Here is a 55,140-nt window from a genome sequence, read left to right as displayed (position 1 = left end):
GGATTCCGCTTCCCCCTCCGCCACGGACACCGGCACGGCGCAGCAGTCGGCCACGACGGGCTCCGGTGCGACCCCGACGACCCCGGCCGCCCCGCCCCCCAGCGAGCCCGCCACCGCGTCCGCCGCCCCGACGGCCTCCGCGCCCACGCCCGAGCCGTCGCCCACGAAGACCTGCGACCGCTTCCTGTGGTGGTGCACCTGAGTGTGTCCGCGGGCACGTGAGTGCCTCCGCCCGCGTCCGCCTCCATCCGTGTGCACGTGAAGCACACGCCGGCGCACCCCCGCCACCCCGCGCCATCGGCCATCCGGGGCATCCGTGACACCCCCCGGCCCTCACGGGGGTTGAGTCGATCGGGCACGTCTCGCCGTACCGGTCTCGGGAACGCCCGATGTCCGGGGAGGGCGTTGTGCCGAGGGGGAGCAGCGAGCAGCGGATCGGTCGAGGAGAGCGGATGACGCAGGAGATCACCGTCCAGGGCACGGTCGCCGAGGGCTTCGAGCCGGTGCGCGAGGAGTTCGCCGCCTTCGTCGCCGGGGAACGGGAGGACTACGAGGGCCAGTTGTGCGCCTACGTCCACGGACGGCGGGTCGTGGATCTGTGGGCGGGCGCGGGTGTGACGGGTGACTCGCTGTACGCCGTGTACTCGGCCACGAAGGGCGCGGCCCATCTGGTCGCGGCGCTGCTCGTACAGGACGGCACGCTGGAGCTGGACCGTAAAGTCACGTACTACTGGCCGGAGTTCGCCGCCGAGGGCAAGGGCGCGCTGACGCTGCGGGACCTGCTGGCGCATCGCGCGGGGCTGGTCGGCACCGACACCGGGTTCAGTCCCGCCGAGCTGGCCGACGACCGGATCATCGCCGAACGCCTCGCCGACCAGCGGCCGTTCTGGCGGCCGGGCACGGCGTTCGGCTACCACGCGCTGGTCATCGGCGCGCTGACCGGCGAGGTCGTCCGCCGGGCGACGGGCCGTACGCTCCAGGAGGTGTACGAGGAGCGGGTCCGCGCCCCCCACGGCCTCGACCTCCATCTGGGTCTGCCGGAGGCGCACGAGCCGCGCTTCCGCACGGTCCGGCCGATGCTGCCGACGCCCGCGCAGCAGGCGCAGCTCGACGCCGTGCCCACCGGCCCGCACACCCTCGGGTCGATCGCCTTCAACCGGCACGGTGCGGAGCCCACCGACCTGGAGAGCCTGCCGAACGAGCGGCTGATCCGCGCCCAGGGGCCCGCCTCGGTGGGCGGGGTCGGCTCGGCGCGCGGTCTCGCGGGCATGTACGCGGCGATGATCAGCGAGGTGGACGGCAGGACGCCGCTGCTGAAGGGCGACACGCTGGCGGAGTTCGCCCAGATCCACTCCACGGGGTACGACCTGGTGGCCCGCGCCCACAAGTCCTTCGGCCTCGGCTTCCAGGCGACCGCCGACATCTGGCACCCCTTCCTGGGCGCGGGCACGCTGGGCCACAGCGGCGCGAACGGCGTCCAGGCCTTCGCGGACCCCCACGCGGGCATCGCCTACGGCTACACGAGGCGCAGGTTCGCGTTCCCGGGCGGGGCGGCCCCGGAGAACGACAGACTTGCGGCGGAGGTCCACAAAGCGGCGCTGGCCGGCTGAGGAGCGCACCCGGCAGGCGCCCCCCGCCGAAAAGCAGCCGCACCCCACGTCCAAGGATGCGGCTGCCGATGTAAGGAACGACGGAGGTCAGACCAGCGTCACGCTGATGTTCCCGCGCGTCGCCTTCGAGTAGGGGCACACCTGGTGGGCCTTCTCCAGCAGCTCCCGCGCGGTGGCCTCGTCGACGTTCGGGATGCTCGCCGAGATCTCCACGATGATCCCGAACCCCTCGTCGTTCTTGCCGATGCCGACCTTGGCCGTGACGGTGGACCCGGACACGTCGGCGCCCTCCTGCCGGGCGACGACCCCCAGCGCCCCCTGGAAGCACGCGCTGTAACCGGCGGCGAACAGCTGTTCCGGGTTGGTCCCGGACCCGCTGCCGCCCATTTCCTTCGGCGGGTTGACGACGACGTCGAGTCGGCCGTCGTCCGTGGCGACCCGCCCGTCGCGGCCGTTCTCGGCGGTGGCGACGGCGGTGTACAGGACGTCGGACTGCGTGATGGGCATGCGGTTGTCCTCCTCCTCGGCCCGCCGTGACTCGCGCCCACGATCGCGACGGATTTCGGAAAGAAGCTACCGCATGCCGGAAACCGCGGGAAGGTCAGAGCTTGACGACCATCTTGCCGATGTTGTCGCCGCGCAGGACCCCGAGGAACGCCTCCAGGTTGTTCTCGATGCCCTCGACCACGGTCTCCCGGTACTTCAGCGCGCCCGAGGCCACCCACGGGCCGACCTCCTGGACGAACTGCGGCTGAAGGTCGTAGTGGTCGCCGACCAGGAAGCCCTCGATCCGGCCGCGCGTCTGGATCAGCCGGGCCAGGTTCTTCGGGCCGGGCGCGGGCTCGGTGTTGTTGTAGACCGAGATCATGCCGCAGACGGCGATCCGGCCGCCCTGGTTCAGCGAGCCGATCGCGGCTTCCAGGTGGTCCCCGCCGACGTTGTCGAAGTAGACGTCGATGCCGTCGGGCGCCGCCTGGCGCAGCTGTTCGGCGACCGGGCCGTTCTTGTAGTTGAACGCGGCGTCGAAGCCGTACTCGTCCACGAGCAGCTTGACCTTCTCGTCGGACCCGGCCGAGCCGATCACGCGGGAGGCGCCCTTGAGCTTGGCGATCTGGCCCACCTGGCTGCCGACGGCCCCGGCCGCGCCCGACACGAACACGATGTCGCCCTCCTTGAAGGAGGCGGTGCGCAGCAGGCCGGCGTAGGCGGTCAGACCGGTCATGCCGAGGACGCCCAGGTACGTCGACAGGGGCGCGGCCCCGGGGTCGACCTTCACGGCGTTCTTCGCGTCCACGGCCGCGTACTCGCGCCAGCCGAAGAAGTGCAGGACGTGGTCGCCGGCGGAGATGCCCTCGGCGCGGGACTCGACCACCTCGCCGACGGCGCCGCCCTGCATGACCTTGCCCAGCTCGAAGGGGGCGACGTAGGACTTGGCCGCGCTCATCCTGCCGCGCATGTACGGGTCGACCGAGAGGTACTTGTTCCGCACCAGCACCTGACCCTCGCCCGGGGTCGGGACCGGCGCCTCGACGAGGGCGAAGTCCTCGGGCTTGGGCCAGCCGACGGGACGGCTGAGCAGGTGCCACTCGCGGTTGATCATGAGGGAGCCTTTCGTGTCACGGCATTTACTTCAGTACCTCAAACAACCATGGACCTGAATATTTCATGATGTCAAGTAACCGGGTATCCTGTGGGCATGTCCACCCCATCGAAGACCCACCGCCCCGACGCCCTGACCCTGGAAGTGGTCGAGCTGATCGGTGACGTCGTGGCCCGCTTCTACGCGGACTACGAGGAAGCGGCGGGCGAGCACACGCTGACCGGCCCGCAGGCCAGGCTGCTCAGCCTGCTCTCGCTGGAACCGCTGCCCATGCGCAAGCTGGCCCAGAAGCTCAAGTGCGAGCCGTCGAACGTCACCGGGATCGTGGACCGGCTGGAGTCCCGCGGCCTGGTGGAGCGCCGCCCCGACCCGGCCGACCGCCGGGTCAAGGTCGCCGCCGCCACCGACGAGGGCCGCCGGGTGGCCCGGGACCTGCGCGAGAGCCTGCACTTCGCCCGCGAGCCGCTCGCCGCGCTCACCGACGACCAGCGCCGCTCCCTGCGCGACCTGCTCCGCCGCATGCTGGACGCCTGAGACCCGGTCCGGTCACCGGCCACCCGCGCTGTCGCACCGAGCCAGTAAAGTCCTCGCCATGCGCGATCTCGGGGTGGGTTTCGGATATCTGCTGAAGGGCCAGAGATGGGTGGCCCGGCACGGGCGGAGCTACGGCTTCGGGCTGCTGCCCGGTCTGATCACGCTGGTGCTGTACGCCGCCGCGCTGGTCGCGCTCGCCGTGTGGGGCGCGGACGCGGTCACCTGGGCGACCCCGTTCGCGGACGACTGGTCCAGCCCCTGGCAGGGCCTGTTCCGCGGCTTCCTGACGGCCGTCCTCTTCGCCCTCGGCCTGCTGCTGGCCGTGCTGACGTTCACCGCCGTCACCCTGCTGGTCGGCCAGCCCTTCTACGAGAACCTGTCGGAGAAGGCCGACGCCGACGTCTCGCCCGACGGCACCGCCCCGCGGTCGGACCTCCCGCTCTGGCGCGAGCTGTGGATCTCCGCCCGGGACAGCCTGCGCGTCCTGGTGCGGGCCGGCCTGTGGGGCGTCCTGCTCTTCGCCCTCGGGTTCCTGCCGTTCGTCGGGCAGACCGTCGTCCCCGTGATCGGCTTCTTCGTCACCGGCTTCTTCCTCACCGAGGAACTCGCCGCCGTGGCGATGCAGCGCCGGGGCGTCGACCTGCGCGCCCGGCTCGCCCTGCTCCGCTCCCGCAAGACCCTGGTCTGGGGCTTCGGCACACCCTTGAGCCTGGCCTTCCTGGTCCCGTTCGTCGCGGTGTTCCTGATGCCGGGCGCGGTCGCGGGCGCCACGCTCCTCGCCCGTGACCTGCTGGGCGAGGAGACCGGCGGGGACGGCGCCGACCAGCCCGAAGCGGAGGACGTCACCCCGTGACCGAGGTGATCGCCGTAGCCGTCATCACCGTCCTGGCCGTCATCGCCCCGGGGTCGCCGCGGGCGTCTAATCCACGTCACCGTGGGCCCGGAGCCGGTCCCGGTGTCAGCCCGGCCTTCGCTCCGTCGCACTGACGGACACGGCGACGATCGCCCGGACCTGCGCGATGATGTCCAGCCGGTTGCGCACGAACTCGGGGTCGGTCACCTCGGTGGTGTTCCCGGCCCCGAACTGCAGCACGGGGGTGTGCACATGCCCGCCCGGCAGCGTGTCGTGCAGCCCGAGCCGGTCCCGCAGCAGCGTGGCCCGGTAGGCGATCTCGTTGGAGAGGTAGTCGCCGCCGGCCCCGGCACGGGCGGTGGAGCCGGGGGTCGGCCCGTCCGGCCGCACGACGGGCGCGGTGCCTCCGGCCGGTATCTCGGTCACCTCCGTGTGGTCGTACACGGGGAAGCGGCCCGTCCGCGCGGCCACGATGGCGGTGTACGGCAGGGTGGTGCCCGTCCACTGCGGCTGCGACGCCGGGTCCGTGACCGGGATGGTCCCGGTCCGGCCGACGTTGTCGTTGTCCGGGAAGCCGCCCCGCCAGGCGCCGTTGGTGCGCTCGATGTCGAACCGGCCGACCCGGCCCTGGCTCACGGTCGTGCACAGGTCCACCTTCGGCAGATACGGCCGCAGCGTCCGCTCCACCGTGCCCTCGGCGAAGTCCTGCCAGCGCACCGGGAAGACGGCGGTCTCGACGCGCGCCGGCCCCTCCGCCGTCTCGACGACCGTGCCGTCCAGCGCGAGCGCCGTCGCCCCGGAGGGGTTGGAGATGCGGATGTCCCGGTCGAGGGTGAAGGGGTCGAACCCGGTGAGCAGGACCCGCCGCAGGTGACCCTTCCCCGGGTAGCGGATGTCGCTCTGCCCGCGTGAGGCCTGCTCCAACCGGTCGAGAAGCGCGTCCCGCTGCTGGTCCGTGAGCCCGAAGTCCGGCTCCCACGTGCGCACTTCCCGGGTCATCCCCAGCCGGGCCCAGTACAGCGGCCGGTCGTCGTCCCGGCTCAGGTCACCGCCGGCCGGCCCCCGCCCCTGCGCCCGCTCCACGGCCCGCCGCCACAGCGCGGACCCCTCTCGTACGACGATGCGGCGGGCCTGCGCGTAGGTCTGCGCGTCGTGCAGGGCGCGACCGAACCGCGGTGCCGCCTCGGCGAATCCGGAGCGCCGCAGGATCTCCTGCGGCACGGCCTTGTCGAGCCGCTGTTCCTCGACGGTGGGGGAGGGCGGGGCGGTGGTGGCGGAGGCCGTGGTCGTGGGCGCGGACAGGCCGGTCAACAGGGCCAGCCCGAGGAGACCGAGGCGTATACGGGTCAAGGGAGTTCGGGTCCTTCCGTCGCTGTGGGGCGCGTGGTGCGGTGGACGGCCGCAGTATCGCGTGACGGAAGTGACCTGCGCCATGGTGCGTGCGATCCCGTCGGCGGTCTCCCGCAGGACACCCAGGAACGCCCGCACCACCGGCGACAGCGCCCGCCCCGGGGCCTCCTCCTCCCGCACCGGAAGCAGCGTGACGTCCGGCCGTACCGGCCCGGCGGCCCTGCACCGGGCGTGGCCGCGGGCACGGCGACCGGCTCCGGATACCGGAGACGGGGAAGAGGTGGGCAAGTGTGAAGGGTTCGTACGAGATCTCCGCCGGACGCCCGATCGAGGACCGCCGCGTCATCACGACGATTAACGTCTGATCCGGGACAAGTCCCCCGCCGGGGGCGCGTCTCCGCCGAGCAGCCCCGGTCCGGGAACCTGACCCCTGGACCGGGGCTTCACGGTCCCCGCGGGATCGGCTACCGGCCCCGGACGCCGAAGCCGTACACCGTCTGCGAGCGGAAGACCTCGCCGGGCCGCAGCACCGTGCTCGGGAAGTCCGGCCGGTTGGGGGAGTCCGGGAAGTGCTGCGTCTCCAGGGCGATCCCGGCGCCGGGGCCGAGCGGCCCGGACAGATGGTCGGCGGTGTACAGCTGGAGGCCCGGCTCGGTCGTGGCCACCGTCAGGGTCCGCCCGGACGCCGGGTCGTGCAGTTCGGCCACCTCCTCCGCCGCCTCGGTCACCCCCTTGTCCAGGACGAAGTTGTGGTCGTAGCCGGAGCCGGTCTTCCGGGCCGTACGGAAGTCGAAGCGGGAGCCGGTCACGTCCTGCGGCGCGCCGGTCGGGATCAGGTCCGCGTCCACCGGTGTGTACCGGGACGCGGCCAGCCGCAGCTCATGCCCGCCCGCGTCACCGGAACCGCTCAGGTTCCAGTACGTGTGACTGGTCAGGTTGACCACCGTCGGCGCGTCCGTGACCGCCTCGTAGGCGATCCGCAGCGCGCCCGACGCGTCGAGCGTGTACGTCACCGCCACCTCCAGCCGGCCCGGGAAGCCCTCCTCGCCGTGCGGGCTGACCCGGCTCAGGCGGACGCCGTGCGGGACCGGCGCCACCTCCCACACGCGCTTGTCGAACCCGCGTTCACCGCCGTGCAGCGAGTTCGGGCCGTTGTTGCGGGCCAGCGCGTACGTCCGGCCGTCCAGCGGGAACCGGCCGCCCGCGATCCGGTTCGCGTACCGGCCGATCACGGCACCCAGATACGGCTCCGGATGCGCCAGATAGCCGTCGAGATCCGGGAATCCCAGCGCCACGTCCGCCGTCCGCCCGGCGCCGTCCGGGACCTCCACGGACTGCACGATCCCGCCGTACGACAGCACCCGCACCCGCACCCCGCCGCGCTCCAGCGTCCACCGGTGCACCGCGGTGCCGTCGGGGAGTGTGCCGAAAAGTTCGTTCATGTGGGAAACCCTAGGTCACGGATTTCTCGCCGTGATCCTCCGGTACGCGATCTCCGCCAGCCGCGCCTGACCGTCCTTGCTGGGGTGGAACCAGTCCCAGTGACTGAGCTGGTCCGTGCCGAAGCGGTAGTCGTACACCGCGTTGCCGTCGAAGCGGCAGCGGCGGTCCGCGGCGCAGACCTCCTTCAGCACCTGGTTGTACTCCACCACCCGCCGCTGCACGGATTCCCGGCGCAGCGTCGCCGCGCTGGTCAGATCGTCCGCGTCACCCAGCATCGACGGGCAGATGCCCAGCTTCCACACCTGCTTGCCCAGCGGGTTCGTCCGGCCCTGCGACCACAGCCGCTTCAGGTTCGGCACGCTCGCCACGTACACCTGCGTCTTCGGCAGCGCCGAGCGCAGCGTGCGCAGCGCCTCCTCGAAGTCCGCGCGGAAGCCGGCCACCGGGGTCATCGCCGACGCCGAGGCCCGGCAGGCGTCGTTCGCCCCCACCATCACCGTCACCAACTGCGGGCCGCGGGAGACCGCCTGCTCCATCTGCCCCGGCAGGTCCGCCATCCGGGCGCCCGTCACCGCGTAGTTCCAGCTGCGCTCCGCCGCCCCCGTCACGCCCAGCAGCCGCACCGCCAGGCTGTCCACCTTGGCGTCGCTGCCCGTCGCCCACGACACCTCGGGGCAGTCCGACAGCACCGTGCACGCGTCGAAGCCGCGCGTGATGGAGTCGCCCACCGCGGCGATCGAGTCAGGGCTGCGGTCCCACACCGGTGGCCGCGCCGCGCGCGCCTTGGTGTCCGCCGGCGCCGGCGCGCTCCCGTCCCCGTCGTCACATGCGGCGGCGCCCAGCAGCACGGCCGCCACGACGGCGAGAACGGCCCGTACACGGTGGCTTCGCTTCCGCATCCCTGCTGTCCCCTCGTTCGACGACCGGTACTCCCTCCCCTGACAACGTGCGAGGGTTCCCGCCCCCGGCGCCCGGGAACGGCACACCCCCGCACAAGCGTCCCCCTGGGTGAATGGCGGCGGTTTCCTCGCACCGGGACCGACGGTACGTCACACTCCTTGCCCCGCCGCAGGGTAGCCTCGCCATCAACGCGGCCGTCGCGCCACTGCCGCCCAGCCAGTCCGCAAGATGTCCCGCTCTGCCCGGAGGTCCCGGTGACGACACGTGGAGTTCTGTACGTGCACTCCGCGCCGCGCGCGCTGTGCCCGCACGTCGAGTGGGCCGTCGCCGGGGTGCTCGGCACGCGCGTCAACCTCGACTGGATCCGGCAGCCCGCGGCCCCCGGGACCTGGCGCTCGGAGTTCTCCTGGCAGGGCGAGGCCGGCACCGCCTCCAAACTAGCCTCGGCGCTGCGCGGCTGGCACCTGCTGCGCTTCGAGGTCACCGCCGAGCCCTGCGCCACCGCCGAGGGCGAGCGGTACAGCTGCACCCCCGACCTCGGCATCTTCCACGCCGTCACCGGCATCCACGGCGACATCCTGATCCCCGAGGACCGCCTGCGCGCCGCGCTGACGCGGTCCAAGCAGGGAGAGACCGACCTGGAGGCGGAGATCGCCAAGCTCCTGGGCAAGCCGTGGGACGACGAACTGGAGCCGTTCCGCTACGCCGGCGAGGGCGCCCCGGTCCGCTGGCTGCACCAGGTGGTGTGACTTCGCGCACGTACCGGACATGACTGAAGGGCCCCCACCTCCCGGTGGGGGCCCTTCGCCGCGTTTCTCAGATCGTCCGGAACGCCAGGACCACGTTGTGCCCGCCGAAGCCGAACGAGTCGTTCAGCGCGGCGATACGGCCCTCGGGCAGAGCCCGCGCCTCACCGACGACCACGTCCGCGTTGACCTCGGGGTCGAGGTTGTCCACGTTGATGGTCGGCGGAGCCGTACGGTTCACCAGCGCCAGGATCGACGCGACGGTCTCCACACCGCCGGCACCGCCCAGCAGGTGACCGGTCATCGACTTGGTCGCGGAGATCGCCATGTGGTCGACGTCGTCGCCGAACACCTTCCGCAGCGCCTTGATCTCGGCCACGTCGCCCTGCGGCGTCGAGGTGGCGTGCGCGTTCACGTGCACGATCTCGGCAGGCTTCAGATCCGTGTTGTCCAGCAGGTTCTGCAGCGCGTGCGCGATCCCGTTGCCGGACGGCTCCGGCTGCGTGATGTGGTGCGCGTCGGCGGAGATGCCCTGCCCGACCGCCTCGGCGTAGATCCGGGCGCCGCGGGCCTTCGCGTGCTCCTCGGACTCCAGGACGATCACACCGGCGCCCTCGCCGAGCACGAAGCCGTCCCGGCCGGCGTCGTAGGGACGCGAGGCGCCCTGCGGATCGTCGTTGTTCTTGGACATCGCCATCATGTTGCCGAACGCGGCGATGGGCAGCGGGTGGATGGCGGCCTCGGTGCCACCGGCCACGACCACGTCCGCACGCCCGGTGCGGATCATCTCGATCGCGTACCCGATGGCCTCCGCGCCCGAGGCGCAGGCCGAGACCGGGGTGTGCACACCGGCGCGGGCACCCAGCTCGATCCCGACGTTGGCCGCCGGGGAGTTGGGCATCAGCATCGGCACGGTGTGCGGGGAGACGCGGCGTACGCCTTTCTCCTTGAGGATGTCGTACTGGTCCAGCAGGGTCGTCACGCCGCCGATGCCGGAGGCGATGACCGCGCCGAGACGGTCGGGGTTGACGGACGAGTCCTCACCGGCCTTGGCGGTGAAGCCGGCGTCCTTCCAGGCCTCCTGAGCGGCGATCAGCGCGAACTGCGCGGACCGGTCCAGCTTGCGGGCCTGCGGGCGGGGGATGATCTCGCCCGGCTCGACGGCGATCTGCGCGGCGATCCGGACCGGCAGCTGTGCCGCCCACTCCTTCTCCAGCAGGCTGACACCGGACGTGCCGGCGACAAGGGCCTCCCAGGTCGAGGCTGCGTCGCCACCCAGCGGTGTGGTTGCGCCGATACCGGTGACGACCACGGTGCGATTGGTCGGGCTCACGGGAATTCTTTCTCCAACGGATACGGGAGGACTACCCCCGCGTCTGCGGGGATTACGGCGCCACCGCCGGGTGGCGGGGCTTGCAGCCTGCGGCCTACGCGGTGGCTCAGGCCTGGTGCTTGAGGATGTAGTCGGTCGCGTCGCCGACGGTCTTGAGGTTCTTGACGTCCTCGTCCGGGATCTTCACGTCGAAGCGCTCCTCGGCGGCGACGACGACCTCGACCATGGACAGCGAGTCGACGTCCAGGTCGTCGGTGAAGGACTTGTCCAGCTGGACGTCCTCGGTGGGGATCCCGGCGATCTCGTTCACGATCTCGGCGAGACCGGCGACGATCTCTTCCTGAGTGGCGGCCATGTCAGGCGCTCCTTCTTCGATAATCCAGACGGTTTGTGGCAGTTGTCCCCCTGCCGGATCGCATGATCCGGCACGGAGTGCCTAGGGGAGGGTAACGACCGTGGCGGCGTAGACGAGACCCGCCCCGAATCCGATGACGAGCGCGGTGTCGCCGCTCTTCGCCTCCCCGGTCGCCAGGAGCCGCTCCATCGCGAGCGGGATCGAGGCGGCCGAGGTGTTGCCGGTGGTGCGGATGTCACGGGCGACCGTGACATGCTCCGGCAGCTTCAGTGTCTTCACCATCGAGTCGATGATCCGCACATTGGCCTGGTGCGGGATGAAGACGTCCAGGTCGTCCGCGGTGATTCCGGCCGCGTCCAGCGCCTGCTGGGCGACCTTCGCCATCTCGAACACGGCCCAGCGGAACACCGCCTGGCCCTCCTGCGTGATCGCAGGGAACTTGATGTTGCCCTGGCTGTCCAGGGGCAGCTGGGAGACGTCACCGACGGCGAACCGGTCCCAGGGGACGGTCTGCTTGATCGTCTCGGACTTGTCGCCCTCGGAGCCCCACACGGTCGGGCCGATCGCCGGCTCGTCCGAGGGGCCGACCACGACCGCGCCGGCGCCGTCACCGAACAGGAACGCGGTCGCCCGGTCCTCCAGGTCGGTCAGGTCGCTCAGCCGCTCCACGCCGATCACGAGCACGTACTCGGCGGAACCTTCCACCACCATGCCCTTGGCGAGGGTCAGGCCGTAGCCGAAGCCCGCGCAGCCGGCCGAGATGTCGAAGGCGGCGGCCTTGTCCGTGCCGAGCTTGTCGGCGATCTCGGTGGCCACGGCCGGGGTCTGGCTGAAGTGCGAGACGGTCGAGACGACCACCGCGCCGATCTGCTCGGCGTCGATGCCGGCGTCCGCGATGGCCTTCCCGGAGGCCTCGATCGCCATCGCTGCCACGGACTCCTCCGGACCCGCCCAGTGCCGGGTCTCGATGCCGGAGCGCGAGCGGATCCACTCGTCGGACGAGTCGATCTTCTCCAGGATCACCTCGTTCGGCACCACCCGGGTCGGCCGGTAGCCGCCGACGCCGAGGATGCGCGCATACGGGGCGCCCTTGCTGGGCTTGATCTTCGCCATGTACGGCTCCTTAGGCACCGGCGTGCTCTGCGAGCAGAGCGCGGGCCGCGTCGAGGTCGTCGGGGGTCTTCAGGGCCAGCGTCACGACACCGGGCAGGGCCCGCTTGGCCAGGCCGGTCAGGGTGCCGCCCGGGCACACCTCGACGAGCGCGGTGACGCCCAGCTCCTGGAAGGTCTCCATGCACAGGTCCCAGCGCACGGGGTTGGCGACCTGGCCGACCAGCCGCTCCAGCACCTCGGCGCCGGACGCGACGGTCTTGCCGTCCTTGTTGGAGACGTAAGGAACCTTGGGGTCGGCCGGCGACAGCTCCGCCGCGGCCTCGGCCAGCGTCTCGACCGCGGGCGCCATGTGACGGGTGTGGAAGGCGCCGGCCACCTTCAGCGGGATGACCTTGCGCACGCCCTCGGGCTTGTCGTCGGCCAGCGCGGCGAGCTGCTCCAGCGTGCCGGCGGCGACGATCTGGCCCGCGCCGTTGATGTTCGCCGGGGTCAGGCCCAGCTTCTCCAGGTGCGCGACGGAGGTCTCCGGGTCGCCGCCGAGCAGCGCCGCCATGCCGGTCTCGGTGACCGCGGCGGCGTCGGCCATGGCCAGACCCCGCTTGCGCACGAGACCGAGGGCGGCCGTGTCGTCCAGGACACCGGCGAAGGCGGCGGCGGTGATCTCACCGACGCTGTGCCCGGCGACCGCGCCGGGGTTGATGTCACCGAGTGCCGCGGCGGACAGGATGCCGGCCGCCACGAGCAGCGGCTGGGCCACCGCGGTGTCCCGGATGGCGTCGGCGTCGGCCTGGGTGCCGTAGTGCACGAGGTCGAGTCCGATGGCGTCCGACCAGGCGGCGACGCGGTCAGCGGCACCGGGCAGTTCGAGCCAGGGGGTCAGGAAGCCGGGCGTCTGAGCGCCCTGGCCGGGAGCGACGAGTACGAGCACTCTCACACTCTCTCTTGGGGACGGGCACGGCCGCCCGTGAGGACAGGGACGAAGAACACGAAGGGCTTTTGTGGGCCTCCGACAAAACCCTAGGCCTGGGTTTCAGCGTCGGCCAGACGCCCCAGGATGAGCGCGATCCGTAGTGTGAACGCGGATCGTACATCCGAAGGCGACCATCCGGTGACGTCAGTCACACGTCGGAGCCGGTAGCGGACGGTGTTCGGGTGAACGAAGAGCATCCTCGCCGCGCCTTCCAGACTGCTCGCCTGCTCCAGGTACACACTCAGGGTTTCCAGGAGCGCCGAGCCCGCCTCCTCCAGCGGTCTGTAGATCTCCTCCACCAGCTGCTCACGGGCGCTCGGATCACCCGCGATGGCCCGCTCCGGCAGCAGATCGTCCGCCAGCACCGGGCGCGGCGCGTCCTGCCAGGCGGAACAGGCCTTCAGCCCGGCGGCGGCGGCCTGCGCGGACCGGGTGGCGGCCAGCAGATCGGGTACGACGGGACCCGCGACGACCGGCCCGGCGGCGAACGGCCCGATCAGCGACTTGGCCACGGCGAGCGGATTGGCGCTGCCGCCGGCGACGACGACCAGCCGGTCGCCGAGCACCCCGGTGAGCACCTGGAGCTTGGCGTGCCGGGCGGCCCGCCGGATGGCCTCCACCGTCAGCTCGCTGTCCCCGTCCGGCGCGGTCCCGAGGACGACGCAGACGTGCTCGGGCGAGTTCCAGCCCAGCGCGGCGGCCCGGCTGACGGCCCCCTCGTCCGCCTCCCCGCTCAGCACCGCGTTCACGACCAGCGACTCCAGCCGCGCGTCCCAGGCACCCCGTGCCTCGGCGGCCTGGGCGTACACCTGGGCGGTGGCGAAGGCGATCTCCCGGGCGTACACGAGCAGCGCCTCGCGCAGCACGCTCTCGTCGCCCGGTGCCGCCACCTCGTCGATGGCGGACTCCATGACCTCGATGGTGGTCCGCACCATCTCCACGGTCTGCCGCAGCGTGATGGCCCGGGTCAGCTCGCGCGGCGCCGTACCGAAGACGTCCGTGGAGATCGCCTGGGGCGCGTCGGGGTGCCGGAACCACTCGGTGAACGCCGCGATGCCCGCCTGGGCGACGAGGCCGATCCAGGAACGGTTCTCCGGGGGCATGGCCCGGTACCACGGCAGGGTCTCGTCCATGCGCGCGATGGCCTGCGCGGCCAGGCTCCCGGAGGACTTCTCCAGGCGCTTCAGGGTCGCGGCGTGCTGATGGACGTGGTGGGCTGCGGGATCGCCGTTGTGGGATTCGGGTTCGGGCACGGGGACAAGACTGCCTTATCGGGCCGGGCCCGTGTGCCGCCGGGGCTGGCTTGACGGCTCGGTCGCCTCCGGGGGGCGCCTCAGCCCCCTCCGGCTGCCTCGCGGCCGACGCGTGGGAACGGTGGCCGTCGGTGGGCTCTTGCCCTTGGCCGGGTCGTGTCCCCGGCCGGGCTACCGTGGTGCCGTGATGGACGTACGGCGCGCCGGTGAGCGCTACCGCGGAGGGGACCCCCGGGCCGGGATCGACACCTGGCACGCCTTCTCCTTCGGCCCGCACTACGACCCGGACAACCTCCGCTTCGGCGCGGTGATCGCCTGCAACGAGGAGCGGCTCGCGCCCGGCGCCGGCTTCGACGAACACCCGCACAGCCACACCGAGATCGTCACGTGGGTGGTCGAGGGGGAGTTGACCCACCGTGACTCCACGGGCCGCGAGACGCGGGTCCGGCCCGGGGACGTCCAGCACCTCAGCGCGGCGGCGGGCGTACGGCACGTCGAGCGCAACGACGGGGACGTCCCCCTGACCTTCGTCCAGATGTGGCTGACGCCACGCGAGCCCGCCGGCGATCCCTCCTACGACCTCGTCCCCGGCATCGCCGACTCCACGCCGTACGCGGTGCCCGCGGCGGGCGCGACGCTCCACGTGCGCCGCCTGGACCCCGGTGAGCGGACCGCGGTCCCGGACGCGCCGTACGTCTACGCGCACGTGGTGCGGGGCGAGGTCCGGCTGGCGGGGGAGGAGCTGGGCCCCGGGGATGCGGCGAGGATCACACGGGCGGAGGGCCTGGAGGCGGTGGCGGCGACGCCGGCGGAGCTGTTGCTGTGGGAGTTTGACGACAGGGCCTAGCCGCGCAGTTCCGCGAGCACCGCGTCCGTGAAGCCCGGCCACGCCTCGACCGCCCAAGGGCCGAACGCCCGGTCCGTCAGGGCGACCCCGGCGACCCCGGCATCCGGGTCGACCCACAGGAACGTACCGGACTGCCCGAAATGCCCGAAGGTGCGGGGTGAGGAGGAACTCCCCGTCCAGTGGGGGGACTTCCCGTCGCGGATCTCGAAGCCCAGCCCCCAGTCGTTCGGGTTCTGGTGCCCGTACCCCGGCAGCACCCCCTTCGTCCCCGGGTACTGCACCGTCATCGCCGCCGCCACCGTCCGCGCGTCCAGCAGCCTCGGCGCCTGCACCTCCGCCGCGAACCGCAGCAGATCCCCGGCCGTCGACACCCCGTCCTTCGCCGGTGACCCCTCCAGCGACGTCGACGTCATGCCCAGCGGCTCCAGCACCGCCTGCCGCAGGTACTCGGCGAACGGGATCTCCGTCGCCTTGGCGATGTGGTCCCCGAGCTGCTCGAACCCGGCGTTGGAGTACAGCCGCCGCTCCCCGGGCGGGGCCGTCACCCGGTGCTCGTCGAAGGCGAGGCCGGAGGTGTGCGCGAGCAGGTGACGGACCGTCGACCCGGGCGGACCGGCCGGCTCGTCCAGCTCGATCGCCCCCTCCTCGTACGCGACGAGCGCCGCGTAGGCCGCCAGCGGCTTGGTGACGGAGGCCAGCGGGAAGCGGTGCCCGACGGGACCGTGCGTCCCGAGGACGGTCCCGTCGGCTCGTACGACACCCGCCGCGGCGGTGGGGACGGGCCAGTTCTCGATCAGCGCCAGGCTCTGCAACGACATGCGTCCGAGCCTATGCGGCTCACAGCAGCAGCCGCATCGACGGGTCGGGGTCGCGTGTGAAGCCGAGGGACGTGTACAGCGGCTCGGCCTCCGGCGAGGCGTTGAGCAGCACGTGCCCGGCACCCCGCGCCCGGAACCAGCCCAGCAGCTCCTCCATGCACGCGCGCGCGTACCCCCGCCGCCGGGCGTCCGGGTCGGTCGCCACACTGAAGACGTGCCCGACCCGCCCCCGCGGGTTCCCGGCCTTGCCGATGCGGTACTCCACCGTCCCCGCCACCAGCGCGGCCAGCGCCCCGGGCCGTCCGGGGTGCTCCACGACGAACGCGGCGAAGTCCCCGTCCTGCTCGGCGAGCCGTTCCCGCAGCGCCGGCAGCGACTGCGCGTGCCACTCGGTCGACCCGGAACCTCCCGCGCTCCACAGCGAATCGATCATCACCTGGCGCAGCCGCAGCACTTCGGCGGCGTCCTCGGGCCGGGCCCGGCGTACAAGACTCATGGGCCGCACGCTAATCAGCCGCCCCGGGTGCCGTCCTGCGGATTTCTCGGCGGACCCGCTTGCTTCGAGTGCACTCCAAGGCCATAGCGTGGAGCCATGACGGTGATGCAGACCACGCCAGCGGCCACCGAGAGCGCCACCCCCGCCGACCTCTGCTCCGCCCCGCCCCGGCGCCATCCCCGCCCCGACGGCCAGGACCGGTACACGATCAGCGAGGTCGTGGCGTTCACCGGCCTCACCGCGCACACACTGCGCTGGTACGAGCGGATCGGGCTGATGCCGCACGTCGACCGCTCGCACACCGGCCAGCGCCGCTACAGCAACCGCGACCTGGACTGGCTGGACTTCGTGACCAAGCTCCGCCTGACCGGCATGCCGGTGGCCGACATGGTGCGCTACGCGGAACTCGTCAGGGAGGGCGACCACACGTTCGCGGAGCGCAGGCAACTGCTGGAGTCGACCCGCAGGGACGTCCTGTCCAGGATCGCCGAACTCCACGACACCCTGGGCGTCCTGGACAGGAAGATCAGCTTCTACGGGCGGGAGCAGTAGCTACAGCTCGGCCAGCAGCTCGGCCTTCTTCGACGAGAACTCCTCGTCGGTGACCAGCCCCGCCTGATGCAGTTCCCCGAGATGCCGGATCCGCTCGGCGATGTCGGCGGGGTCACGCCGTGCCGGGGCCGGTACGGCGGGTACCGGCCCACGCGTCCGCACCGCCGCCAGCACAGCCGCGGCGAACGGCAGCGACTCGTGCACCGGCCCGTACCCCAGCCCGAACACCACCGACGCCGGATCCTGGTCCGGCTGCGTGGAACGGGCGTTGCCCGGATCGCGGGGCACCAGCCGCAGATGCCCCTCGAAGATCTCCGGCGACCGCCACTCCACCCCGCTCAACTCGGCCACCGGAAAGCTCTGGTCGCCGGCCTTCCACTTCGCCGACGACGCCCCGGTCCAGGACCAGCGGAACTGCACGGACGTCCCGTCGAAGGACGCCTTCCCGTCGTACGCCTTGAACTGCAGCGGCGCCCCGGGCGCCGCCACCAGATGCCGCTCGGCGGGCCCCGACTCGGTCAGCAGGCCCTTCAGCTCGTCGGCGTAGTACTCGGCGAGCGTTTCCCGCTCGGCCGGCAGCACCAGCCGGTACGGGTCGGAGCCCTCCTTCAACTGGCCGTCGGCCGCCTCCATCAACGGATCGGCGCCGGGGCGCGGCTGCAGGCGCAGGACGACCGTGCCGCGCTTGCCCGGGGAGAGGGTCACGCCCTCGACCGCGGACAGCGGGATCCGGCGCTCGCCGAGCGCCTGGAACAGCTTCGGTGTTCGAATCCCCCGTTCGTAACGGATGAGCACGGAGTCGGACTCGAACTCCCAGACGGCATGAAAACCCGCCAGTACGTCACCCATGCGGCTCATCGTATGCGGCACGTGCTCCTCCGTCGCCACCCGCGCAGACCGCACTTCCTGCTGTTTCTACGCGCGTCCGGTCGTCACCGTGCCGGACAGACCGGACCGGCACGCATCGTTCTCCCGTGCGCACGTCACCGCGTCGTACGCGCCCACGCCGATGTTCGCGAGGTTGCGCAGGCTGTCCGTGCCGGGCTGGAAGTAACCGCTGTGGCCCTGGGCGTCCCGGGCCGACAGTACCCGCGCCCCGAACGCCGAGGAGACCGGGTCGGCGCCGTGGCCGAGGCCGCCCAGCTCCAGGTACGGAACATCCTGCACCCAGTCACTGGCGTCCCGCATGGCCCACACCCGGGCCGTCGTGCCCAGGTGGGAGGCCTTGGCGACGCGCATGCCGGGGCTCGCGGCCACGGCTATGTCGGCGACCCGGCGGGGCATGCCGTGTGCGGCGACCCCGCAGACCACCGAGCCGTAGCTGTGACAGAACATCGACACCGGGGCCCGGCCGGGCAGCGCCCGCAGCAGCGCGTTGAGCCGTACGGCCCCCTCCTCGGCGCGCAGTCCGGTGGCCGCGTCCACCCCGAGCCCGTCGGGGGAGGTGTAGTCGGCCCAGGCGATCACGGCCGTACGGGTCCGGGGGCTCGCCGCGCGCTCGGCCGCGTACAGGGCCTTGGCCATGCCGACCGGGGCGCTGTACTTGCGGTTCGTCCGCTGGAAGGTGAGCAGGTCGGTGTCGACGCCGGGAACGACGACCGAGATCCGCTGCGCCCGGGTGAGGTTGCCGAAGACCTCGGCGACCCGGCCCGAGCCCTCGGGATCGAAGGCCAGGATGTGCCGGCCGGGGCTCAGCAGGGACGCGTAGCGGTCCATCCGGCGGGCCGCGTCCTGCTGGCCCGCCGTGCTGAGCCGGCTGTCGTGCACGCGTTTGTGCTCGACCTCGCGCGCCTGCTCCAGGGCGATGCGGTTGGCCCGGTAGCGCAGGGAGACGGGCGCGCCGTTCATGTTGCCGACCGCCAGCGGATAGCGGTGGGCGAGGCGGTCGCGGTCGTGCGGGGTGAGCGAGGCGAAGAAGCGGGCCAGCCGGGCCGGCGCGGCTTCGGGGTCCGGCAGGCGGAGGCCGTGGAGGTGGCCGTGCTCCCACTTGGTCAGCGAGGCCTGCAGGGCTGTCGACTCCCGGTGACTGCGCAGGGCGGTCCAGCCGGTGGTCGCGAGCATCACGAACACGACGGCCAGCGCCAGCAGTGCGCGCCAGACGTTCCATTGGGGGGAGGTGTCGAAGGAAGTCACTGGGAGGACACACTAGGAGAACGGGAGGGTCTCGGGGTAACTGAGTGACAGGGATCACGTTTCGGCAGTAACCGAGCGCCGCGCCGGCGATCCGCCGGACCCGGTCTCGGCGCTCTGCCAACGGTCTCAGGCGCCGCGCCAGTTACCCGTGAGCGCCGAACCCACCTGATCGAGGTACGCCGCGCTGAGCGTTCGGAGGGCTTCCGGGCCGAAGTCCTCGCGCGCGCAGCACTGCCGTTCGGTGACCCGGATCACCCCGGCGAAGACGGCCACCGCCAGCCGGGGGCGCGGATCGGTGTCCACGTCGACGCCCTCCCGCTCGGCCAGTACGCGCGCGATGGTCTCCTCGGTCGCCGCCGACCGGCGCAGATGGGCGGCGAGCAGCGCCGGCGTGGACTCGATCGTCCGGTACATGCGCAGGTACAGCTCGACCGGGACGATCGACTCGACGGTCTCACGGATCGCGTCCCAGCCCTCCAGGAACGCCTGCCGCAGGGCCTTCATCGGCGCCTCGTGCGGCGGACGCGCGCGGACGGCCGCCACGAAGGCCGCCTCCGTGATGTTCTGCACCGCGAAGGCCACGTCCTCCTTGCCCGCGAAGTAACGGAAGAAGGTGCGCTGCGAGACGTCCACCGCCTCGGCGATCTCGTCGACGGTCGTGTGTTCGTACCCCTGGGTGGTGAACAGTTCGAGAGCGGCCCGCAGCAGCGATTCCCGTGTACGCCGCTTCTTGCGCTCGCGCAGCGTCTCCATGGCCTCTCTCCTGTGCGTGTCCGGCCGGCCCAGCCTATGCGCCGATGTCGTGTCAGTAACCGACGAGTGAATTGGTTTGTCAACTGTCAGCGACTGTCACTAGCCTGGGAAGTATGACTAGTCAGACCACCGTCGACGCGCCGGGGCCGGGGGACAAGGCGCCGGTAGCCCCGTCGGGGCCTCCGTCGGCCCCGGGCCTGCGCGGCCACCCGTGGCTCACCCTCATCACCGTCGCCGTAGGGGTCATGATGGTGGCCCTCGACGGCACCATCGTGGCCATCGCCAATCCGGCCATCCGCGACGACCTCGACGCGTCCTTCGCCGACGTGCAATGGGTGTCCAACGCCTACTTCCTCGCCCTCGCGGTCACGCTGATCACCGCGGGCAAGCTCGGTGACCGCTTCGGCCACCGGCAGACCTTCCTCATCGGTGTGACCGGCTTCGCCGCCGCGTCCGGTGCCATCGGGCTGTCCGGCAGCATCGCCGCCGTCGTCACCTTCCGCGTGTTCCAGGGCCTGTTCGGCGCACTGCTGATGCCGGCCGCGCTCGGCGTGCTGCGGGCCACCTTCCCGGCCGAGAAGCTGAACATGGCCATCGGCGTGTGGGGCATGGTGATCGGCGCGTCCACGGCGGGCGGCCCGATCCTCGGCGGTGTCCTCGTCGAGCACGTCAACTGGCAGTCCGTGTTCTTCATCAACGTGCCGGTCGGTGCCCTCGCGCTGCTCCTCGGCACCATGATCCTGCTCGACCACCGGGCCGAGAACGCCCCGCGCTCCTTCGACCTGCTCGGCATCGCCCTGCTGTCCGGCGCGATGTTCTGCCTGGTCTGGGCGCTCATCAAGGCTCCGACCTGGGGCTGGGGCGACGGCAGGACGTGGGCGTTCATGGCCGTGTCCGTGGCGCTCTTCGCCCTCTTCTCCTTCTGGGAGACGAAGGTCGCCGAACCGCTGATCCCGCTGGGCCTGTTCCGCTCGGTTGCCCTGTCGGCGGGTGTCGTCCTGATGGTCCTGATGGCCATCGCCTTCCTGGGCGGCCTGTTCTTCGTGACGTTCTATCTGCAGAACGTCCATGGGCTGAGCCCCGTCAAGGCCGGCCTGCACCTGCTGCCGCTCACCGGCATGATGATCGTCGGCTCGCCGCTCGCCGGCACCGCGATCACCAAGCTCGGCCCGCGCGTCCCGCTGGCCTTCGGCATGGCCGTGACCGCGGTCGCGCTGTACGGGATGTCGACGCTGGAGCCCGACACCGGCAGCGGTCTGATGTCCCTCTGGTTCGCGCTGCTGGGCCTGGGCCTCGCGCCCGTCATGGTCGGCGCCACCGAGGTCATCGTCGGCAACGCCCCCCTGGAGCTGTCCGGCGTGGCCGGCGGCCTCCAGCAGGCGGCCATGCAGATCGGCAGCAGCCTCGGTACGGCGGTGCTGGGCGCGGTGATGGCCTCCAAGGTCGACCGCGACCTGCCGGGCAACTGGGCGGACGCGGGGCTGCCGAAGCTGACCCCGGATCAGCTGGACAAGGCCTCCGAGGCCGTCCAGGTCGGGGTGGCCCCGGTGACGAAGGGCATGCCGGAACCGGTCGCCGCGAAGATCACCGCCGTCGCCCACGACACCTTCATCTCCGGCATGAGCCTCGCCTCCCTGGTCGCGGCCGGGGTGGCGCTGGTCGCCGTCCTCGTCGCGCTGTTCACCAAGCGGGGCGCCAACGCGGAGGCGGGCGCGGGCGTGGGCCACATCTGAGCCCGGGTTCGCCGCCTCGTTCCGGCGGAGTTCCCCTATCAGGGTGACTCCGCTAAAGATCGCTCGCCCCCGGCACGCGCCGCAGGTCACAGTGGGTCAAGTCCTCCGCAGGACATGGGAGGACGGCCGGGCCGTGGCGCGCGCTGCTGGAGGGGGGCAGCGCGCGCACGTCTGCCGACGCGGAACCGGGGTACCCGCACACCGAAGCCGAACTGTCCACACACCTCAAGGAGTTGATGATGGCGGGCTTCGGGCGAGGAACGCACGGGTACCCCCGGTCACGCGGCCGCACGTGGCAGCGGACCGGGCCGGACCGTGCGACGCTCGGGATCGTCGGCACGATCTGTGCCGTGGCCGGATTCTTCGCACTGGGCATCATCCTGGGCCCGGTGGCGATGTTCTGCGGTTGGCAGTCGATGGGCCGCAAATGGTCCAACGACGGCAACGTCCCCGCACTGGTCGCCCTGATCCTGGGCGCGATCGACACGCTGCTCGCCATCATCGCCCTGGCGGGCGCGGCGGCATGGGGCCACGGGCTTCTCTAGCCGACAGCGTCCCGCCGCAGGGACGTGGGCGCGTTGGCGGTCGCGGGCACGTCGTGGCCGCCGGCGCGGCTCTTCGCGCCCCCTTCGGGGCGCTCGCGTTCGGCCAGCCGGACCACCTCCGCCCGCAGCAGCCGTACCTCCTCGGTGAGCGCGGCGATGGCCTCGGTCTGCCGCCGCTCCTCCACGTCGTCCTTCTCGAACCGCGAGATGAACCAGGCGGCGATGTTCGCGGTGACGACACCGAGCAGCGCGATCCCCGACAGCATCAGCCCGACGGCGATCATCCGCCCCAGCCCGGTCGTCGGCGCGTGATCCCCGTACCCCACGGTCGTCATCGTCGTGAACGACCACCACACCGCGTCACCCAGTGTCCGGATGTTCCCGTCCGGCGCCTCCCGCTCCACGGACAGCACCGCCAGCGACCCGAACATCAGCAGGCCGACCACGGCCCCGACGACATAGGTGGTCAGCCGGATCTGCGGAGCCATCCGCGCCCGCCGGCCGACCAGCAGCAGCGTGGACACCAGCCGCAGCAGCCGTAGCGGTTGCAGGACCGGCAGGACCACCGCGCACAGGTCGAGCCAGTGCTGTCGTACGAAGTCCCGCCGGTGCGGGGCGAGGGCCAGCCGGACCAGATAGTCGAGGGCGAACGCCGCCCACACCACCCACTCGACACCCGTGCACACGGTGGTCAGGGAGTGACCGGCGGAGGCGTCCACGATCGGCACCGCGTACGCCACGGCGAACGCCACCGCGAGCGCCAACAGCGGCCGCTGGGTACGCCGCTCCCACCGCGCCTGCGCCGACAGTTGATCCATGCCAGCAATCGTAAAGAAACGGTAAGCGCATCGCGCCCGAAGGGGCGCGGGGAACTGCGCGACAAGCCCCCACGGACCCGCAGATCCCCACGATCCTTCTCTTCGGCTGAGGCCGAGCGCGGCGGCTACGCGTCGCCGCCCGCCGCCCCCGGATCCGCCGCCGAGACGTCCAGCAACTGGTAGCGGTCGATGGCCTGCTTCAGCACGGAGCGGTCGACCTTGCCCTCGCGGGCCAGCTCGGTCAGCACCGCCACTACGATCGACTGGGCGTCGATGTGGAAGAAGCGGCGCGCCGCGCCCCGGGTGTCGGCGAAGCCGAAGCCGTCGGCGCCGAGGGACTGGTACGTGCCGGGCACCCAGCGCGCGATCTGGTCCGGGACCGATCGCATCCAGTCGGACACGGCCACGAACGGACCCTCGGCGCCACTGAGCTTCCGCGTCACGTACGGCACACGCTGCTCCTCCTCCGGATGCAGCAGGTTGTGCTCCTCGCACGCCACGGCCTCGCGGCGCAGCTCGTTCCAGGAGGTCGCGGACCACACGTCCGCCCTGACGTTCCACTCCTCGCCGAGGAGCCGCTGTGCCTCCAGGGCCCAGGGGACCGCCACGCCGGACGCCATGATCTGCGCGGGGACGGAACCGCCCGTGCCCGGCCTGAGCTTGTGGACGCCCTTGACGATGCCCTCGACGTCCACGCCCGCCGGCTCGGCCGGATGCTGGATGGGCTCGTTGTAGACGGTGAGGTAGTAGAAGACGTCCTCGCCGTGCGGGTGCTCGGCCGAGCTGCCGTACATCCGGCGCAGGCCGTCCTGCACGATGTGCGCGATCTCGTACGCGTACGCCGGGTCGTACGCCACGCACGCCGGGTTGGTGGAGGCCAGCAGCTGGGAGTGGCCGTCCGCGTGCTGGAGGCCCTCACCGGTCAGGGTCGTACGACCGGCGGTGGCACCCAGCACGAATCCACGCGCCAGCTGGTCGGCCATCTGCCAGAACTGGTCACCCGTGCGCTGGAAACCGAACATCGAGTAGAAGACGTACACCGGGATCAGCGGCTCGCCGTGCGTGGCGTACGCCGAGCCCGCCGCGATCAGTGACGCCGTACAGCCCGCCTCGGAGATGCCGTCGTGCAGCATCTGGCCGGTCGGCGACTCCTTGTAGGCCAGGAGCAGCTCACGGTCGACCGACTCGTACTGCTGGCCCAGCGGGTTGTAGATCTTCGCGCTCGGGAAGAAGGAGTCCATGCCGAACGTGCGGTACTCGTCCGGCGCGATCAGTACGAACCGCTTGCCGATCTCCTTGTCCCGCATGAGGTCCTTGAGGAGGCGCACAAAGGCCATGGTCGTCGCGATGGACTGCTGGCCCGTGCCCTTCTTCACGGTCGCGTACGCCTTGTCGTCCGGCAGGGCGAGCGGCTCGGAGCGGACGACGCGGGTCGGGACGTAACCGCCGAGGCTCCTGCGGCGGTCGTGCATGTACTGGATCTCCTCCGAGTTCCGGCCCGGGTGGTAGTACGGCGGCGGGCCGGACTCCAGCTCCTTGTCGGAGATCGGCAGGTGCAGACGGTCCCGGAAGCGCTTGAGGTCGTCGACCGTCAGCTTCTTCATCTGGTGCGTGGCGTTGCGGCCCTCGAAGTTCGGGCCCAGCGTCCAGCCCTTGATCGTCTTGGCCAGGATGACCGTCGGCTGCCCCTTGTGCTCCTTGGCCGCCTTGAACGCCGCGTAGATCTTGCGGTGGTCGTGGCCGCCGCGGCCGAGGTGCAGGATCTGCTCGTCGGTCATGTTCTCGACCATCGCGCGCAGGCGCAGGTCGTCACCGAAGAAGTGCTCGCGGATGTACGCGCCGGACTCGGTGGCGTACGTCTGGAACTGGCCGTCCGGCGTGATGTTCATCTTGTTGACCAGCACGCCGTCCCGGTCCTGGGCGAGCAGCGGGTCCCAGGTGCGGTCCCAGATCAGCTTGATCACGTTCCAGCCGGCGCCCCGGAAGACCGACTCCAGCTCCTGGATGATCTTGCCGTTGCCGCGTACCGGGCCGTCCAGCCGCTGGAGGTTGCAGTTGACCACGAAGGTCAGGTTGTCCAGGCCCTCGCGGGCGGCCAGGGTGAGCTGGCCGAGCGACTCCGGCTCGTCCATCTCGCCGTCGCCGAGGAACGCCCACACGTGCGACCGGGAGGTGTCGGCGATGCCGCGCGCCTGCATGTAGCGGTTCATCCGCGCCTGGTAGATCGCGCCGAGCGGGCCGAGGCCCATGGAGACCGTCGGGAACTCCCAGAAGTCCGGCATCGAGCGTGGGTGCGGGTAGCTGGACAGGCCGTCGGGGTACTTCGACTTCTCCTGCCGGAAGCCGTCCAGCTGCTCCGCGGTGAGCCGGTCGAGCAGGTACGCGCGCGCGTAGATGCCGGGGGAGGCGTGGCCCTGGAAGAAGACCTGGTCGCCGCCGTCGCCCTCGTCCTTGCCGCGGAAGAAGTGGTTGAAGCCGACGTCGTACAGCGACGCGGAGGAGGCGAAGGTGGCGATGTGGCCGCCGACGCCGATGCCCGGGCGCTGGGCGCGCGAGACCATGACGGCCGCGTTCCAGCGGGTCGCGTTCAGGATCTTGCGCTCGATCTCCTCGTTGCCCGGGAAGAACGGCTCGCTCTTGGTGGGGATCGTGTTGACGTAGTCCGTGCTGCGCATCTCGGGCACGGCCACGCGCCTCTCGCGGGCGCGCTCGATCAGACGCAGCATGAGGTAGCGGGCCCGCTCCCGGCCGCGCTCGTCGACGGCGGCGTCCAGGGAGTCGAGCCACTCCTGGGTTTCTTCGGGATCGAAGTCAGGAACCTGACTCGGAAGGCCGCCAATGATGATCGGATTGCGATCGGGTCCGGAAGCCACGCTGTTCCTTACCTGTCAGAGGGCCAGTTTCTGCACCTGCCTACACCGTTCCCCATCGTGTACCTCGGGAAGGCGTACGTCACCCGCACCGTCATCTGCACCGGTCAAAACGCAACGATACGCCCGGGGTGTGACGTGCTTGGCAAAGTTGTTCGAGCGACGTGACACTGGATGATTCTGAACGTGACAAACCGGGCACATCGGTGTGATGTGGGTCCCGTGGAATCGAGATACGGTGCTGGGAGTTGCGGCGACACGGTCGGGATCGTCACCGTTTCGGCGGTCCCGGCGGCCGGGTACTTGCGCGATCCGCCCCGCCCGTGTGGACTACGGCCAATGCTTCGCGCACGCGCGTGGCTGAGATACTTACCAAGACATGATCAGGAGGCAACCCGTGAGCGCGACCGCGGACCACGCGGAGGAGCGGACGAACCCTGCCGCCAGGCTGGGGTTCCAGCCCGGGCAGGTGGTCCAGGAGATCGGCTACGACGACGACGTCGATCAGGAGCTCCGCGAGGCCATCGAGGAAACCATCGCAGGCGACCTCATGGACGAGGACTACGACGACGTGGCCGACGCCGTTGTGCTGTGGTTCCGTGACGACGACGGCGACCTGACGGATGCGCTGGTGGATGCCACCACGTACATCGAAGAGGGCGGCGCGATCCTGCTCCTCACGCCGAAGACCGGCCGTGCGGGGTACGTGGAGCCGAGCGACATCCAGGACGCCGCCACCACGGCCGGCCTGACCGCTTCGAAGAGCGTCAGCGTCGGCAAGGACTGGAGCGGCAGCCGGCTGGCGACACCGAAGGCGGCCAAGTCCAAGAGGTGACCGTCCTCGGACGCCGGACGGGCTGGACATCGCCCCAGCCCGTCCGGGAGTCCCCGGTGACCGCTGCGTAGGGTGGAGCCGAGCGTCTGGCCGCGCTCTCACCCGAACAGCCCACCGAAGGGAAGCACGACGATGGCGATCCAGGTCGGCGACAAGGCGCCCGACTTCGAGCTGAAGGACAACCACGGCCGGACCGTGAAGCTCTCGGACTTCCGCGGCGAGAAGAACGTGGTCCTCCTCTTCTACCCCTTCGCCTTCACCGGCGTGTGCACCGGCGAGCTGTGCGAGCTGCGCGACAACCTGCCGAAGTTCGCCGACCGCGACACCCAGCTGCTCGCCGTCTCCAACGACTCCATCCACACCCTGCGCGTCTTCGCCGAGCAGGAGGGCCTGGAATACCCCCTGCTGAGCGATTTCTGGCCACACGGCAACGTCTCGCGCGCGTACGGCGTCTTCGACGAGGACAAGGGCTGCGCCGTCCGGGGCACCTTCATCATCGACAAGGAGGGCGTCGTGCGGTGGACCGTGGTCAACGGCCTGCCGGACGCCCGCGACCTCGACGACTACGTGAAGGCGCTCGACACTCTGTGACGGGCCGCGGGCGACACCTGTGATTCTTCGGGTCCAGGGTCTGCGGGGTGTGGGAACCCGTCACTAGGATCGGCACGTTGATCCCATATCCGAAGCACGACGGGGCTCCCCGCCCCTGAACACCACATGGAGGACCCGTGGGAGTCAGCCTCAGCAAGGGCGGCAACGTATCGCTGACGAAGGAGGCCCCGGGCCTGACCGCCGTCATCGTCGGCCTGGGGTGGGACGTGCGCACGACGACCGGCACGGACTTCGACCTCGACGCCAGCGCGCTGCTGCTGAACAACTCCGGCAAGGTCATCAGCGACCAGCACTTCGTCTTCTTCAACAACCTCAAGAGCCCCGACGGCTCGGTCGAGCACACCGGTGACAACATCACCGGTGAGGGCGAGGGCGACGACGAACAGATCAAGGTCGATCTGGCCGGTGTCCCGGCCGACGTCGACAAGATCGTGTTCCCGGTGTCGATCTACGACGCCGAGAACCGCCAGCAGTCCTTCGGCCAGGTCCGCAACGCCTTCATCCGCGTCGTGAACCAGGCCAACCAGCAGGAGATCGCCCGGTACGACCTCAGCGAGGACGCCTCCACCGAGACCGCCATGGTCTTCGGCGAGCTGTACCGGCACGGCGCGGAGTGGAAGTTCCGCGCCATCGGCCAGGGCTACGCGTCGGGCCTGCGGGGCATCGCGCAGGACTTCGGCGTCAACGTCTGACACGAAAGACGTGTGAGGCCCGACAGCCCGTGAGACCGGCGCCGCTCCGTTTAGGGGCGGCGCCGGACGCGCAGGACAACCAGGGAAGCACCACCAGGGGAGGACCAGCATCATGGGTGTCACGCTCGCCAAGGGAGGCAACGTCTCCCTCTCCAAGGCCGCACCGAACCTCACCAACGTCATGATCGGGCTGGGCTGGGACGCGCGGTCCACCACGGGCGCTCCCTTCGACCTGGACGCCAGCGCGCTGCTGTGCGGGGCCGGCAACCGGGTACTGGGTGACGAGTGGTTCGTCTTCTACAACCAGCTCACCAGCCCCGACGGCTCCGTGGAGCACACCGGTGACAACCTCACCGGTGAGGGCGAGGGCGACGACGAGTCGATCCTGGTGGACCTCGCCACGGTGCCGCCGCAGTGCGAGAAGATCATCTTCCCCGTCTCCATCCACATGGCGGACGAGCGCGGGCAGACCTTCGGCCAGGTCTCCAACGCCTTCATCCGCGTCGTCAACCAGGCCGACGGCCAGGAACTGGCCCGCTACGACCTCAGCGAGGACGCCTCCACCGAGACCGCCATGATCTTCGGCGAGCTGTACCGGTACCAGGGCGAGTGGAAGTTCCGTGCGGTGGGTCAGGGGTACGCGTCGGGCCTGCGAGGCATCGCTCTAGACTTCGGAGTCAACGTTTCGTAAAACTCGGTACGACTCAGGGGAGACCCTCCCCCGGACTCCGTCTGGGAGGTGCCCCCAACACACGATGGGGTAGCCAGTGCTTCTGAAAACCTTCGGCTGGTCGTTCGCGGTCACCGCGCTCGGTCTGGTCGCGGCGGCGTTCTACGGGGGGTGGACCGCCTTCGGCATCGTGGCGATCCTGGCCGTCCTGGAGATCTCGCTGTCCTTCGACAACGCGGTGGTCAACGCCGGGATCCTGAAGAAGATGAACGCCTTCTGGCAGAAGATCTTCCTCACGGTCGGCGTCCTCATCGCCGTCTTCGGCATGCGGCTGGTCTTCCCTGTCGTCATCGTCGCGATCAGCGCCAAGATGGGCCCGATCGAGGCCGTCGACCTCGCGCTCAACAACAAGGACCGCTACCAGCAGCTGGTCACCGACGCCCACCCGGCGATCGCCGCGTTCGGTGGCATGTTCCTGCTGATGATCTTCCTCGACTTCATCTTCGAGGACCGGGACATCCAGTGGCTGCGCTGGATCGAGCGGCCCCTGGCCAAGCTCGGCAAGGTCGACATGCTGTCGGTCTGCATCGCCCTGGTCGTCCTGCTGATCACGTCGTTCACCTTCGCCACCCACGCCCACCAGCACGGCGGCGCCCACGTGGACAAGGCGCAGACGGTCCTGATCGCCGGTATCGCCGGCCTGATCACCTACATGGTCGTCGGCGGCCTCTCCGGCTACTTCGAGGACAAGCTCGAGGAAGAGGAGGAGCGCGAGCACGAGGAGGAGGAAGAGGCCGCCCGCACCGGCAAGCAGAAGCCCGCGATCGTCCTGGCCGGCCAGGCCGCGTTCTTCATGTTCCTCTACCTGGAGGTCCTGGACGCGTCCTTCTCCTTCGACGGCGTGATCGGCGCCTTCGCCATCACCAACGACATCGTCCTGATGGCCCTCGGCCTCGGCATCGGCGCCATGTACGTCCGGTCGCTCACGGTCTACCTGGTCCGCCAGGGCACCCTCGACGACTACGTCTACCTGGAGCACGGCGCCCACTACGCCATCGGCGCCCTCGCCGTGATCCTCATGGTCACCATCCAGCACGAGATCAACGAGGTCATCACCGGTCTCGTCGGCGTCGTCCTGATCGCGGCGTCCTTCTTCTCCTCCGTCCGCCGCAACCGCGCCCTGGCCGCGGCGGGCGAGGGCAGCGACGAGAAGGCCGAGGTCTCCTCCGGGGTGTGACATCCCGGACGGTGAGGAACGCTCTGAGCGGGGCGGCCGACACGGTCGGCCGCCCCGTCGGCGTCACAACAGGTACCTGGGGGCGGGAATGGGTTTCTTCGACGGACTGCTGGGCGGGCGCGCCGCCGCATTCGACTCGGGCAACGCGTCGACCAACGCCATAGAGCTGACCAGGCGGCACCAGACGGTGTCCCTCACCAAGCAGGAAGCGGCCACCGGCCACCTGCGCGTCAACCTCTCCTGGCGGATGCGGACCTCCGACTTCGACGGAGCCCAGCGCACCAGCCTGTTCCGGCACCCCTTCAGGGCCCTGAAGCCGCCGGAGGTCCTCGGCCACGGCCAGAGCATGGTCAACGTCGACCTGGACCTCGGCTGCCTGTACGAGCTGACCGACGGCACGAAGGGGGTCGTACAGCCCCTCGGCGGCTATCTCGGCGACGTCAACGCACCGCCGTACATCAAACTCAGCGGCGACGACCGGTTCGGCTCGGCGTCCGGCGAGACGATGTACGTCAACCTCGACCACCGGGACGCCCTCAAGCGACTGCTGGTCTTCGTCTACATCTACGACCAGACCCCCGCCTTCGACCGTACGCACGCCATCGTCACCCTCTACCCCAGCAACGGCCCCCGCATCGAGATAGGCCTGGACGAACGCCACCCCCAGGCCCGCTCCTGCGCCGTGGTCATGATCGAGAACATCAAGGGCGAACTGCTCGTCCGCCGCGAGGTGAAGTTCGTCTACGGCTTCCAGGGCGAACTGGACCGCCTCTACGGCTGGGGCCTCCAGTGGGGCAGGGGCTTCAAGACGAAGGTGGACAGGTGACCAGCCTGCCTGCCAGGGGCGGCTACCGCCTGCCCGCCGGGGTGACTACCGCCCGATGAACTGCGGCCCCTGCGGCGGCAGCCGGAAGTACGCGTCCTGCGCCACAGCCGCCGGCGCCGACATCGGCTGCGGATAGCCGTACGCGGGCGGCTGTGCCGGAACCGCGGCCGTCGGCTGCTCGGGAGGCAACGGCTGGGACGAGGCCGGCTCCTCCATCTCGGACTCGTCCACCGAGATGCCGAAGTCCGTGGCGAGCCCCTTCAGCCCGTTCGAATAGCCCTCACCCAGCGCCCGGAACTTCCAGCCCTCCCCACGCCGGTACAGCTCACCGCAGATCAGCGCCGTCTCCGCGCCGGTCTCCGGCTTGATCTCGAACCGGGCCAGCGGCTCCCCGTCGGCGACCGCCGCGTCGTACAGCAGGATGCACAGCGCCGGCACCTGGTCGAAGGCGACCCCGTCCGCGGAGGCGACCAGCAGGATCCGGCCGACCCCCGGCTCCACCCCGGAGAGGTCCGTCTGGATCGTGTCCGTCAGCCCCTCGGCGACCCGCTTCTTGCCGAGCCGCCACACCTTCCCGGAGGGATGCCGGGGCTGGTTGTAGAAGACGAAGTCCTCGTCGGAGCGCACGCGGCCGTCCGGGCCCAGCAGCAGCGCCGACGCATCCACGTCCGGGACCCCCTGCCCGGGCGTCCAGCGCAGCACGGTGCGCACCGTGGTGGCCTCCAGCGGGACGTTCGACCCTTTCAGCATCGCGTGCGTCATGCGGTCATCCTGCCCTCTCGGTCCTGGTCACGACAATGCGGGGTGCGGTGCCGCCGACATGGGCGAGTTACCGGAAATTCATGCCCGCAGGGAACTTGGGACATGGATCCCTACGTACTATTACCGGCCACCCTTTACCGAACCCACAGGCTCGGCTCGCAACCTGAGGGAGTCCTATGCGTCATTTCGGGCACATCGCCCCGGAGGTGCGGCAGCGCCTCTTCCATCAGGAGCCGTGCGCGTTCACCGCCGACTCCCCGGCCCGGCTGCTCTCCGCGGCCCTGGGCGCCACGCTGTACAGCCCGGCCACCCGGCCCCGGCTCGCCGACGACATCGTCAAACAGGCCGGCAACGGCGTGGTCTCGATGGTGCTGTGCCTGGAGGACTCGATCGACGACGCGGACGTCGAGCCCGGCGAGGAGAACCTCGTCCGGCAGTTCGCCGACCTCGCCGCCCGGCCCGACACGGAGCCGCCCCTGCTGTTCATCCGGGTGCGCACCCCCGAGCAGATACCGGACCTGGTCCGCCGCCTGGGGCCGGCCGTGCGCCTGCTGTCGGGATTCGTGCTGCCCAAGTTCACCGAGGAACGCGGCATCCCCTTCCTGGAGGCCCTGACCGCGGCCGAGAACAGCAGCGGCCGGCGGCTCTTCGCCATGCCGGTCCTGGAGTCCCCCGAGCTGCTCTACCGCGAGTCCCGGGTGGAGACCCTGGAGGGCATCTCCCGCGCGGTCGGCAAGTACCGGGACCGGGTGCTGGCCCTCCGCCTCGGCGTGACCGACTTCTGCTCCTCCTACGGCCTGCGCCGCGCCCCCGACATGACCGCCTACGACGTCCAGATCGTCGCCTCCGTGATCGCCGACGTCGTGAACATGCTCGGCCGCGCCGACGGCACCGGCTTCACCGTCACCGGCCCGGTCTGGGAGTACTTCCGGGTGCCCGAACGCATGTTCAAGCCGCAGCTGAGGCAGAGCCCCTTCCTGGAGGTGCAGGCCGTCTCACTGCGCGAGAAGCTGATCGAACACGCCATGGACGGACTGCTCCGGGAGATCTCCCTCGACCAGGCCAACGGCCTGCTCGGCAAGACCTGCATCCACCCGTCCCACGTCCTGCCCGTGCACGCGCTCTCGGTGGTCAGCCACGAGGAGTTCAGCGACGCCCAGGACATCCTGCGGCCGGAACGCGGCGGCGGGGGTGTACTCCGGTCGGCCTACACGAACAAGATGAACGAAGTGAAACCGCACCGCGCCTGGGCCGAGCGGACCGTGTTGCGCGCCGAGGTGTTCGGCGTCGCCAACGAGGACGTCGGCTTCGTGGAACTGCTCGCCGCCGGCATACCCGGCTGAACCTTTCTCCACCTCCCCTCCGCCTCTCCAAGGAACGAATGAACAACGCAGTGAACGACGGGGTCTGGTCCGGCAGCTGGGTCGCCGAGCGACTCGGGGTCGGACTCGTGGGCGACGACGGCCTGCCGGCCCTGCTCGGGCTCGCGCTGCGGCGCAACCCCAAGCGGGCGCACCTGCTGGTCTCGAACGTCCTCGGCAAGCACGTTCCCCAGTCGCCCGCCGTGGTGTACGAGCACGGCTTCCGCCTGGGCCGACGGGTCGCCGCGCTGCTCGGCGAGGAAGGGGCCGGTGCTGTCGTCCTCGGCTATGCGGAGACCGCGACGGGGCTGGGGCACGCGGTCGCCGACGGTCTCGGTGCGGTGCCGTATCTGCACTCCACGCGGCGGGCGGTTCCCGGGGTGGCCCCCGCGGGCGGCTTCGAGGAGTCGCACTCCCATGCCACGTCTCACATGGTGCTTCCCGAGGATCCCGGGCTGCTGGCCGGTCGGGGGCCTCTTGTGCTGGTGGACGATGAGTTCTCCACTGGTAACACCGTGCTGAACACCATGCGTGACCTGCACGAGCGGTATCCGCGGGAGCGGTATGTGGTGGTCGCTCTGGTCGACATGCGGTCGGCTGAGGACTCCGCGCGGCTGGAGCGGTTCGCACAGGAGATCAGGGCGCGCGTGGATGTCGTCGCCGCCGCGTCCGGGACCGTACAGCTGCCGGACGGTGTGCTGGAGAAGGGGCAGCGGCTGGTCGCGGAGTGTGAGGCCGTCGGGCGCGGGTCGAGTGTGGTTGCTCGCGCGGTTCCCCGCGCCCCTGAGGGGGCGCGGCAGCCGGGCCACGTCGCAAAGGTGGACCTGCACTGGCCCTCCGGTCTCCCCGACGGCGGGCGGCACGGTTTCACCCCCGCGCACCGGGCCCGGCTCGAAGCGGCGCTGCCCGCCATGGCCGGGCGCATACGCGCGGCCCTGCCTGCCGGTGCCCGGCGCGTCCTGGTGCTCGGGTCGGAGGAACTGATGTACGTTCCGCTGCGGCTCGCCCAGGAGGTGGAGCGGGGCACGGACGCCGAGGTGCGGTTCTCCACCACCACCCGGTCGCCCGTCCTCGCCGTCGACGACCCCGGCTACGCCATCCGCAGCCGCCTGGTCTTCCCGGCCCACGACGACCCGGCCGACGGGCCCGGCGAGCGGTACGCCTACAACGTGGCCGGCGCCGGTTTCGACGCCGTCGTCGCGGTGGTCGACTCCGTCGCCGACACCCCCGCCCTGCACGCGCCCGACGGCCTGCTGGCCGCCCTCGCCGCGCACGTCCCGCACGTCCTGCTCGCGGTCGTACCCTCGTACGTTCCGCACGCTCCCGAAAGGCCGGCCATGCTGCCCGAGCCCCTGCGCGGCCCCGCGTTCTCCTCGTACGCGCCGGAGGAGGTCGGCTGGCTGCTCCAGGACCTCTCCGAGGTGTCCCTGGAGGCGCCGACGGAGGAGCGGGAGGAGGCCATCCAGCGCGGCGGCGCGCACTACGCCGAGTCGCTGCCGGTGGAGTACCAGCCGAGCGCGCAGTACCAGGAGCTGTTCCACGCGGCCCTGGACGCCTCCGCCGCCCGCCTCGCGCAGGCCGTCGGTGTCGTGACCGAGGCCGTCATCGCCGAGCGGTCGCCCCGCCCGGTGCTGGTCTCCCTGGCCCGCGCCGGCACCCCGGTCGGCATCCTGATGCGCCGCTGGGCCCGGTTCCGGCACGGCCTCGACCTGCCGCACTACGCCGTGTCGATCGTGCGTGGCCGGGGCATCGACGCCAACGCGCTGCGCTGGCTGGCCGCCCACCACGACCCCCGGGACGTCGTCTTCGTCGACGGCTGGACCGGCAAGGGGGCGATCACCCGGGAACTCGCCGAAGCCGTCGAGGAGTTCGAGCGGAAGGAAGGCGTCACCGGGTTCGACCCGGAGATCGCGGTCCTCGCCGATCCCGGCTCCTGCGTACGCACCTACGGCACCCGCGAGGACTTCCTCATCCCCTCCGCGTGCCTCAACTCGACCGTCTCCGGGCTGATCTCCCGTACGGTCCTGCGCGCCGACCTGGTCGGCCCGCACGACTTCCACGGCGCCAAGTTCTACCGCGAACTCGCGGGCGCGGACGTCTCCGTGGCCTTCCTCGACGCCGTCGCCGCCCGCTTCCCCGAGGTGGCCGAGGGCGTGGACAGCGCGGTGAAGGAGCTGCTGGCCACGGACCGCACCCCGACCTGGGCGGGCTGGCGGGCGGTCGAGCGGATCAGCGAGGAGTACGGCATCCACGACGTCAACCTCGTCAAGCCCGGTGTCGGCGAGACCACCCGGGTGCTGCTCCGTCGGGTGCCGTGGAAGATCCTCGCGCGGGCGGGCGCGGGCGCCGACCTGGACCACGTGCGACTGCTCGCCGAGCAGCGCGGCGTGCCGGTGGAGGAGGTGGACGACCTGCCGTACACCTGCGTCGGGCTGATCCACCCCAAGTACACGCGGGGCGCCACGGGCGCCGACGGCAAGGCGGTGAACCTCTGATGCCGGTGCTGGTGGCGAGCGACCTGGACCGGACGCTGATCTACTCCTCGGCGGCCCTCGCACTGACCATGCCGGACCCGCGGGCGCCCCGGCTGCTGTGCGTGGAGGTGCACGAGGCCAAGCCGCTGTCCTACATGACCGAGACCGCGGCCCAGCTGCTCACCGACCTCGGCGACACGGCCGTCTTCGTGCCGACGACGACCCGGACGCGCAAGCAGTACCAGCGGATCAACCTGCCGGGCCCGCCGCCGGCGTACGCGATCTGCGCCAACGGCGGCCATCTGCTGGTCGACGGGGTCACCGACGCCGACTGGCACGCGAGCGTCCAGGCGCGGCTCGCCGACGAGTGCGCGCCGCTGGCGGAGGTCAGCGAGCATCTGCTGCGGTCCGCCGACCCGGTGTGGGTGCGCAAGCACAGGATCGCCGAGGACCTGTTCGCGTACCTCGTGGTGGAGCGCGAGCTGCTGCCCGGGGACTGGGTGAAGGAGCTGGCGGTGTGGGCGGAGAACCGGGGCTGGACGGTGTCCCTGCAGGGCCGCAAGATCTACGCCGTACCGAAGCCGCTTGCCAAGAGCGCGGCCGTCCGTGAGGTGGCCCGGCGCACCGGCGCGCAGCTGACCCTGGCCGCCGGGGACTCCCTGCTCGACGCCGACCTGCTGCTGGCCGCGGACCGGGGCTGGCGCCCCGGCCACGGCGAACTGGCCGACACCGACTGGACGGCCCCACAGATCAACGCCCTCCCGGAACGGGGGGTCCTGGCGGGAGAGCGGATCCTACGGGAGTTCCTGAGAGCGGCACGGCAGCCGGCCTGAAGGGCGCGGGGCTGTATCGATGTGCGGCTCCGCCGCGTGGGCGCGAGCAGCCACGACGGCGCCGCACCCGCGGGACGGCACCGCGCGGTACCCCCGTAGGGGGCTACCCGCAGCACCCGCCCCCACAGCACCCGCCCCCACCGGCCCTCGGCGAAGGCGCGGGCGCAGCCGCGGACGTGTTGTTCGACACGCCCACCGCCACCGTCGACAGGAGCTTCACCGTGTCGTCGTGGCCCGCGGGGCACGACGCGGGGGCGGCGGACTGAGCCATGGGCCGGTTGAGTTCGAACGTGTCGCCGCAGGTCCGGCAGCGGTACTCGTAACGAGGCATGGCCCCAGGTTAGCCGTCAAGGCCCGGCCGGGGGCGTCTCAATGTTTCATGAGTGTTGCTTTCTATCCGGCATATGTGCAGGGCATTCGAAAACGTTACTGATAATTTGTGAACGCCGTTGCGAGGATGCTCAGCTCACCCGCGCGAGCAAGACCGAGTGCGGAGGGAGACGCAGGCGTGACCAATGCGTCGCAGGGGGAGGACGGCCCCATGGGGGGTGGCCGTGGCGAGAAGCCGTTGGACGCCGATGAGACGCTGCATCTGAGAGTCGACGCCCTCAGGGCGGACGAGACCATGCAGTTGCGTGTGCCCCCGCCGCCGGAGCCGCCCGCTCCGGGCGGCGGCCGGGCCGAGCGCCGGCGTGGCGCGCGCTCCGCCGGGCGGGAGCGCGTCACGCCCGCGAGCGCGGCCCTGGGCGCGGTCGTCCGGCTGCTCGGCCCGCTGACCCCGTACGCGCGCCGGATAGCCCCCTACGCGCGCCGCCTGAAGCCGGTGTACCCACGCCCCGGGCGTACCGGCTGGCGCCGCTGGATACCCTCCTGGCGCCAGTGGCTCGGTGCCACCGTGACCTCGTTCGGTCTGCTCAGCGCGTTCCTCGTCACCGCGTACGCGATGACGGACATACCGGACAACCTCAACTCGTACGCCACCCAGCAGGACAACGTCTATTTCTGGTCCGACGGCACGCCCATGGCCCGTACCGGCTGGGTGCAGCGGCAGGCGATGCCGCTGAAGGACATCCCCCCGGACGTCCGCTGGGCGGTGCTCGCCGCGGAGAACGAGAGTTTCTACTCGGACCCGGGCATATCCGCCAAAGGCATCACCCGGGCCGTGTTCCGCACGCTGGGGCAGGGGGACACCGAGGGCGGATCGACCATAACCCAGCAGTACGTCAAAAATGTCTATCTGACGCAGAACCAGACGATCAGCCGTAAATTCACCGAGGCGATGATCGCCCTCAAGCTGGACAACAGGATGAGCAAGGACCAGATCCTGGAGGGCTACCTCAACACCAGCTGGTTCGGCCGCGGCAGCTACGGCATCCAGCGCGCGGCCCAGGCGTACTACGGCAAGGACGTCGACAAGCTCAACGCCTCCGAGGCGGCCATGCTCGCCGGGCTGCTGAAGGGCGCCGGCCTGTACGACCCCACGCTCAGCCGGGCCAACCACGCCCGGGCCGTCGAGCGCTGGTCCTGGATCCTCGACCGCATGGTCACGATCGGCAAGCTGTCGCCGCGGGAACGGGCCAAGTACACCGAGTTCCCCGAGCCGTTGAAGAGCAACCCGCTGTACAACACCGGTGCGCAGAGCGACTACCTGGTGGAGCTGGCCGCGCAGTACGCCAAGAAGGCCGGGCACCTGACGGACAAGCAGTTCGACCTCGGCGGCTACCAGATCTACACGACCTTCGACCGCAAGCGGGAGAAGGCGCTCACCGACGCCGTCACCAAGGCCCGCAAGCAGGCCAGGCAGGACAACCCGGCGGCGGCCAGGAACGGCCACTACGGCGCCGCCTCGGTGGCCGCGGACGGCCGGATCCTCGCCGTCTACGGCGGCCCCGACCACCGTACCCAGGGCTACAACGAGTCCAACGCGACCACCGTCCCGGCCGGCACCGCGTTCACCCCGTTCGTCTACGCCGCCGGGCTCGAACACGGCGTGCACAAGACGCGCGGCGGACCCGCCACCCCCGTCACCCCGGACAGCGTCTACGACGGCGACGACGGCGTGCCCGTCACCACCCCGGAGGGGCCGTACTGGGACCGCAGCGGCAAGAAGGTCTCCGCGCACAACGACGGCGGCAGGTCGTACGGGGACATCAGTCTGCGCGAGGCCATGGCCCGGTCCGTGAACACCCCGTTCATGCAGCTCGGCATGGACACCGGCCTGGACAAGGTGCGCCAGACCGCCGAGGCGGCCGGGCTGCTGTCCTCCAGCATCGGCCCCCAGGTCCCGGCCCTGTCGATGGGGAACTCCACGCCCAGCGCGATCCGGATGGCCAGCGGCTACGCCACTTTCGCCGCCGGCGGCAACCACACCGAGCCGTACTCGGTGCGCCGGATCACCCGCAACGGCTCCCCGGTCGCCCTGGCCACCCCGCGCCCCGGACGCGCGGTCGGCGCCAAGGTGGCCGAGGAGGTCACGCAGGCGCTCACCGACACCTTCCGCACCGCCCATCCCGAGGCGGCGGCCGGCCGGTCCGGGGTGTCCGGGAAGGCCGGCACCACCGAGAAGGACACCGCCGCCTGGTACGTCGGCACGGCCGACTCCGTGTCCACCGCGATCGTCGTCTACCGGATCGACCTGGCCACGTCCCTGGAGCCACTGCCGCTCAAGGGCCTGGCCGGGTCCGCCCACAGCGTCCCGTATGCCCTCTGGTCGGCAGCGACGGGTCTCGGCTGAGCCGGGGCCCGTACCCCCTACCCTTCCGCAGAATGAGCCGCGCATGCCCCGCAAGATGTCGTCGTCAGGCCGCCGCCGAGCCCCCCGCAGCCGCAGTGCGCCCCGGGCCACCCGGCCGCAGGTCCTGACGCTGGCCGCCCTCCTCGTCGTCGCCTCGCTGGTCGCCGGGTTCCTGGCACTGTCCGGCACGGACAGCAGCAGCACGCCGGCCGCCGCGGCCGGCAAGAGACCCAGGAGCGCGCCGAAGGCCAGCCCCACCCCGGAGTGGGACGGCAGGACCAAGGTCCTCGGGGACGGCTCCACCTCCTACACCGGGCCGCAGAAGGGGCAGTTGAAGCCGGTGCCGCTCAAGCCCGGCGAGAAACCGCCGCAGTTCGTGGTCTTCTCCTGGGACGGCGCGCTGGAGGGCAGCGACCACCTGTTCTCTCACTACCGGGAGCTGGCCAAGGAGTACAACGCCCACATGACCTTCTTCCTCACCGGCATCTACCTGCTGCCCAAGAGCAAGAAGTCCCTGTACCACGGCCCCATGCACTCCCCGGGCGACGCCGCCATCGACTACGCCACCGACGACCACATCCGCACCACGGTGGAGCAGCTGGGCAAGGCGTACGAGGACGGGAACGAGATCGGCACCCACTTCAACGGCCACTTCTGCGGGGCCAAGGGCGGCGGCGACTGGAGCGTCGAGGAGTGGAAGAGCGAGATCGACCAGTTCTACAACTTCGTGGAGCGCTGGAAGACCAACACCGGCTTCAAGGACCTCGCGCCGCTGCCGTTCGACTTCAGGAAGGAGGTCACCGGCGGCCGGGCGCCCTGCCTGGAGGGCCAGCCGAACCTGCTGAAGGCCATCAAGAGCTACGGCTGGCGCTACGACGCCAGTTCGCCGGGCGACTTCCAGATATGGCCGTCGAAGAAGAAAGGCATATGGGACTTCCCGCTGCAGATGCTGCCGTACGAGAGCGGCAAGTACCAGGGCCTGTCCATGGACTTCAACTTCCTCTACAACCAGTCCGACGGTGAGACCCAGGGCGACCCGGCCAAGTTCCCCCAGTGGGAACAGCAGACCGTCGAGTCCTACATGGCCGGCTTCAACCGGGTGTACTACGGCAGCCGGGCCCCGCTGTTCGTCGGCAACCACTTCGAGGACTGGAACGGCGGCATCTACATGAAGGCCATCGACCAGGTGGTCAGGAACGTCTGCACCAAGAAGGGCGTCAAGTGCGTGTCCTTCAAGGAGCTGGCCGACTGGCTGGACGCGCAGAAGCCGCAGACCCTGGCCGCCCTGCGCAGCCTCGACCCGGCCCAGTCGCCCGACTGGTCGGCGGTCGTCAAGTGACGGGCGCGCGCCGGGGATTCCACTTGTGCAACCCCCTTCACAACCGACGCACACGGCGTGCGAAGATGCCCCTCGCCCGGTAGGTGTACCGGCGTAGAGGGGAACATCATTGAAATCTAGAAGACTGAGCCGTGGGCGGCGCCGCACGGCCATAGTCACCGCCGCGGCCGCCTCGGTGGTCGCCGGCGTGGCCCTGGTGCCCAACTGGAGCGCGGGTGCGGCGGTGACCGACGACCCGACGGTGGACGCGGCGACCAAAGCGACCTTCCAGCGGCTGGCCGACGCGGTCTTCACCGACCGTACGCAGGCCCTGGTGGAGGGCGCCGGAAAGGCGGAGACCCGGCACACGTCCGGCTTCTCCGGTTCCGTGCGCCTGTCCGGCGGGCAGACCCGCCAGGAGAAGTCCGCGCTGGACGAGCTGCGTGACCGCCGCGGCCGGCTGGCCCGGCTGGGCGAGACGTACCGCGCGGGCAGCACCAAGGTCTCGCTCGACGCGACCCAGGTGAAGGGCCGGCACGCCAAGGTCGCCGTCACCGAGACCACGACGCTGACCTACGACAAGGCCACCGCCAAGGGACCGAAGTCGACCGGCTTCCAGGCCCACCACGAGCTGACCTTCCAGGCCGACCGGCACGGCACCTGGCAGCTCACCGGCATCCGCGACACCGACGACGGCTACCTCGCGGTGAACCAGATCGCCAAGCCCGCCGTCACCTCGGCGAAGACCGCCACCGCGGACGACGGCCCGCCCTCCGCGGCCCGCGCCGCCACCACCTGGCCCGCACCGGCCAACGCGAAGAACTTCTCCGCGACCGGCTACGACTACAAGGCCATGGTGGCGTACGCGCAGAAGTACTGGAACAACTACAACCCGGCCTACCCGAACTTCAACGGGCAGGGGGCCGGCGGCGACTGCACCAACTTCGTCAGCCAGGTCCTGAAGGCCGGCGGCTGGAAGCACGTGCCCGGCTACACGTACGACTGGAAGAAGTGGTTCGGCACCGCCGACATCCAGTCGGACTCGTTCGTCGGCGTCAACGAGTTCTCCTGGTTCGCCCTGTCCTCGAAGCGGGCCACCAGCCTCGCCAACGTCTACCAGATGGACCTCGGCGACGTGCTGCAGATGGACTTCAACCGCGACGGGTCCAAGGACCACTCGATGATCGTGACGTACCGGGACGGCCGGGGCGTGCCGTACGTGAGCTACCACTCGACCAACACGTACAACCGGTCGGTGGCCAGCCTCGTCGCCTCGTACCCGAACGCGGCGTTCTACGCCTACAGGACCTGACCCCGTCCTGGCTGCCGCGGGCCCCGCTGCTCCGGCCTCTCCCGCTCCTCGTCCTGCGGGCGCCGCTCCTGCCGCGCCGGCTGCTCGGGCGGCGTCCGCTGCTCCTGCGGGGAGGCCTCGGGGTGGCGGGCCCGCCAGTAGGGGTTGTCGTGCGGCAGGTTGTGACCGACCCGGCCGTACATGCCGAAGGTCATCAGCAGCAGGCCCACGACGAAGCTGAAGAACACGTTCTGGATCTTGAATGCCAGGAAGTTGCTGCCGGTGTCCAGCAGGCCGAGGAACAGGAAACCGTTCAGCAGGAACAGCACACCGAGGACCATGTTCAGGGTCGACGCGAAGTTCCCGCCGATCGCCATGCCGACCAGCAGCACCGCGCCGATGCAGATCGACAGCACACTCAGCGCGCCGTTGGAGTTCAGCCCGGCGACCGTGTTGCCGCCGGTGCTGAAGAAGCCGATCTGGTCGATCAGGCCGAGAATGCCGAAGACGACCAGGAACGCGCCGATGAGGCCGGCACCGATCCGGTAGACCTGGTTGAGCCGGTGGTCGACGGGCAGATGATCGTCCAGCCGGGGCCGCCGTTCCTCGGCTTTCCTCGTGTGCACCGCGTGTGTGGCCATGTCCGCCTCCCTCGGGCGCTAGCGGAGGCCATCCGTTCCCTTCAATATCCGCTAGCCCCGCACCCCCGGCAACACGCGCAGGCCCGTACCCGGCGCCTCAGTGCCCGGCGCCGCGCTCCTCGCGGATCTGCGCCACCACCCGCGCCACCGTATGCCGCACCCCTTCCGTCTCGGTGAGGAAGTGCCAGTAGTCCGGGTGCCGTCCCTCCAGCGTGCCCATCGCCCGCTCCAGCCGGGCCACCGCGTCGTCCAGCGGCCGGGCATGCCGCGGATCGGGGGTCGTACGGCCCGTCATGGCCAGCCGCTGGGCGTCCCGGATCGCGAACCGGGTCCGCTCGATCTCCGCCTGCGGATCCTTCTGCACCGCGTTCAGCCTGCTCAGCCGGTCACCGGCGGCCGACACGGCCTCGTCGGTGGCGTTCAGCAGCGCCCGCACCGTCGACAGCAGCGAGGTGGCGTCCGCCCAGCGCTGGGCGTCCCGTGCCGTCTGCGCCTCCCGGAGCTTCACCTCGGCCTGCCGTACGTTCTCCGCGGCGTGCTCCGGCACCTGCTGGAGGTCCTGCCAGCAGGCGGCGGCGAAGCGGCGGCGCAGCTCGCTCAGCACCGGCTCCACCTGTCCGGCCCGCGTGGTCAGCGCCTCGGCCCTGGTGCGCAGGCTGACCAGCCGGTGGTCGATCTCGGCCGCCCGCTCCGGCAGCCGCTCGGCCTCGGCCCGGATCGCCCCGGCCTCCCGCTGCACCCGCTCGGCCCGCTCCAGCGTCGCCTGCACCCCGTGCCGTCCGGCGCCCTGGTTCAGCTTGGTCAGCTCCGGCGACAGCGCCGCCAGCCGCGCGGCCAGCTCGTCGGCCCGCAGGTTCCGCTCCCGTACGGCGTCCAGGGCGTTGCTGGCCGCCAGCAGCGACTGCCGGGCCCGTTCCACGGCGGGCGCCAGCCGGGCCAGCTGTGTCTCCGCCTTGCCCAGCAGCGGCTCCAGCGAGCCGCCGAACCGGTCCAGCTCCTGCCGGACCCGGACCAGCTCGTCCTTGGCCGCGGTCAGTTCGGCCCGCGCCCGGGCCGCCGTGCCGGCCTCCAGATCGTCCCGGTCCAGGTCGTGGGCGTCGACGGCCTCGATGTAGCGCCGGCTGGCCTCGTCGATCCGGCGCCCGAGCGCCTCGAAGTCGCCGACGGCGCGCCGGGCGGCGGGGGAGTCGTCCACCGCCGAGATGGTCTCCACCGAGATCCGCAGATCCCGCTGCGCGGTGTCGAGTTCGTAGAACGCCGTCGCCGCCGCGTCCTTCGCGGCCTGCGCGTCGGCCCGGTGGCTCTCCGCGCGCCCGCCGAACCAGCGCCGGGTGCCGCCGCCGGCGAACGCGACGGGCAGCGTGAGCGCGGCCAGTACCGGCAGGCCGAGCAGGGTGAGGGCGTCCCGCAGCGGGGAGGGGCCGCGCCGGGCCCGTGCGGTGGACGGCGGCGGGTACGGCTGGCTGACTGGCGTGCCCGGTGTCGCCGTCACATCCCTCTCCCGTGCTGTGGTCGCCCTGGGTGGTGTCATTCTCCCACCCGTTGAAGACGAACACACGGGGCGGTCAGTTCGCCGTGCGCACCGTGACTTTCCCGTCCTGGGTGTGCGCCGACACCCGGTGCGGGCTGCTGTCGTCGCGGGGCACGGACACCGTGACCGACCCGTCGTCGGCCGCCGCCGACACCCGGTACGCGCCCTGGGCAGGCCCACCGTCACCGGCCCGTCGTCGCTGCGGACGTCGACCAGGTCCGGCGGGCCGGTCGGTTCGACGTCCACGGCGCCGTCGCCGGTGGCCGCCTTCACCCGGCGCGAGGACACCTGCGCGCGCACCGGTCCGTCGTCGGACCGCAGGTCCAGCGGGCCGCCGGTGTCGGTGACGCGCACGGCGCCGTCGCCGACGTGGACGCTGACCGCGTCCCGGAACCCGGAGGCCCGCACGGCGCCGTCCTCGTTCACGACCTTGACGCGGACCCCGCGCGGCACCTCGATCCGGTGCCGGGCCGAGCAGGCGGCGATGACCCCGGAGCAGTGCACCCGCAGCACGAGCCGGTCGCCGTCCATGGACCACCGCACCCCGGGCTCGCTCCCGGCGACCACGGACCCCTCGAACCAGCGGGTCACCTCGACCGTTTCCGACGACGCGGCGCTGGAGATCGTCGCCGCGCGGGGGCAGAAGGCCGGAAGGCGCCACAGGCGGTGAGCCCCGCCAGGAGCGCACCGGCGAGCAAGGCCGGCCGGACGGCACGGAACGAAAGCGAACGGACCATGTGACCTCTCGCCTGAACCGGCTTGTACCGGCTTCTGTCGGCTTGTACCGGCCTGATCCGGCGCTCGCACCCGCGGCCGGAGTGCTTCGGTCTCCGCCGACGCCAAGACCCGCCGTCCGGGCCGACGATCCGGTGGCCTCCCGGAACGGGGTGGGGATAATCCCCTGTCTCCGGTTTGCGGGGCAGCCGCTCGGGCAATGTAGGCTGTCGACCTGTCCCGGGTGCGTAGCTCAGGGGTAGAGCGCCTGCCTTACAAGCAGGATGTCGGCGGTTCGAAACCGTCCGCGCCCACCGGTCCGGCCCCTCGGAGCACTCTCCGAGGGGCCGTTTCCTTGCCCTACTCCTCCGCCGCCTTCTCGTGGGCGTGCTTCAGCCGGGAGCGGGCCTCCATGCGGTCCGCCGCCGCGACCTCGGCCCAGAAGCGGTGCGTGCTGACGAAGACCGCGAGTTCGTGCTCGCGCCGCCGCAGCTTCTCCACCTCGGCCTGCTCGTCCTCCGTCCAGCCGGGGGACGCGGGCCGCTCCACCTTCCGCCAGCCGGTGTCGTCGCTGAAGCCGTCCATCGGCTCGACCGACCAGGGCAGCCGCTTGAGCAGGGCCGACAGCTCGGCCCGGACCTGATGCAGCTCCTCCTGACCGGCGAGGAGGTCACTGGGGAATTCATAGGTCGTAGCCACGCGGCAATGCTACGCCTGTTCGATTTACGAGAGCGAGGCTGTCCGTGAGGTCAGGGGGAGGTTCAGCCGAACGGGTGGCGGGGGCGGGGCGGACGGCGTCGGGTCAGTGGGCGGAGTCCCGCAGCTCCCGGACCAGCCGTGCCGTCACCGGCACCGGTACCCCGTGCCGCTCGGCCGCGCGCAGCAACGCCCCGCCGATGGCGTCCAGTTCGAGCGGGCGGCCCGCCTCGGCGTCGCGCTGCATGGACGACTTGGCGGCGGACGGGAAGGCGTCGTACCGGGCCAGGGCCTCGGCCGGGCCGGCCGGGGCGCCGCAGGCGCGGCTGACCGCGGTGGTCTCCGCGACCAGCGCCTGAAGTTCGTCCCGGTGACGGGTACGGGCCACGCCGAGCGGGACGCCGTACCGGGTGGTGAGCAGGGCGAACGGGGCGAGGAACGCCATCTTGGCCCACAGCGCCGCCGTCTCGTCCCCGGCCACGCGGGCGGTCGTGCCGCAGGCGGTGAGGTGGGCGGCCAGCGCGTCGAGCCGGGCTCGGGGTACGGCGTCCCCGGCCAGGTCGATCTCCGTGAACGGGCTGCCGTGCCGGATCACGCCCGGGGCGATCCGGGTGGACTCCACGCGGATCACGGCCGGCGCGACCCGGTCGGCGCGGTACCGGGCGCGCAGGGTCGCTGGGTGTTCGACGCCGTTCAGGAGCGGCACCACCAGGGCGTCGCCGAGGACGGCGGGCGGGACCCGGGTCAGGGCGGCGCCGAGCGCGGTGTGCTTCACGGTGATCAGGCAGGCGTCCACCGGCTCGCGCAGCTCGGTGTCCGCGTCGACGGCGGTCGTGAAGTCGCCGAACTGGGGGCTGCGGACCGTGATGCCGGTACGGCGCAGGGTGCCGGCCGTGTCCTCGCCGGCCAGGCAGATCACGCGGTGCCCGGAGCGGGACAGCAGGGCGGCGAGCAGGCCGCCGGTGCCGCCGGGGCCGAGAACGGCCACGGTGAGGGGATGCGTCATTGAATTGTCCTCTCGACGGTCGGCCCCGGGTGTCGGTGGCCGCCTTCGCGTAGATCATCGCAGGGGGCGGCGGGGTGCGCGAGACTGGGGACATGTGCCGGAGCATCAAGACGCTGCGTCCGCCCGTGCTGGCCGGTGAGGCCACGGACGAGGACATCCACGCGGCCGCGTTGCAGTACGTACGGAAGGTCTCGGGCTTCCGGGCCCCCGCCGCCCACAACCGCGAGGCCTTCGACAAGGCGGTGGCAGCGGTGGCGCAGGCCACGGCGGAGCTGCTCGGGGGACTGGAGGTGCGGGGGCAGTCGGTGCGGCGAGGGGGCTAGGGCATGGTGCGCGCCGTGGACGGTTATGAGACAGGTGGGCTGGACGTGACGCGGCTTCCGTACTACTGATGGACCGTCACCACACCTGTGTTTGCAAGCAGTTCGCGTTCGAGTGCCCGCGGAAGGTGTGCGCTGGGTGACCGTGGCGGGCGCCCGGCCGGGAGAAGAGCCGGTTGACCGGTCCGTCGCCATGGCCGAATGTTGAACTTGCAAGCACTGATTAGGCACCCCTAACCTGGGTCTCCCGTTCGGTACCGCCGCCCCCACGACCGGCCTTCTTTCGTCCCCGGCCGGCCCGACCGACACCGAAGAGGAGAGATCCCCTCATGTCCGCACGTCTCAATTCCGCTCAGCCCTATGTGATCGGGCTCTTTCGTATCGTCCTCGGCCTGCTCTTCGCGGTGCACGGCGCCGCGTCCCTGTTCGGCGTCCTCGGCGGCGCCGCCGGCACCCATGGCGGCACCATCGCGGCCGGCACCTGGCCCGGCTGGTACGCGGCCGTGATCCAGCTGGTCGCCGGCGGCCTGGTGCTGCTCGGCCTCGGCACCCGCGGCGCCGCGCTGATCGCCTCCGGCTCGATGGCGTACGCCTACTTCGACGTCCACCAGCAGGCCGCCCTGTGGCCCATTCAGAACGGCGGCGAGCTGTCGGCGCTGTTCTGCTGGGCGTTCTTCCTGCTCGTCTTCACCGGTTCCGGAGCCTTCGGCCTGGACCGGCTCCTCGTCCGCCGCGCCGCTCAGGACGGCGAGCGCGCGCCGGAGCAGTCGCCGGTGGCCGCCTGACGGTGTGACCGGTGTGCCGTCCGACGGCAGACCTGTGAACGCTCTGTGATCACCCCGCGAACCCCCCGCGAACCTCCTGTCACACCCCCGGCGTACGCTGTATGGCTGTCAACGGGGGAGTGACGGGAGTCGTGGTGTTCGAGAGCGTGGGGTCGCTGGCGGCCGGGCCGTGGATCTATGCCGTGGTGGCCCTGTCGGTCCTGCTCGACGTGTTCCTGCCCGTCCTGCCCAGCGGCGTGCTCGTCATCACGGCCGGCACCGCGGCGGCGGCCGGCTCGGGCGCGGCGGCGGGCCGGGTCCCGCACGAGGTGCCGGACATCCTGGCCCTGATCCTGTCCGCCGCGACCGCCTCCGTCCTCGGCGACCTGGTGGCGTACCGGCTGGCCTGGCGCGGCGGGGAGCGGCTGGACCGGGCGATAGCCCGCTCCCGGCGGCTGACCACCGCGCAGGAACGTCTCGGCGACGCCCTCGCCCGGGGCGGCGGCGCGCTGGTCGTCCTCGCCCGCTTCGCCCCCGCCGGCCGCTCGGTCGTCTCCTTCTGCGCCGGTGCCGCCCACCGCCGCGTCCGCGACTTCCTGCCCTGGTCCGCCCTGGCCGGCCTGTCCTGGGCCGCCTACAGCGTGGCCCTCGGCTACTACGGCGCCCGGTGGCTGGGTGCGACCTGGATGGCCACGGGCGTCTCGGTGGCGGCCCTGTTCGGCGCGGGCGCGGCAGCGGGCTTCCTGATGCGGCGCCGCCCGGTTTCCTGAAGTGCCCTCAAGGGGCGCGGGAACGGCACGGCCGGCCACAGCGGACCAGCGGTCGCCGTACGGCAGGAAAGCCCCACGGCGCGGCGGCGGAACTCAGCAGCCGGCCAGGTAGTTCGTCAGCGCGCTCTTCTCGGCGGAGTCCACCGACAGGTTGTAGTAGTACTTCACCTGCACCCACGCCCGTACGTACGTGCACAGATACGCCGACCGGGACGGCACCCACGTGGCCGGGTCCTGGTCGCCCTTGGCCTGGTTGACGTTGTCGGTGACCGCGATCAGCTGGGGCCGGGTGAGGTCGTTCGCGAACGCCTGCCGCTGCGCGGTCGTCCACTTGCTCGCGCCGGAGTCCCAGGCCTCGGCCAGCGGTACGAGGTGGTCGATGTCGAGGTCGGCGGCGGCGGTCCAGGTGGCGCCGTCGTACGGGGAGTACCAGCTGCCGCTGGTGGCGGCGCAGGAGGAGTCGGTGACGACGTTCGAGCCGTCCCGCTTGAGGACCGTCTCGCGGGTGTTGCAGGTGCCGCTGATGGTGATCCAGTGCGGGAAGAGATCGCGGCTGTAGCCGGTGCGGTTCTCGGTGGCCACGGTGAGCTGGGAGAGGTAGCTGCGGGCCGTGGCGCCGCTGACCGGCGTGGGCAGGGCGGCGGAGGCGTTCGGGGAGTTGAACAGGGCGACGGAGGCTATCAGGCCGGTGAGGGCCGCGAGTATGCTCGTCCGTCGACGCGCGTAGAACTTCGGCATGCGTGAACTCCCTTGTGGGGTGGCGGTGTTGGAGCGCGAGCGAGGGAATGCTCGCGGGGCGGTGTTGCCGGAGGGTGAGCGCTCGGTAAGAAGTTAGTGACGTGGGCATGTCACGACAAGGTTGACGGCGGAACTTTCACATCCCTTACGATGGGGAGCGCAGAAGGGGAGTAGCTCTTCGCCGGACCGTCGACATACTGCTCAGCGAACCTGAGCCGGCGCCCGGAGGCGGACCGCCGCGTTTCATCGAGGTCCGCCAGCGAGACCTTCGGCAAGCAGTGCACGCCCGTGCCCTCCGGCGCGGGCACCGAGTGTGCTGCCGTGCCGAGGTGTCATCGCGTGACGTACCGCACTCTCGGCGGGGCAGCCCGACCGATTGAGGAACCTTGATCAGCATCACCGTGACGGCGCTCGTCTTCGGCGTCATCTTCCTCGCCGAACTGCCGGACAAGACCGCGCTCGCCGGCCTCGTCCTCGGCACCCGCTACCGCGCCTCGTACGTCTTCGCGGGCGTCGCCGCCGCCTTCCTGCTGCACGTCGTGCTCGCCGTCGCGGCCGGCAGCGTCCTGACCCTGCTGCCGCGGCAGATCGTGCACGCCCTCACCGGCGTCCTCTTCCTCGGCGGGGCCGCGATGCTCCTGCTGAAGAGGAGTGAGGAGGAGGAAGAGGTCAAGAAGCCCGCCGACCAGTCGTTCTGGAAGGTCGCGGGGACCGGCTTCATGCTCATCCTGGTCGCCGAGTTCGGCGATCTCACCCAGATCATGACCGCCAACCTGGCCGCCCGCTACGACGACCCGATCTCCGTCGGCCTCGGCGCGGTGCTGGGCCTGTGGGCCGTCGCCGGACTCGGCATCGTCGGCGGAAAGGCCCTGATGAAGCGGGTGCCACTGCGGCTGATCACGCAGATCGCGGCGCTGCTGATGCTGGCGCTCGGTGTGTGGAGCCTGTGGGAGGCCGTGAGCGGCTGACCGGGACGGCCCGGCTGTGCGGCCGGACCGGGCTGAACGCCGGGGGTGGTGGCGGGAACCCGGCAGGTTTTGTACCGTGGAGGAACAAAGTGGCCCCCGCCCGTTTTCCCTGACCGGCGGGCGGGGCCGCCTTGTCCCACCCGACGTCCCGCCCGACACGGGGTCTTTTCCTTCCTGGAGCTGCCGATGCCGGCCACCGCCACGCCCACCGTCCTCACCGCCCGCGCCCTCCTGCTCGACATGGACGGCACCCTCGTCAACTCGGACGCCGTGGTCGAGCGCGTCTGGCGGCGCTGGGCCGAGCGGCACGGGCTGGACGGCGACGAGGTGATGAAGGTCGTGCACGGCCGCCAGGGCCACGCCTCCATGGCCGTCCTCCTCCCCGGCCGGCCGGTCGAGCAGAACCTGGCCGACAACGCCCGCATGCTCGCCGAGGAGACCGCCGACACCGACGGCGTGATCGAGATCCCCGGCGCGCGTACCTTCCTCTCCTCGCTGGAGGGGCTTCCGCACGCCCTGGTGACCTCCGCCGACGTCGCCCTGTCCACCGCCCGCATGAACGCCGCCGGACTGCCCCGGCCGGCCGTCCGCATCACCGCCGAGTCGGTCGGCGCGAGCAAGCCGGACCCCGAGGGCTTTCTGAAGGGCGCCGCCGAACTGGGCGTCGACCCGGCCGACTGCATCGTCTTCGAGGACTCCGGCGCGGGGATCGCGGCGGGGCGCTCCGCGGGGATGCGGGTCGTGGGGGTCGGGCCGCGTGCGGTGTTCCATGAGCCGGACGTGGTGGTGCGGGACCTTACGCAGGTGCGGGTCGAGGCGGTGGCCGGCGGCGGGATGCGGCTGCACATCGGCTGACGCCGGGTTCCGGACGCGTGGCCGGGTGCGGGTGCGCGGACCGGGCTACGGCTCCGTCGTTTCCGACTCCAGGCTTCTGCGCGTCGCCGGGCCGTACGTTCCCAGGTCGTCGCCCCTGATGCCCCGGGCCAGCTGGTAGTTGCGCACCGCGTCCTCGACCGGGCGGGTGAAGGTGCCGTCGATCCGGTCGCCGTAGAGGTTCAGCCGGCGCAGGCGCTGCTGCAGCTCGGTGACCTCCGGGCCCGTGTCACCGCGTCGCAGGACCGGTGCCGCAGCGGGCGTGGTGCGCGGGGTGCCCGAAGGTGTCGTGGACGGGGTCGGTGAGGCGACGGCGTGGGAAGCGCTCGCGGAGGCCGTGGGCGCCGGGGACGGCGGGACTGAGCCCTGCGACGGGCTCGGGTCGGCCGTCGCCGAGGGGGAGGGGAGCGGTGGACGGGGGGTGACCGGGGGCGCCGCTGCCGTCGCCGAGGACGGTGCCCGGGGCGTCGTCTCCGGAATGCTCGCCCTGACCTCCTGAGCCGCCCGGTCCCGGGCCGGCGCCTGGTACGAGAACAGCGCGGAACCGGCCACCGCGACGACGGCCACCCCCGCGCCCCCGGCGGCCAGCAGCACCGTACGACGGGAGCGGCGCCGGAGCGGGCCGGCATCGGCTTCAGCCGTCGGCGCGTCCGGCTCCGCCGCCGGGCCGAGCGGCGCCGGCGCCCGAGGACGCGGTGGCGGTGCGGTCTCGGCGGGTGGCGCGGGCCGGGGCTCCTCCGGGGCCGGCCGCATCTCCACGTACGGCCGTATCCGCAGCGGGTCGAAGTCCTCCGCCGCTGCCGCCTCGGCCGTACGGGTCTCGCGCAGCGCCTCGGACGCGCGCGCCGTGCAGTCGCACGACGGCGTGTTGTCCGGCCCCCTCGGCGTCCCGCACTCCGGGCACGTGCTGCCCCGCTCTCCCGTCACGCGTGTGTCCCCTCCCCTCGGGAACTTCAGAGATTATGCGGATTCTCTCCACATCCGCAGGACTCGACAGGCCATAAGCGGTGACACCGATCACGATGGAAGAGGTGCACCCGAGCCCCGGGAGGTCTCCATGGCCCTGGACACGCACGGCACGGCGAAGGACGTGAACAGCGGCGAACACGTTCCGGGCAGCGTGCTGGTGCCGATCGGCGCGCTGCTGCTCGGGCTCCTGCTCGCCGCGCTCGACCAGACCATCGTGTCGACCGCGCTGCCGACGATCGTGAGCGACCTCGGCGGCCTGGAGCACCTCTCCTGGGTCGTCACCGCCTATCTGCTGGCCTCCACCGCCGCCACCCCGCTGTGGGGCAAGCTCGGCGACCAGTACGGCCGCAAGCGACTGTTCCAGACGGCCATCGTGATCTTCCTGATCGGGTCCGCGCTGTGCGGCATGGCGCGGGACATGCCCCAGCTCATCGCCTTCCGGGCGCTGCAGGGCCTGGGCGGCGGCGGGCTGCTGGTGCTGTCCATGGCGATCGTCGGCGACCTCGTGCCGCCACGCGAACGCGGGCGCTACCAGGGCCTGTTCGGCGCCGTCTTCGGCACGACCAGCGTGCTCGGGCCGCTGCTCGGCGGGCTGTTCACCGAACACCTCAGCTGGCGCTGGGTGTTCTACGTCAACCTGCCCATCGGCGTGATCGCGCTCGCCGTGATCGCCGCCGCCCTGCGCATCCCGCGCCGCACCGCCCACCACGTCATCGACTACCTGGGGACCTTCCTGATCGCCGCCGTCGCCACCTGCCTGGTGCTGGTCGCCTCCCTCGGCGGCACCACCTGGCCCTGGGCCTCCGCGCAGATCATCGGGCTCGCCGTGCTGGGCGTCGTCCTCGCCGTCGCGTTCGTCGCCGCCGAGCGCCGGGCCGCCGAACCGGTCCTGCCGCTCAAGCTGTTCCGCATCCGCACCTTCACCCTGGCCGCCGTCATCAGCTTCATCGTCGGCTTCGCCATGTTCGGCGCGCTGACCTATCTGCCGACCTTCCTCCAGGTCGTCCACGGCGTCTCCCCGACCCTGTCCGGCATCCACATGCTGCCGATGGTGTTCGGCCTGCTGCTGTCGTCCACCCTCTCCGGACAGATCGTCAGCCGCACCGGCCGCTGGAAGGTGTTCCCGATCGCCGGCACCGCCGTCACCACCCTCGGCCTGCTGCTCCTGCACCGGCTCGACGAACACAGCCCGACCGCCGTGATGAGCGTCTGCTTCTTCGTCTTCGGTGCCGGCCTCGGCCTCGTCATGCAGGTCCTGGTGCTCATCGTGCAGAACGCCGTCTCCTACGAGGACCTCGGCGTCGCCACCTCCGGCGCCACCTTCTTCCGCTCCATCGGCGCCTCCTTCGGCGTGGCCATCTTCGGCACGGTCTTCGCGAGCCGCCTCGGCGACAAGCTCACCGACGCCTTCCGGGGCGTGCGCCTGCCGCCCGGCGCCACCCCCGACGCGCTGAAGGCCGACCCCCGGGGCATCGCCGCCCTGCCGCCCCCGCTGCGCCCGGCCGCCCTGCACGCGTACGCGTCCGCCATCACCGACGTCTTCCTCTACGCCGCACCCGTCGCCCTCCTCGGCTTCCTGCTCGCCTGGCTCCTGAAGGAGGACCGGCTGCGCGGCTCGGTCACCGCGCCCGACGTCTCCGAGACCATCCCGCCCAACCCGGTCCAGCGCTCCTCCTACGACGAGGTGTGCCGCGCCCTGTCCGTCCTCGGCACCCGGGAGGGCCGCCGCGAGATCTACCAGAAGATCACCGAACGGGCCGGATACGACCTGCTGCCCGCCGCCAGCTGGATGCTGCTGCGCATCCGCCGCTACGGCTCCGTGGAGCCGGCGGTGCTGGCCGAGCGCAGCCCGGTCCCGCTCCAGGCCGTCATGGCCGCCGCCCGCCAGGTCGAGGAACGGCGGCTCGCCGAGCGCCGGGGCCTGGACCTGGTGCTGACCGACGCCGGCCGCGAGGTCGCCGAACGGCTCGCCACGGCCCGCGAGGAGTCCCTGGCCGAACTGCTCGGCGACTGGTGGCAGCCCGGCCGCTCGACCGACCTCACCCGGCTGGTCCGCGACCTCACCGGCGAACTGTGCGGCGCCGAACGCGAACGCCCGCACAACGGCACGGTCACAAAGACCGGTTGACGGCCCGCGCCGGCAGCAGCTCCTTGCGGAACCAGTGTTCGGCGTACGGGTCGGTGTTGTGCGGGGCGGTCTCCGTGTAGCCGAGGCGGGCGTACAGGGCGCGGGCCTCGACCAGGTCGCCACGGGTGTCGAGGACGATCCGCCGGGCGCCGAGAGCACGGGCGGCCTCCTCGGCGGCGGCCACGAGGAGCGGGGCCCCGCCCCGGCCGCGCAGCTCCGGCAGCACGAACACCCGGGTCAGCTCGGCCGTGTCCGGGTCCAGCAGCCGTACGCCCGCCGAACCGGCCGGCATGCCGTCGTACCGCCCGACGAGCAACTGCCCGCGCGGCGGCGCGAGTTCGGCACCGCTGCGGGCGGCGACCTCCCGCTCCAGCTCCTCCGCGTCGGTGCGGTGCCCCTCGTGCAGCAGGTACCAGCGGTCGCTGACCTCCGTGTAGTACGCCCGCCACAGCGCGGCGGCGGCCGGGGAGCCGTACGGTTCCGGAGCGATCGTCCACGTCATGCCGGCCATTGTCGGGACCCGCCCCGCCCCCTCCGCAACCGGATATGGCGGGCCCGACCCGGGCGGGGAGCCGTTTGTGGGCGAACTTCCGGGTCACCCGAAGGGAGAACCGGCCAGCGGGGCCGGTCCGATCGGAAGGCAACCATGTCCACAGGCCTGATCATTCTGTTGATCGTGATCGCGGCGGTCGTGGTCCTCGGCGCCGCCGCCCTGACCGTGCGGGGCCGCACCCGGCGCGGCGGCCCCAGCCTGAAGCGGCGCTTCGGGCCCGAGTACGAGCGGACCGTGGCCCTGCACGACGGGGACACCAAGGCCGCCGAACGGGAACTGACCGAGCGCCTCGAACGCCACGGTGACCTGCGGGAACGGCCGCTGGACGGCGCCGAGCGGCAGCGGTACGCGGACCGCTGGACGGCCGTGCAGGAACACTTCGTCGACTCGCCCCGGCAGGCGGTGGCCGAAGCCGACCTCCTCATCGGAGAACTCGCCGCCGCACGCGGCTACCCCGACGGCGGGCGGTACGAGGAACAGCTCGCCGCACTGTCCGTGCACCACGCCGACCACGTCGACGGCTACCGGCAGGTGCACCGGGTGGCCCGCGCGGCCGCCGGCGCCGGATCGGACGGGACCGGCGCGGGAACCGAGGAGCTGCGGTCGGCGCTGCTCGGCGCCCGGGCCCTCTTCGAGGACCTGACCAGCGCCGAACCCGGCCGGCACCGGGCCCACGCCGGCACGGGCCGCTCGACGTCTCCCGCCGCGACCCGCTCCCACGCCCGCTCCCACACACCGTGGGCTCTGCACCGGAGCCGACCGAAGGAGAGCTGAACGCCATGACGGACAGGACGAGCGGCTCGGGCGGCGACCGGCGCCGCCCGGAACGACTCTCGCGCGGGGACGAGTGGACGCCGGAGCAGGAGTCGGAACAGAGAGACGAGTGGGCACCGGGCGACGCGGCTCCCGGCCGCCGGACCCCGAGAAGGCCCCTCCGGGAGGAACGCCTGCCCGGCGAACCCGGAGCACGCGAGAGCGGAGGCGGCCGGCCGCCGGCTGAGGGTGCGACCGGCTGGCTCCGGGGCGCCGACGCGACCGGCCGGGTTCCGGAGGGAAGCGCCGGCGGCAGGCCCCCGGGCGAAGGCAGGAGCGGTCGGCTGCCGGGCTCGGCCGGTCCCGGCCGGGAAGGGCTGACCGGCGACGACCGCACCCCGGAGGACACGCCGCAGCCGCCCCCGGGCCCGGCGGGCATGCCCGGG

General features: G+C 71.5%; 55 protein-coding genes, 1 tRNA gene and 2 pseudogenes (2 of these 58 cut by a window edge). 31 read left to right on the top strand and 27 right to left on the bottom strand.

Going from position 1 to position 55,140, the window contains the following annotated elements; all coding sequences use genetic code 11:
* Positions 1-202: the 3' portion of a hypothetical protein gene (locus AB0L21_RS07310; RefSeq protein WP_365782696.1), read on the top strand. Its footprint begins 677 nt before the window's first position; 202 of the gene's 879 nt are visible here — the last part of the coding sequence; its start codon lies beyond the left edge, outside the window; it ends in the stop codon at positions 200-202.
* 250 nt (positions 203-452) lie between these two features.
* A complete protein-coding gene (locus AB0L21_RS07305; RefSeq protein WP_365699382.1) occupies positions 453-1,610 on the top strand; it encodes a serine hydrolase domain-containing protein in 1,158 nt (385 codons plus the stop codon).
* 87 nt (positions 1,611-1,697) lie between these two features.
* Here AB0L21_RS07305 and AB0L21_RS07300 read toward each other — a convergent pair whose 3' ends face one another.
* Positions 1,698-2,117, bottom strand: a complete 420-nt coding sequence (locus AB0L21_RS07300; RefSeq protein ID WP_365699381.1) for an organic hydroperoxide resistance protein — start codon at positions 2,115-2,117, stop codon at positions 1,698-1,700.
* Positions 2,118-2,211: 94 nt separating this feature from the next.
* Positions 2,212-3,210, bottom strand: coding sequence for an NADP-dependent oxidoreductase (locus tag AB0L21_RS07295; RefSeq protein ID WP_365699380.1), 999 nt, complete (start codon positions 3,208-3,210; stop codon positions 2,212-2,214).
* Positions 3,211-3,306: 96 nt separating this feature from the next.
* Between AB0L21_RS07295 and AB0L21_RS07290 the strand changes: the two genes are divergently transcribed.
* Entirely contained in the window at positions 3,307-3,744 is a 438-nt protein-coding gene (locus AB0L21_RS07290) for a MarR family transcriptional regulator (RefSeq protein ID WP_365782694.1), read from the top strand.
* Between the two features lie 58 nt (positions 3,745-3,802).
* Positions 3,803-4,597 carry an EI24 domain-containing protein gene (locus AB0L21_RS07285; RefSeq protein WP_365782692.1) on the top strand — a complete coding sequence of 265 codons (795 nt, stop codon included), beginning with the start codon at positions 3,803-3,805 and terminating at the stop codon, positions 4,595-4,597.
* Between the two features lie 105 nt (positions 4,598-4,702).
* Here the strand turns inward: AB0L21_RS07285 and AB0L21_RS07280 are convergent, their stop codons facing one another.
* The 3 genes from AB0L21_RS07280 to AB0L21_RS07270 all read right to left on the bottom strand — a co-directional run bounded on the left by AB0L21_RS07280 (position 4,703) and on the right by AB0L21_RS07270 (position 8,289).
* Positions 4,703-5,947, bottom strand: coding sequence for a pyroglutamyl peptidase (locus tag AB0L21_RS07280; RefSeq protein WP_365782690.1), 1,245 nt, complete (start codon positions 5,945-5,947; stop codon positions 4,703-4,705).
* Between the two features lie 464 nt (positions 5,948-6,411).
* Positions 6,412-7,389, bottom strand: a complete 978-nt coding sequence (locus AB0L21_RS07275; protein ID WP_365699376.1) for an aldose epimerase family protein — start codon at positions 7,387-7,389, stop codon at positions 6,412-6,414.
* A gap of 15 nt (positions 7,390-7,404) precedes the next feature.
* Entirely contained in the window at positions 7,405-8,289 is an 885-nt protein-coding gene (locus AB0L21_RS07270) for an SGNH/GDSL hydrolase family protein (RefSeq protein WP_365782688.1), read from the bottom strand.
* A gap of 255 nt (positions 8,290-8,544) precedes the next feature.
* Here AB0L21_RS07270 and AB0L21_RS07265 point away from each other — a divergent pair, with 255 nt between their 5' ends.
* Complete coding sequence (locus AB0L21_RS07265) at positions 8,545-9,039, top strand: DUF3145 domain-containing protein (RefSeq protein WP_030649497.1); 495 nt, start codon at positions 8,545-8,547, stop codon at positions 9,037-9,039.
* Positions 9,040-9,106: 67 nt separating this feature from the next.
* On the opposite strand, the gene fabF is transcribed toward AB0L21_RS07265, so the two are convergent.
* The 5 genes from fabF to fasR all read right to left on the bottom strand — a co-directional run bounded on the left by fabF (position 9,107) and on the right by fasR (position 14,060).
* Positions 9,107-10,369, bottom strand: coding sequence for a beta-ketoacyl-ACP synthase II (fabF, locus tag AB0L21_RS07260; protein ID WP_365699373.1), 1,263 nt, complete (start codon positions 10,367-10,369; stop codon positions 9,107-9,109).
* A 106-nt stretch (positions 10,370-10,475) separates the two neighbouring features.
* Positions 10,476-10,724, bottom strand: a complete 249-nt coding sequence (locus AB0L21_RS07255; RefSeq protein ID WP_018545314.1) for an acyl carrier protein — start codon at positions 10,722-10,724, stop codon at positions 10,476-10,478.
* Positions 10,725-10,805: 81 nt separating this feature from the next.
* Entirely contained in the window at positions 10,806-11,837 is a 1,032-nt protein-coding gene (locus AB0L21_RS07250; protein ID WP_365699372.1) for a ketoacyl-ACP synthase III, read from the bottom strand.
* Between the two features lie 10 nt (positions 11,838-11,847).
* Positions 11,848-12,765, bottom strand: a complete 918-nt coding sequence (locus AB0L21_RS07245; protein WP_365782686.1) for an ACP S-malonyltransferase — start codon at positions 12,763-12,765, stop codon at positions 11,848-11,850.
* Between the two features lie 89 nt (positions 12,766-12,854).
* Positions 12,855-14,060 carry a fatty acid biosynthesis transcriptional regulator FasR gene (gene fasR / locus AB0L21_RS07240; protein ID WP_365699368.1) on the bottom strand — a complete coding sequence of 402 codons (1,206 nt, stop codon included), beginning with the start codon at positions 14,058-14,060 and terminating at the stop codon, positions 12,855-12,857.
* A gap of 187 nt (positions 14,061-14,247) precedes the next feature.
* Between fasR and AB0L21_RS07235 the strand changes: the two genes are divergently transcribed.
* Entirely contained in the window at positions 14,248-14,907 is a 660-nt protein-coding gene (locus tag AB0L21_RS07235; RefSeq protein ID WP_365782837.1) for a pirin family protein, read from the top strand.
* On the opposite strand, the gene AB0L21_RS07230 is transcribed toward AB0L21_RS07235, so the two are convergent.
* Complete coding sequence (locus AB0L21_RS07230; protein ID WP_365782684.1) at positions 14,904-15,725, bottom strand: serine hydrolase domain-containing protein; 822 nt, start codon at positions 15,723-15,725, stop codon at positions 14,904-14,906. The two genes, AB0L21_RS07235 and AB0L21_RS07230, sit on opposite strands and share 4 nt — an antisense overlap.
* A 19-nt stretch (positions 15,726-15,744) precedes the next feature.
* Positions 15,745-16,221 (bottom strand): N-acetyltransferase, encoded by a 477-nt coding sequence (locus AB0L21_RS07225; RefSeq protein ID WP_365782682.1) that lies wholly within the window; start codon positions 16,219-16,221, stop codon positions 15,745-15,747.
* Positions 16,222-16,317: 96 nt separating this feature from the next.
* Here AB0L21_RS07225 and AB0L21_RS07220 point away from each other — a divergent pair, with 96 nt between their 5' ends.
* Entirely contained in the window at positions 16,318-16,773 is a 456-nt protein-coding gene (locus tag AB0L21_RS07220) for a MerR family transcriptional regulator (RefSeq protein WP_365699365.1), read from the top strand.
* On the opposite strand, the gene AB0L21_RS07215 is transcribed toward AB0L21_RS07220, so the two are convergent.
* The 3 genes from AB0L21_RS07215 to AB0L21_RS07205 all read right to left on the bottom strand — a co-directional run bounded on the left by AB0L21_RS07215 (position 16,774) and on the right by AB0L21_RS07205 (position 19,659).
* A complete protein-coding gene (locus tag AB0L21_RS07215; protein WP_365699364.1) occupies positions 16,774-17,622 on the bottom strand; it encodes a DUF4429 domain-containing protein in 849 nt (282 codons plus the stop codon).
* 66 nt (positions 17,623-17,688) lie between these two features.
* Entirely contained in the window at positions 17,689-18,906 is a 1,218-nt protein-coding gene (locus AB0L21_RS07210; protein WP_365699363.1) for an alpha/beta hydrolase, read from the bottom strand.
* Positions 18,907-19,032: 126 nt separating this feature from the next.
* The gene (locus AB0L21_RS07205) at positions 19,033-19,659 is read right to left on the bottom strand and encodes a TetR family transcriptional regulator (RefSeq protein WP_365699362.1); all 627 of its coding nucleotides are present in this window, start codon (positions 19,657-19,659) and stop codon (positions 19,033-19,035) included.
* Between the two features lie 113 nt (positions 19,660-19,772).
* Here AB0L21_RS07205 and AB0L21_RS07200 point away from each other — a divergent pair, with 113 nt between their 5' ends.
* Both AB0L21_RS07200 and AB0L21_RS07195 read left to right on the top strand, forming a co-directional pair.
* Positions 19,773-21,392 (top strand): MFS transporter, encoded by a 1,620-nt coding sequence (locus AB0L21_RS07200; RefSeq protein WP_365782680.1) that lies wholly within the window; start codon positions 19,773-19,775, stop codon positions 21,390-21,392.
* Positions 21,393-21,631: 239 nt separating this feature from the next.
* Complete coding sequence (locus tag AB0L21_RS07195) at positions 21,632-21,937, top strand: small hydrophobic protein (protein WP_365699360.1); 306 nt, start codon at positions 21,632-21,634, stop codon at positions 21,935-21,937.
* Here AB0L21_RS07195 and AB0L21_RS07190 read toward each other — a convergent pair.
* Both AB0L21_RS07190 and aceE read right to left on the bottom strand, forming a co-directional pair.
* Positions 21,934-22,755, bottom strand: coding sequence for a potassium channel family protein (locus tag AB0L21_RS07190; RefSeq protein ID WP_365699359.1), 822 nt, complete (start codon positions 22,753-22,755; stop codon positions 21,934-21,936). The two genes, AB0L21_RS07195 and AB0L21_RS07190, sit on opposite strands and share 4 nt — an antisense overlap.
* Positions 22,756-22,880: 125 nt before the next feature.
* Positions 22,881-25,628, bottom strand: a complete 2,748-nt coding sequence (gene aceE, locus AB0L21_RS07185) for a pyruvate dehydrogenase (acetyl-transferring), homodimeric type (protein ID WP_365699358.1) — start codon at positions 25,626-25,628, stop codon at positions 22,881-22,883.
* Positions 25,629-26,022: 394 nt separating this feature from the next.
* On the opposite strand from aceE, the gene AB0L21_RS07180 reads away from it, so the two are divergent.
* The 6 genes from AB0L21_RS07180 to AB0L21_RS07155 all read left to right on the top strand — a co-directional run bounded on the left by AB0L21_RS07180 (position 26,023) and on the right by AB0L21_RS07155 (position 30,497).
* Positions 26,023-26,460 (top strand): DUF3052 domain-containing protein, encoded by a 438-nt coding sequence (locus tag AB0L21_RS07180; protein ID WP_030649446.1) that lies wholly within the window; start codon positions 26,023-26,025, stop codon positions 26,458-26,460.
* Positions 26,461-26,592: 132 nt separating this feature from the next.
* Positions 26,593-27,051 (top strand): peroxiredoxin, encoded by a 459-nt coding sequence (locus tag AB0L21_RS07175; protein ID WP_365699357.1) that lies wholly within the window; start codon positions 26,593-26,595, stop codon positions 27,049-27,051.
* A gap of 137 nt (positions 27,052-27,188) precedes the next feature.
* Complete coding sequence (locus tag AB0L21_RS07170; protein WP_365699356.1) at positions 27,189-27,764, top strand: TerD family protein; 576 nt, start codon at positions 27,189-27,191, stop codon at positions 27,762-27,764.
* A gap of 112 nt (positions 27,765-27,876) precedes the next feature.
* Complete coding sequence (locus tag AB0L21_RS07165) at positions 27,877-28,455, top strand: TerD family protein (protein ID WP_365699355.1); 579 nt, start codon at positions 27,877-27,879, stop codon at positions 28,453-28,455.
* Positions 28,456-28,531: 76 nt separating this feature from the next.
* Positions 28,532-29,671, top strand: a complete 1,140-nt coding sequence (locus AB0L21_RS07160; protein WP_365699354.1) for a DUF475 domain-containing protein — start codon at positions 28,532-28,534, stop codon at positions 29,669-29,671.
* 88 nt (positions 29,672-29,759) lie between these two features.
* Complete coding sequence (locus AB0L21_RS07155; RefSeq protein WP_365699353.1) at positions 29,760-30,497, top strand: Tellurium resistance; 738 nt, start codon at positions 29,760-29,762, stop codon at positions 30,495-30,497.
* A gap of 45 nt (positions 30,498-30,542) precedes the next feature.
* Here AB0L21_RS07155 and AB0L21_RS07150 read toward each other — a convergent pair whose 3' ends face one another.
* Complete coding sequence (locus tag AB0L21_RS07150) at positions 30,543-31,259, bottom strand: TerD family protein (protein WP_365699352.1); 717 nt, start codon at positions 31,257-31,259, stop codon at positions 30,543-30,545.
* A 176-nt stretch (positions 31,260-31,435) separates the two neighbouring features.
* Here AB0L21_RS07150 and AB0L21_RS07145 point away from each other — a divergent pair, with 176 nt between their 5' ends.
* From AB0L21_RS07145 to AB0L21_RS07135, 3 genes are read left to right on the top strand one after another with little or no spacing between them, the layout of a single operon-like run.
* Positions 31,436-32,602 (top strand): HpcH/HpaI aldolase/citrate lyase family protein, encoded by a 1,167-nt coding sequence (locus AB0L21_RS07145; protein WP_365699351.1) that lies wholly within the window; start codon positions 31,436-31,438, stop codon positions 32,600-32,602.
* 38 nt (positions 32,603-32,640) lie between these two features.
* Positions 32,641-35,115 (top strand): phosphoribosyltransferase, encoded by a 2,475-nt coding sequence (locus tag AB0L21_RS07140; RefSeq protein ID WP_365782678.1) that lies wholly within the window; start codon positions 32,641-32,643, stop codon positions 35,113-35,115.
* Positions 35,115-35,927: an HAD family hydrolase gene (locus AB0L21_RS07135; RefSeq protein WP_365782676.1), complete on the top strand. Its 813-nt coding sequence runs from the start codon at positions 35,115-35,117 to the stop codon at positions 35,925-35,927. The genes AB0L21_RS07140 and AB0L21_RS07135 overlap by 1 nt, the downstream gene beginning before the upstream one ends.
* Positions 35,928-36,030: 103 nt before the next feature.
* Here the strand turns inward: AB0L21_RS07135 and AB0L21_RS07130 are convergent, their stop codons facing one another.
* The gene (locus tag AB0L21_RS07130; protein WP_365699348.1) at positions 36,031-36,258 is read right to left on the bottom strand and encodes a zinc ribbon domain-containing protein; all 228 of its coding nucleotides are present in this window, start codon (positions 36,256-36,258) and stop codon (positions 36,031-36,033) included.
* 210 nt (positions 36,259-36,468) lie between these two features.
* Here AB0L21_RS07130 and AB0L21_RS07125 point away from each other — a divergent pair, with 210 nt between their 5' ends.
* From AB0L21_RS07125 to AB0L21_RS07115, 3 genes are all read left to right on the top strand, one after another.
* Positions 36,469-38,661, top strand: a complete 2,193-nt coding sequence (locus AB0L21_RS07125; protein ID WP_365782835.1) for a transglycosylase domain-containing protein — start codon at positions 36,469-36,471, stop codon at positions 38,659-38,661.
* Positions 38,662-38,704: 43 nt separating this feature from the next.
* Positions 38,705-40,000, top strand: coding sequence for a hypothetical protein (locus tag AB0L21_RS07120; protein ID WP_365699347.1), 1,296 nt, complete (start codon positions 38,705-38,707; stop codon positions 39,998-40,000).
* A gap of 187 nt (positions 40,001-40,187) precedes the next feature.
* Positions 40,188-41,291: an amidase domain-containing protein gene (locus tag AB0L21_RS07115; RefSeq protein WP_365699522.1), complete on the top strand. Its 1,104-nt coding sequence runs from the start codon at positions 40,188-40,190 to the stop codon at positions 41,289-41,291.
* On the opposite strand, the gene AB0L21_RS07110 is transcribed toward AB0L21_RS07115, so the two are convergent.
* The 3 genes and pseudogenes from AB0L21_RS07110 to AB0L21_RS07100 all read right to left on the bottom strand — a co-directional run bounded on the left by AB0L21_RS07110 (position 41,279) and on the right by AB0L21_RS07100 (position 44,179).
* Positions 41,279-41,911 (bottom strand): DUF4383 domain-containing protein, encoded by a 633-nt coding sequence (locus tag AB0L21_RS07110; RefSeq protein WP_365699346.1) that lies wholly within the window; start codon positions 41,909-41,911, stop codon positions 41,279-41,281. The two genes, AB0L21_RS07115 and AB0L21_RS07110, sit on opposite strands and share 13 nt — an antisense overlap.
* A gap of 97 nt (positions 41,912-42,008) precedes the next feature.
* Positions 42,009-43,403 carry a hypothetical protein gene (locus AB0L21_RS07105; RefSeq protein ID WP_365782674.1) on the bottom strand — a complete coding sequence of 465 codons (1,395 nt, stop codon included), beginning with the start codon at positions 43,401-43,403 and terminating at the stop codon, positions 42,009-42,011.
* A gap of 73 nt (positions 43,404-43,476) precedes the next feature.
* Positions 43,477-44,179 (bottom strand): annotated as a pseudogene (locus AB0L21_RS07100) (DUF4097 family beta strand repeat-containing protein).
* A 219-nt stretch (positions 44,180-44,398) separates the two neighbouring features.
* Between AB0L21_RS07100 and AB0L21_RS07095 the strand changes: the two are divergent.
* Positions 44,399-44,470 (top strand) — tRNA-Val (locus AB0L21_RS07095).
* Between the two features lie 46 nt (positions 44,471-44,516).
* On the opposite strand, the gene AB0L21_RS07090 is transcribed toward AB0L21_RS07095, so the two are convergent.
* Complete coding sequence (locus AB0L21_RS07090) at positions 44,517-44,855, bottom strand: hypothetical protein (protein WP_365699344.1); 339 nt, start codon at positions 44,853-44,855, stop codon at positions 44,517-44,519.
* Positions 44,856-44,958: 103 nt separating this feature from the next.
* On the bottom strand, positions 44,959-45,858 hold the full coding sequence (locus tag AB0L21_RS07085; RefSeq protein ID WP_365699343.1) for a 2-dehydropantoate 2-reductase: 900 nt from the start codon (positions 45,856-45,858) through the stop codon (positions 44,959-44,961).
* Between the two features lie 92 nt (positions 45,859-45,950).
* Here AB0L21_RS07085 and AB0L21_RS07080 point away from each other — a divergent pair, with 92 nt between their 5' ends.
* The 4 genes and pseudogenes from AB0L21_RS07080 (at position 45,951) to AB0L21_RS07065 (ending at position 47,712) form a co-directional block, all read left to right on the top strand.
* Positions 45,951-46,181, top strand: a complete 231-nt coding sequence (locus AB0L21_RS07080; RefSeq protein ID WP_365699342.1) for a DUF2277 domain-containing protein — start codon at positions 45,951-45,953, stop codon at positions 46,179-46,181.
* A 15-nt stretch (positions 46,182-46,196) separates the two neighbouring features.
* Positions 46,197-46,405: pseudogene (locus AB0L21_RS07075) on the top strand (FAD-binding protein); the annotation flags it as partial.
* 102 nt (positions 46,406-46,507) lie between these two features.
* Positions 46,508-46,963, top strand: a complete 456-nt coding sequence (locus AB0L21_RS07070; protein WP_365699340.1) for a DoxX family protein — start codon at positions 46,508-46,510, stop codon at positions 46,961-46,963.
* 101 nt (positions 46,964-47,064) lie between these two features.
* Positions 47,065-47,712, top strand: a complete 648-nt coding sequence (locus AB0L21_RS07065; protein ID WP_365699339.1) for a VTT domain-containing protein — start codon at positions 47,065-47,067, stop codon at positions 47,710-47,712.
* Positions 47,713-47,805: 93 nt separating this feature from the next.
* Here AB0L21_RS07065 and AB0L21_RS07060 read toward each other — a convergent pair whose 3' ends face one another.
* Complete coding sequence (locus AB0L21_RS07060; RefSeq protein WP_364863581.1) at positions 47,806-48,450, bottom strand: HNH endonuclease family protein; 645 nt, start codon at positions 48,448-48,450, stop codon at positions 47,806-47,808.
* Between the two features lie 386 nt (positions 48,451-48,836).
* On the opposite strand from AB0L21_RS07060, the gene AB0L21_RS07055 reads away from it, so the two are divergent.
* Together AB0L21_RS07055 and AB0L21_RS07050 are read left to right on the top strand one after the other, a co-directional pair.
* Positions 48,837-49,418, top strand: coding sequence for a TMEM165/GDT1 family protein (locus tag AB0L21_RS07055; protein WP_365699338.1), 582 nt, complete (start codon positions 48,837-48,839; stop codon positions 49,416-49,418).
* 186 nt (positions 49,419-49,604) lie between these two features.
* Positions 49,605-50,273, top strand: coding sequence for an HAD family hydrolase (locus tag AB0L21_RS07050; RefSeq protein WP_365782673.1), 669 nt, complete (start codon positions 49,605-49,607; stop codon positions 50,271-50,273).
* 45 nt (positions 50,274-50,318) lie between these two features.
* Here AB0L21_RS07050 and AB0L21_RS07045 read toward each other — a convergent pair whose 3' ends face one another.
* Complete coding sequence (locus tag AB0L21_RS07045) at positions 50,319-51,218, bottom strand: peptidoglycan-binding domain-containing protein (protein ID WP_365782671.1); 900 nt, start codon at positions 51,216-51,218, stop codon at positions 50,319-50,321.
* 130 nt (positions 51,219-51,348) lie between these two features.
* Between AB0L21_RS07045 and AB0L21_RS07040 the strand changes: the two genes are divergently transcribed.
* Positions 51,349-53,388 (top strand): MDR family MFS transporter, encoded by a 2,040-nt coding sequence (locus AB0L21_RS07040; protein WP_365699335.1) that lies wholly within the window; start codon positions 51,349-51,351, stop codon positions 53,386-53,388.
* On the opposite strand, the gene AB0L21_RS07035 is transcribed toward AB0L21_RS07040, so the two are convergent.
* On the bottom strand, positions 53,372-53,899 hold the full coding sequence (locus AB0L21_RS07035) for a GNAT family N-acetyltransferase (RefSeq protein ID WP_365782669.1): 528 nt from the start codon (positions 53,897-53,899) through the stop codon (positions 53,372-53,374). The two genes, AB0L21_RS07040 and AB0L21_RS07035, sit on opposite strands and share 17 nt — an antisense overlap.
* Before the next feature lie 135 nt (positions 53,900-54,034).
* On the opposite strand from AB0L21_RS07035, the gene AB0L21_RS07030 reads away from it, so the two are divergent.
* Both AB0L21_RS07030 and AB0L21_RS07025 read left to right on the top strand, forming a co-directional pair.
* Positions 54,035-54,715, top strand: a complete 681-nt coding sequence (locus tag AB0L21_RS07030; RefSeq protein WP_365699333.1) for a hypothetical protein — start codon at positions 54,035-54,037, stop codon at positions 54,713-54,715.
* A gap of 5 nt (positions 54,716-54,720) precedes the next feature.
* Positions 54,721-55,140, top strand: the 5' end (the start) of a protein-coding gene (locus AB0L21_RS07025; RefSeq protein WP_365782667.1) for a hypothetical protein. Its footprint extends 699 nt past the window's final position; only the first 420 of its 1,119 coding nucleotides appear in the window; the start codon lies at positions 54,721-54,723; its stop codon lies beyond the right edge, outside the window.

Origin of the sequence: Streptomyces sp. NPDC052721 (assembly GCF_040678315.1) — a bacterium.
Classification (GTDB): Bacteria; Actinomycetota; Actinomycetes; order Streptomycetales; family Streptomycetaceae; genus Streptomyces.
This window is presented reverse-complemented; position numbering and strand designations above follow the sequence as displayed.

Excerpts from the sequence above, each read along its gene's own strand:
- AB0L21_RS07305 (WP_365699382.1), top strand. The coding sequence starts at position 453 with ATGACGCAGGAGATCACCGTCCAGGGCACGGTCGCCGAGGGCTTCGAG.
- AB0L21_RS07300 (WP_365699381.1), bottom strand. The coding sequence starts at position 2,117 with ATGCCCATCACGCAGTCCGACGTCCTGTACACCGCCGTCGCCACCGCC.
- AB0L21_RS07295 (WP_365699380.1), bottom strand. The coding sequence starts at position 3,210 with ATGATCAACCGCGAGTGGCACCTGCTCAGCCGTCCCGTCGGCTGGCCC.
- AB0L21_RS07290 (WP_365782694.1), top strand. The coding sequence starts at position 3,307 with ATGTCCACCCCATCGAAGACCCACCGCCCCGACGCCCTGACCCTGGAA.
- AB0L21_RS07285 (WP_365782692.1), top strand. The coding sequence starts at position 3,803 with ATGCGCGATCTCGGGGTGGGTTTCGGATATCTGCTGAAGGGCCAGAGA.
- AB0L21_RS07275 (WP_365699376.1), bottom strand. The coding sequence starts at position 7,389 with ATGAACGAACTTTTCGGCACACTCCCCGACGGCACCGCGGTGCACCGG.
- AB0L21_RS07270 (WP_365782688.1), bottom strand. The coding sequence starts at position 8,289 with ATGCGGAAGCGAAGCCACCGTGTACGGGCCGTTCTCGCCGTCGTGGCG.
- AB0L21_RS07255 (WP_018545314.1), bottom strand. The coding sequence starts at position 10,724 with ATGGCCGCCACTCAGGAAGAGATCGTCGCCGGTCTCGCCGAGATCGTG.
- AB0L21_RS07250 (WP_365699372.1), bottom strand. The coding sequence starts at position 11,837 with ATGGCGAAGATCAAGCCCAGCAAGGGCGCCCCGTATGCGCGCATCCTC.
- AB0L21_RS07235 (WP_365782837.1), top strand. The coding sequence starts at position 14,248 with ATGGACGTACGGCGCGCCGGTGAGCGCTACCGCGGAGGGGACCCCCGG.
- AB0L21_RS07230 (WP_365782684.1), bottom strand. The coding sequence starts at position 15,725 with ATGTCGTTGCAGAGCCTGGCGCTGATCGAGAACTGGCCCGTCCCCACC.
- AB0L21_RS07225 (WP_365782682.1), bottom strand. The coding sequence starts at position 16,221 with ATGAGTCTTGTACGCCGGGCCCGGCCCGAGGACGCCGCCGAAGTGCTG.
- AB0L21_RS07220 (WP_365699365.1), top strand. The coding sequence starts at position 16,318 with ATGACGGTGATGCAGACCACGCCAGCGGCCACCGAGAGCGCCACCCCC.
- AB0L21_RS07215 (WP_365699364.1), bottom strand. The coding sequence starts at position 17,622 with ATGGGTGACGTACTGGCGGGTTTTCATGCCGTCTGGGAGTTCGAGTCC.
- AB0L21_RS07205 (WP_365699362.1), bottom strand. The coding sequence starts at position 19,659 with ATGGAGACGCTGCGCGAGCGCAAGAAGCGGCGTACACGGGAATCGCTG.
- AB0L21_RS07200 (WP_365782680.1), top strand. The coding sequence starts at position 19,773 with ATGACTAGTCAGACCACCGTCGACGCGCCGGGGCCGGGGGACAAGGCG.
- AB0L21_RS07195 (WP_365699360.1), top strand. The coding sequence starts at position 21,632 with ATGGCGGGCTTCGGGCGAGGAACGCACGGGTACCCCCGGTCACGCGGC.
- AB0L21_RS07190 (WP_365699359.1), bottom strand. The coding sequence starts at position 22,755 with ATGGATCAACTGTCGGCGCAGGCGCGGTGGGAGCGGCGTACCCAGCGG.
- AB0L21_RS07175 (WP_365699357.1), top strand. The coding sequence starts at position 26,593 with ATGGCGATCCAGGTCGGCGACAAGGCGCCCGACTTCGAGCTGAAGGAC.
- AB0L21_RS07165 (WP_365699355.1), top strand. The coding sequence starts at position 27,877 with ATGGGTGTCACGCTCGCCAAGGGAGGCAACGTCTCCCTCTCCAAGGCC.
- AB0L21_RS07155 (WP_365699353.1), top strand. The coding sequence starts at position 29,760 with ATGGGTTTCTTCGACGGACTGCTGGGCGGGCGCGCCGCCGCATTCGAC.
- AB0L21_RS07150 (WP_365699352.1), bottom strand. The coding sequence starts at position 31,259 with ATGACGCACGCGATGCTGAAAGGGTCGAACGTCCCGCTGGAGGCCACC.
- AB0L21_RS07145 (WP_365699351.1), top strand. The coding sequence starts at position 31,436 with ATGCGTCATTTCGGGCACATCGCCCCGGAGGTGCGGCAGCGCCTCTTC.
- AB0L21_RS07140 (WP_365782678.1), top strand. The coding sequence starts at position 32,641 with ATGAACAACGCAGTGAACGACGGGGTCTGGTCCGGCAGCTGGGTCGCC.
- AB0L21_RS07135 (WP_365782676.1), top strand. The coding sequence starts at position 35,115 with ATGCCGGTGCTGGTGGCGAGCGACCTGGACCGGACGCTGATCTACTCC.
- AB0L21_RS07130 (WP_365699348.1), bottom strand. The coding sequence starts at position 36,258 with ATGCCTCGTTACGAGTACCGCTGCCGGACCTGCGGCGACACGTTCGAA.
- AB0L21_RS07125 (WP_365782835.1), top strand. The coding sequence starts at position 36,469 with ATGGGGGGTGGCCGTGGCGAGAAGCCGTTGGACGCCGATGAGACGCTG.
- AB0L21_RS07120 (WP_365699347.1), top strand. The coding sequence starts at position 38,705 with ATGCCCCGCAAGATGTCGTCGTCAGGCCGCCGCCGAGCCCCCCGCAGC.
- AB0L21_RS07110 (WP_365699346.1), bottom strand. The coding sequence starts at position 41,911 with ATGGCCACACACGCGGTGCACACGAGGAAAGCCGAGGAACGGCGGCCC.
- AB0L21_RS07085 (WP_365699343.1), bottom strand. The coding sequence starts at position 45,858 with ATGACGCATCCCCTCACCGTGGCCGTTCTCGGCCCCGGCGGCACCGGC.
- AB0L21_RS07080 (WP_365699342.1), top strand. The coding sequence starts at position 45,951 with ATGTGCCGGAGCATCAAGACGCTGCGTCCGCCCGTGCTGGCCGGTGAG.
- AB0L21_RS07070 (WP_365699340.1), top strand. The coding sequence starts at position 46,508 with ATGTCCGCACGTCTCAATTCCGCTCAGCCCTATGTGATCGGGCTCTTT.
- AB0L21_RS07065 (WP_365699339.1), top strand. The coding sequence starts at position 47,065 with ATGGCTGTCAACGGGGGAGTGACGGGAGTCGTGGTGTTCGAGAGCGTG.
- AB0L21_RS07060 (WP_364863581.1), bottom strand. The coding sequence starts at position 48,450 with ATGCCGAAGTTCTACGCGCGTCGACGGACGAGCATACTCGCGGCCCTC.
- AB0L21_RS07050 (WP_365782673.1), top strand. The coding sequence starts at position 49,605 with ATGCCGGCCACCGCCACGCCCACCGTCCTCACCGCCCGCGCCCTCCTG.
- AB0L21_RS07040 (WP_365699335.1), top strand. The coding sequence starts at position 51,349 with ATGGCCCTGGACACGCACGGCACGGCGAAGGACGTGAACAGCGGCGAA.
- AB0L21_RS07035 (WP_365782669.1), bottom strand. The coding sequence starts at position 53,899 with ATGGCCGGCATGACGTGGACGATCGCTCCGGAACCGTACGGCTCCCCG.
- AB0L21_RS07030 (WP_365699333.1), top strand. The coding sequence starts at position 54,035 with ATGTCCACAGGCCTGATCATTCTGTTGATCGTGATCGCGGCGGTCGTG.